This window comes from Photobacterium rosenbergii, from assembly GCF_003026455.1.
Taxonomy (GTDB): domain Bacteria; phylum Pseudomonadota; class Gammaproteobacteria; order Enterobacterales; family Vibrionaceae; genus Photobacterium; species Photobacterium rosenbergii.
In genome coordinates this window covers 1-57,671 of sequence record NZ_PYMB01000015.1, presented here as the reverse complement: position 1 = coordinate 57,671, position 57,671 = coordinate 1, and the positions used below count along the sequence as shown (strand labels likewise).

Annotated in this window: 55 protein-coding genes; 29 read left to right on the top strand and 26 right to left on the bottom strand. The window is 48.1% G+C overall.

What is annotated here, in order from left to right; all coding sequences use genetic code 11:
• The first annotated feature begins 2 nt into the window (after positions 1-2).
• Positions 3-773: a GNAT family N-acetyltransferase gene (locus tag C9J01_RS21050; RefSeq protein WP_107300111.1), complete on the top strand. Its 771-nt coding sequence runs from the start codon at positions 3-5 to the stop codon at positions 771-773.
• 48 nt (positions 774-821) lie between these two features.
• Positions 822-1,556: a glucose 1-dehydrogenase gene (locus C9J01_RS21045; RefSeq protein ID WP_107300110.1), complete on the top strand. Its 735-nt coding sequence runs from the start codon at positions 822-824 to the stop codon at positions 1,554-1,556.
• A gap of 27 nt (positions 1,557-1,583) precedes the next feature.
• Here C9J01_RS21045 and C9J01_RS21040 read toward each other — a convergent pair whose 3' ends face one another.
• The gene (locus C9J01_RS21040) at positions 1,584-2,207 is read right to left on the bottom strand and encodes a LysE family translocator (protein ID WP_107300109.1); all 624 of its coding nucleotides are present in this window, start codon (positions 2,205-2,207) and stop codon (positions 1,584-1,586) included.
• A gap of 396 nt (positions 2,208-2,603) precedes the next feature.
• Here C9J01_RS21040 and udp point away from each other — a divergent pair, with 396 nt between their 5' ends.
• Entirely contained in the window at positions 2,604-3,371 is a 768-nt protein-coding gene (gene udp / locus C9J01_RS21035) for a uridine phosphorylase (protein ID WP_107300108.1), read from the top strand.
• An 87-nt stretch (positions 3,372-3,458) separates the two neighbouring features.
• Here udp and C9J01_RS21030 read toward each other — a convergent pair whose 3' ends face one another.
• From C9J01_RS21030 to C9J01_RS21020, 3 genes are all read right to left on the bottom strand, one after another.
• Positions 3,459-3,770, bottom strand: coding sequence for a hypothetical protein (locus tag C9J01_RS21030; RefSeq protein ID WP_107300107.1), 312 nt, complete (start codon positions 3,768-3,770; stop codon positions 3,459-3,461).
• Positions 3,771-3,787: 17 nt separating this feature from the next.
• Positions 3,788-4,060, bottom strand: coding sequence for a hypothetical protein (locus C9J01_RS21025; protein WP_107300106.1), 273 nt, complete (start codon positions 4,058-4,060; stop codon positions 3,788-3,790).
• Between the two features lie 148 nt (positions 4,061-4,208).
• Positions 4,209-4,523, bottom strand: coding sequence for a hypothetical protein (locus C9J01_RS21020; protein ID WP_107300105.1), 315 nt, complete (start codon positions 4,521-4,523; stop codon positions 4,209-4,211).
• Positions 4,524-4,681: 158 nt separating this feature from the next.
• Between C9J01_RS21020 and C9J01_RS21015 the strand changes: the two genes are divergently transcribed.
• From C9J01_RS21015 to C9J01_RS20985, 7 genes are all read left to right on the top strand, one after another.
• Complete coding sequence (locus C9J01_RS21015; RefSeq protein WP_107300104.1) at positions 4,682-5,371, top strand: TetR/AcrR family transcriptional regulator; 690 nt, start codon at positions 4,682-4,684, stop codon at positions 5,369-5,371.
• A 2-nt stretch (positions 5,372-5,373) separates the two neighbouring features.
• A complete protein-coding gene (locus tag C9J01_RS21010; protein WP_107300103.1) occupies positions 5,374-6,123 on the top strand; it encodes an outer membrane lipoprotein-sorting protein in 750 nt (249 codons plus the stop codon).
• Positions 6,124-6,153: 30 nt separating this feature from the next.
• A complete protein-coding gene (locus C9J01_RS21005) occupies positions 6,154-7,383 on the top strand; it encodes an ABC transporter permease (protein WP_107300102.1) in 1,230 nt (409 codons plus the stop codon).
• 1 nt (position 7,384) lies between these two features.
• Positions 7,385-8,608 (top strand): ABC transporter permease, encoded by a 1,224-nt coding sequence (locus C9J01_RS21000; protein WP_107300150.1) that lies wholly within the window; start codon positions 7,385-7,387, stop codon positions 8,606-8,608.
• Positions 8,609-8,621: 13 nt separating this feature from the next.
• The gene (locus C9J01_RS20995; RefSeq protein ID WP_107300101.1) at positions 8,622-9,305 is read left to right on the top strand and encodes an ABC transporter ATP-binding protein; all 684 of its coding nucleotides are present in this window, start codon (positions 8,622-8,624) and stop codon (positions 9,303-9,305) included.
• Positions 9,306-9,310: 5 nt separating this feature from the next.
• Positions 9,311-10,531 carry a hypothetical protein gene (locus C9J01_RS20990; protein ID WP_237157030.1) on the top strand — a complete coding sequence of 407 codons (1,221 nt, stop codon included), beginning with the start codon at positions 9,311-9,313 and terminating at the stop codon, positions 10,529-10,531.
• Positions 10,532-10,641: 110 nt separating this feature from the next.
• The gene (locus C9J01_RS20985; protein WP_107300100.1) at positions 10,642-11,046 is read left to right on the top strand and encodes a VOC family protein; all 405 of its coding nucleotides are present in this window, start codon (positions 10,642-10,644) and stop codon (positions 11,044-11,046) included.
• Positions 11,047-11,059: 13 nt separating this feature from the next.
• Here C9J01_RS20985 and cyaB read toward each other — a convergent pair whose 3' ends face one another.
• Entirely contained in the window at positions 11,060-11,614 is a 555-nt protein-coding gene (gene cyaB, locus C9J01_RS20980; protein WP_107300099.1) for a class IV adenylate cyclase, read from the bottom strand.
• Between the two features lie 21 nt (positions 11,615-11,635).
• Positions 11,636-12,199: a sugar O-acetyltransferase gene (locus tag C9J01_RS20975; protein WP_107300098.1), complete on the bottom strand. Its 564-nt coding sequence runs from the start codon at positions 12,197-12,199 to the stop codon at positions 11,636-11,638.
• 130 nt (positions 12,200-12,329) lie between these two features.
• Between C9J01_RS20975 and C9J01_RS20970 the strand changes: the two genes are divergently transcribed.
• Entirely contained in the window at positions 12,330-13,268 is a 939-nt protein-coding gene (locus C9J01_RS20970; protein WP_107300097.1) for a LysR substrate-binding domain-containing protein, read from the top strand.
• Positions 13,269-13,323: 55 nt separating this feature from the next.
• Here C9J01_RS20970 and C9J01_RS20965 read toward each other — a convergent pair whose 3' ends face one another.
• A complete protein-coding gene (locus tag C9J01_RS20965; protein WP_107300096.1) occupies positions 13,324-13,629 on the bottom strand; it encodes an isoamylase early set domain-containing protein in 306 nt (101 codons plus the stop codon).
• Positions 13,630-13,918: 289 nt separating this feature from the next.
• Positions 13,919-15,085, bottom strand: coding sequence for a Card1-like endonuclease domain-containing protein (locus C9J01_RS20960; protein ID WP_107300095.1), 1,167 nt, complete (start codon positions 15,083-15,085; stop codon positions 13,919-13,921).
• A gap of 406 nt (positions 15,086-15,491) precedes the next feature.
• On the opposite strand from C9J01_RS20960, the gene treR reads away from it, so the two are divergent.
• From treR to treC, 3 genes are all read left to right on the top strand, one after another.
• Positions 15,492-16,436, top strand: coding sequence for a trehalose operon repressor TreR (treR, locus tag C9J01_RS20955; RefSeq protein WP_107300148.1), 945 nt, complete (start codon positions 15,492-15,494; stop codon positions 16,434-16,436).
• Between the two features lie 245 nt (positions 16,437-16,681).
• Positions 16,682-18,106 (top strand): PTS trehalose transporter subunit IIBC, encoded by a 1,425-nt coding sequence (treB, locus tag C9J01_RS20950; protein ID WP_107300094.1) that lies wholly within the window; start codon positions 16,682-16,684, stop codon positions 18,104-18,106.
• Positions 18,107-18,208: 102 nt separating this feature from the next.
• Positions 18,209-19,888 carry an alpha,alpha-phosphotrehalase gene (gene treC, locus C9J01_RS20945; RefSeq protein ID WP_107300093.1) on the top strand — a complete coding sequence of 560 codons (1,680 nt, stop codon included), beginning with the start codon at positions 18,209-18,211 and terminating at the stop codon, positions 19,886-19,888.
• A gap of 59 nt (positions 19,889-19,947) precedes the next feature.
• On the opposite strand, the gene C9J01_RS20940 is transcribed toward treC, so the two are convergent.
• From C9J01_RS20940 to C9J01_RS20925, 4 genes are all read right to left on the bottom strand, one after another.
• Entirely contained in the window at positions 19,948-20,358 is a 411-nt protein-coding gene (locus C9J01_RS20940; RefSeq protein ID WP_107300092.1) for a hypothetical protein, read from the bottom strand.
• A 183-nt stretch (positions 20,359-20,541) separates the two neighbouring features.
• A complete protein-coding gene (locus C9J01_RS20935) occupies positions 20,542-21,045 on the bottom strand; it encodes a hypothetical protein (RefSeq protein WP_107300091.1) in 504 nt (167 codons plus the stop codon).
• A 128-nt stretch (positions 21,046-21,173) separates the two neighbouring features.
• Positions 21,174-22,316: a cyclopropane fatty acyl phospholipid synthase gene (cfa, locus tag C9J01_RS20930; protein WP_107300090.1), complete on the bottom strand. Its 1,143-nt coding sequence runs from the start codon at positions 22,314-22,316 to the stop codon at positions 21,174-21,176.
• 548 nt (positions 22,317-22,864) lie between these two features.
• Positions 22,865-23,503, bottom strand: coding sequence for a LysE family translocator (locus C9J01_RS20925; RefSeq protein WP_107300089.1), 639 nt, complete (start codon positions 23,501-23,503; stop codon positions 22,865-22,867).
• A 572-nt stretch (positions 23,504-24,075) separates the two neighbouring features.
• Between C9J01_RS20925 and C9J01_RS20920 the strand changes: the two genes are divergently transcribed.
• From C9J01_RS20920 to C9J01_RS20890, 7 genes are all read left to right on the top strand, one after another.
• Complete coding sequence (locus C9J01_RS20920; protein ID WP_201797855.1) at positions 24,076-26,508, top strand: DMSO/selenate family reductase complex A subunit; 2,433 nt, start codon at positions 24,076-24,078, stop codon at positions 26,506-26,508.
• 12 nt (positions 26,509-26,520) lie between these two features.
• Positions 26,521-27,138 carry a DMSO/selenate family reductase complex B subunit gene (locus C9J01_RS20915; protein ID WP_107300087.1) on the top strand — a complete coding sequence of 206 codons (618 nt, stop codon included), beginning with the start codon at positions 26,521-26,523 and terminating at the stop codon, positions 27,136-27,138.
• Between the two features lie 3 nt (positions 27,139-27,141).
• Positions 27,142-27,918 (top strand): dimethyl sulfoxide reductase anchor subunit family protein, encoded by a 777-nt coding sequence (locus C9J01_RS20910; protein WP_107300086.1) that lies wholly within the window; start codon positions 27,142-27,144, stop codon positions 27,916-27,918.
• Positions 27,919-28,011: 93 nt separating this feature from the next.
• A complete protein-coding gene (locus C9J01_RS20905; protein WP_107300085.1) occupies positions 28,012-28,617 on the top strand; it encodes a molecular chaperone TorD family protein in 606 nt (201 codons plus the stop codon).
• 87 nt (positions 28,618-28,704) lie between these two features.
• The gene (locus tag C9J01_RS20900; RefSeq protein WP_107300084.1) at positions 28,705-29,538 is read left to right on the top strand and encodes a MaoC family dehydratase; all 834 of its coding nucleotides are present in this window, start codon (positions 28,705-28,707) and stop codon (positions 29,536-29,538) included.
• A gap of 164 nt (positions 29,539-29,702) precedes the next feature.
• The gene (locus tag C9J01_RS20895; protein ID WP_107300083.1) at positions 29,703-30,053 is read left to right on the top strand and encodes a RidA family protein; all 351 of its coding nucleotides are present in this window, start codon (positions 29,703-29,705) and stop codon (positions 30,051-30,053) included.
• A gap of 85 nt (positions 30,054-30,138) precedes the next feature.
• Entirely contained in the window at positions 30,139-30,534 is a 396-nt protein-coding gene (locus C9J01_RS20890; protein ID WP_107300082.1) for a DUF2391 family protein, read from the top strand.
• Between the two features lie 69 nt (positions 30,535-30,603).
• Here C9J01_RS20890 and yccS read toward each other — a convergent pair whose 3' ends face one another.
• Positions 30,604-32,802, bottom strand: a complete 2,199-nt coding sequence (gene yccS / locus C9J01_RS20885; protein ID WP_107300081.1) for a YccS family putative transporter — start codon at positions 32,800-32,802, stop codon at positions 30,604-30,606.
• A gap of 423 nt (positions 32,803-33,225) precedes the next feature.
• On the opposite strand from yccS, the gene helD reads away from it, so the two are divergent.
• On the top strand, positions 33,226-35,313 hold the full coding sequence (gene helD / locus C9J01_RS20880; protein ID WP_107300080.1) for a DNA helicase IV: 2,088 nt from the start codon (positions 33,226-33,228) through the stop codon (positions 35,311-35,313).
• A gap of 137 nt (positions 35,314-35,450) precedes the next feature.
• Positions 35,451-35,756 (top strand): DUF6482 family protein, encoded by a 306-nt coding sequence (locus C9J01_RS20875; RefSeq protein ID WP_107300079.1) that lies wholly within the window; start codon positions 35,451-35,453, stop codon positions 35,754-35,756.
• A 7-nt stretch (positions 35,757-35,763) separates the two neighbouring features.
• Here C9J01_RS20875 and C9J01_RS20870 read toward each other — a convergent pair whose 3' ends face one another.
• Positions 35,764-36,639 carry a radical SAM protein gene (locus tag C9J01_RS20870; protein ID WP_107300078.1) on the bottom strand — a complete coding sequence of 292 codons (876 nt, stop codon included), beginning with the start codon at positions 36,637-36,639 and terminating at the stop codon, positions 35,764-35,766.
• Between the two features lie 225 nt (positions 36,640-36,864).
• Between C9J01_RS20870 and C9J01_RS20865 the strand changes: the two genes are divergently transcribed.
• From C9J01_RS20865 to C9J01_RS20855, 3 genes are all read left to right on the top strand, one after another.
• Positions 36,865-37,854, top strand: a complete 990-nt coding sequence (locus C9J01_RS20865; RefSeq protein ID WP_107300077.1) for a zinc-dependent alcohol dehydrogenase family protein — start codon at positions 36,865-36,867, stop codon at positions 37,852-37,854.
• A 117-nt stretch (positions 37,855-37,971) separates the two neighbouring features.
• A complete protein-coding gene (locus tag C9J01_RS20860) occupies positions 37,972-39,351 on the top strand; it encodes an MATE family efflux transporter (protein ID WP_107300076.1) in 1,380 nt (459 codons plus the stop codon).
• Between the two features lie 29 nt (positions 39,352-39,380).
• Positions 39,381-40,289: a LysR family transcriptional regulator gene (locus C9J01_RS20855; protein ID WP_107300075.1), complete on the top strand. Its 909-nt coding sequence runs from the start codon at positions 39,381-39,383 to the stop codon at positions 40,287-40,289.
• Here C9J01_RS20855 and C9J01_RS20850 read toward each other — a convergent pair.
• From C9J01_RS20850 to torT, 8 genes are all read right to left on the bottom strand, one after another.
• Complete coding sequence (locus C9J01_RS20850) at positions 40,286-41,623, bottom strand: ferredoxin reductase family protein (RefSeq protein WP_107300074.1); 1,338 nt, start codon at positions 41,621-41,623, stop codon at positions 40,286-40,288. The two genes, C9J01_RS20855 and C9J01_RS20850, sit on opposite strands and share 4 nt — an antisense overlap.
• 159 nt (positions 41,624-41,782) lie before the next feature.
• Positions 41,783-43,201 (bottom strand): MATE family efflux transporter, encoded by a 1,419-nt coding sequence (locus tag C9J01_RS20845; protein WP_107300073.1) that lies wholly within the window; start codon positions 43,199-43,201, stop codon positions 41,783-41,785.
• Between the two features lie 150 nt (positions 43,202-43,351).
• Positions 43,352-43,783: an EamA family transporter gene (locus C9J01_RS20840; protein ID WP_107300072.1), complete on the bottom strand. Its 432-nt coding sequence runs from the start codon at positions 43,781-43,783 to the stop codon at positions 43,352-43,354.
• Between the two features lie 45 nt (positions 43,784-43,828).
• Positions 43,829-45,016, bottom strand: coding sequence for a multidrug effflux MFS transporter (locus tag C9J01_RS20835; protein ID WP_107300071.1), 1,188 nt, complete (start codon positions 45,014-45,016; stop codon positions 43,829-43,831).
• Positions 45,013-45,660 (bottom strand): recombinase family protein, encoded by a 648-nt coding sequence (locus C9J01_RS20830; protein ID WP_107300070.1) that lies wholly within the window; start codon positions 45,658-45,660, stop codon positions 45,013-45,015. The genes C9J01_RS20835 and C9J01_RS20830 overlap by 4 nt, the downstream gene beginning before the upstream one ends.
• A gap of 104 nt (positions 45,661-45,764) precedes the next feature.
• On the bottom strand, positions 45,765-46,745 hold the full coding sequence (locus C9J01_RS20825; protein WP_107300069.1) for a zinc-binding dehydrogenase: 981 nt from the start codon (positions 46,743-46,745) through the stop codon (positions 45,765-45,767).
• A gap of 219 nt (positions 46,746-46,964) precedes the next feature.
• Positions 46,965-47,423, bottom strand: a complete 459-nt coding sequence (locus C9J01_RS20820; RefSeq protein ID WP_107300068.1) for a methylglyoxal synthase — start codon at positions 47,421-47,423, stop codon at positions 46,965-46,967.
• 284 nt (positions 47,424-47,707) lie between these two features.
• Positions 47,708-48,784, bottom strand: coding sequence for a TMAO reductase system periplasmic protein TorT (gene torT / locus C9J01_RS20815; protein WP_107300147.1), 1,077 nt, complete (start codon positions 48,782-48,784; stop codon positions 47,708-47,710).
• A gap of 198 nt (positions 48,785-48,982) precedes the next feature.
• On the opposite strand from torT, the gene torS reads away from it, so the two are divergent.
• Entirely contained in the window at positions 48,983-51,946 is a 2,964-nt protein-coding gene (gene torS / locus C9J01_RS20810) for a TMAO reductase system sensor histidine kinase/response regulator TorS (protein WP_107300067.1), read from the top strand.
• An 81-nt stretch (positions 51,947-52,027) separates the two neighbouring features.
• On the opposite strand, the gene C9J01_RS20805 is transcribed toward torS, so the two are convergent.
• The 3 genes from C9J01_RS20805 to C9J01_RS20795 all read right to left on the bottom strand — a co-directional run bounded on the left by C9J01_RS20805 (position 52,028) and on the right by C9J01_RS20795 (position 54,258).
• Complete coding sequence (locus C9J01_RS20805; protein WP_107300066.1) at positions 52,028-52,780, bottom strand: nitroreductase family protein; 753 nt, start codon at positions 52,778-52,780, stop codon at positions 52,028-52,030.
• Positions 52,781-52,919: 139 nt separating this feature from the next.
• Positions 52,920-53,795: a LysR family transcriptional regulator gene (locus tag C9J01_RS20800; protein ID WP_158264579.1), complete on the bottom strand. Its 876-nt coding sequence runs from the start codon at positions 53,793-53,795 to the stop codon at positions 52,920-52,922.
• A 163-nt stretch (positions 53,796-53,958) separates the two neighbouring features.
• Complete coding sequence (locus C9J01_RS20795) at positions 53,959-54,258, bottom strand: DUF1330 domain-containing protein (RefSeq protein ID WP_107300064.1); 300 nt, start codon at positions 54,256-54,258, stop codon at positions 53,959-53,961.
• A gap of 161 nt (positions 54,259-54,419) precedes the next feature.
• Here C9J01_RS20795 and C9J01_RS20790 point away from each other — a divergent pair, with 161 nt between their 5' ends.
• Together C9J01_RS20790 and C9J01_RS20785 are read left to right on the top strand one after the other, a co-directional pair.
• Positions 54,420-55,310: a LysR family transcriptional regulator gene (locus C9J01_RS20790; RefSeq protein WP_107300063.1), complete on the top strand. Its 891-nt coding sequence runs from the start codon at positions 54,420-54,422 to the stop codon at positions 55,308-55,310.
• Positions 55,311-55,419: 109 nt separating this feature from the next.
• Complete coding sequence (locus C9J01_RS20785) at positions 55,420-56,016, top strand: short chain dehydrogenase (protein ID WP_107300062.1); 597 nt, start codon at positions 55,420-55,422, stop codon at positions 56,014-56,016.
• A 74-nt stretch (positions 56,017-56,090) separates the two neighbouring features.
• Here C9J01_RS20785 and C9J01_RS20780 read toward each other — a convergent pair whose 3' ends face one another.
• Positions 56,091-57,401 carry a rhodanese-like domain-containing protein gene (locus C9J01_RS20780; protein WP_107300061.1) on the bottom strand — a complete coding sequence of 437 codons (1,311 nt, stop codon included), beginning with the start codon at positions 57,399-57,401 and terminating at the stop codon, positions 56,091-56,093.
• Positions 57,402-57,671: the final 270 nt, after the last annotated feature.

The window sequence follows — 57,671 nt, the reverse complement described above, 5'->3', positions numbered from 1 at the left end:
ACATGAATACAACGGACGTGATGCATGCTTACAACGAGCATGAAAGAAAAGTTATCAATGACATTGATGGAAAAGTCATTGATACGGATGGCCTGATTAAATTCGTTTCAGATAACCCCCAAGGGAGTTATATCTCTTACTATTCCCTCGACGAGCAACCTGCTAAGGCGGCGATTGAACGGGAAGTCGCATATTTTTCTCAATTGGGGAAAGCATTTGAGTGGAAGACATATTGTACAGATGTTCCGCAGAATATCGGTGAACTGCTATTGAGTTTTGGCTTTGAACAAGAAGAGCCGGAATCATTTATGGCTTTAGATCTTTCAACAACTTCTGAACGAGAGGTTGATGACAGCTTAATAGTTGAAGTCACCGACGCCAAAGGGATCCGCGATGCAGTCAGTGTTCAGGAGCAAGTCTGGGGCGGAAATTACGATTGGCAATATGCCCATTTGCTCAATATGAAGACCCAAACCCCGGACGATATTTCTATCTACGTGGTGTATGACGGCGGCAAACCGGTAACCTCGGCATGGATAATGTTTAACGGAGACAGCCCGTTTGCGGGGATCTGGGGAGGCAGTACTATTGCTGAATACCGGGGAAGGGGGCATTATTCGTTGTTGCTCAACAAGCGAATCAATGAAGCCAAATTGAGGGGCAAACAGTACTTAATTATTGATGCTTCTGATATGAGCAGGCCGATTGTTGAAAAGCAAGGCTTTGTGTTTGTTTCAACCACAACGCCCTATGCTTTCCACCCACAAAAATAGTTTTCCAGCCGGAAAAATAAAATAACAAGTTAGTAAAAGGGAAGCCTGATGGAAAATAAAGTCGCGATTGTTACAGGCTCTAGCCGGGGAATTGGTGCGGCAACAGCAATCAAGTTAGCCGCAGAGGGATACTCGGTTTGCGTGAATTATGTGGCAAATCAACAAAGGGCTGATGAAATAGTAAACATTATTTCGCAAAGGGGAGGGAAAGCCTTTGCCTTTAGGGCGGATGTTAGTGATGAGCAAGAGGTCATTGCCTTGTTTGAGGCAACAGAAAGGCAGTTTGGTAGGGCGAACTACCTTGTAAATAACGCTGCAATATTACTTCCCCAGTCAAAACTGGTGGATATGGATGTGGAGCGTTTCAACAAAATGATGGTGGCCAATGTTACCAGTTGCTTTTTATGCTGCCGGGAAGCAATAAAAAGGTTCACCGATGGCGGAGCAATCGTCAATGTTTCATCTGCTGCTGCCAGAACCGGTGCACCATTTGAATATATTGATTATGCGGCCAGCAAAGGTGCGATGGACGCAATGACAAAAGGGTTGTCACTTGAAGTGGCGGGCCAGGGTATTCGGGTCAATGGCGTTAGACCGGGTTTTATCCATACCGAGATGCATGCTGATGGGGGAGAGCCGGGCCGAGTTGAGCGTTTGGCACCGAATATTCCTTTGCAACGAGGCGGGACACCAGAAGAGGTCGCCAATGCTATTGCATGGCTGTTGTCTGATGAGGCGTCTTATGTGACTGGCTCATATATAGATTTGGCAGGTGGGCGATAGTCGCCCACCTCGGATCTTCTCAACTTTTTACCCTGCCGCTAACCATACCCCAACCCCCATCATCAAGGAGCCGGCAATACGGTTTAGCATCTGGACATTGCCGCGCTGTTGTAGGAAACGGCGCAATGTACTGCCACCACTTGCATAAAGCAGCAGGCAGCTAAACTCGGTGATAAGGATAATGGTGATCAGCACTGATAGTTGCGGCACTAGAGCATTATCGGTATTGATGAAAGGAGGCAGGAGCGAAATCATAAATGCCCAGCCTTTCGGGTTGGCAATGGCAGTCACAAACCCTTGCATCGCCAGCCCTATTGGGGAAGTATCGACCTCTTCATCGAGATTATCCGGAATGGCCAACTTGCCACGGGAGCGCCACATCTGAATACCAAGCCAGAACAAGTAACCACCACCAACATACTTTAGGAACAAAAAGATAGCTGGGTAGTTCAGCATAATCGCGGCTACACCAATCACTGAAGCGATGGACACTAGCGCCACACCAATCAATTCCCCCCACATCATCGGCAGGCTTCTGCGAACCCCAATCGTCATCCCGAGAGTCATTGATAGCGTCATGCACATGCCGGGCGTAACAGAGACAAAAAAGAAAGTGGGAATAAATACAGCCAAAATGGCGAAGTCGATCATTAATTAACGTCCTTGCAGTTAACTATACTGACTTGGCAGTGCAGGATTATTGAAAAAATAAGCGGCTATTATCGTTTAACTCAATAAGAAAAAATAGTGTGATAAACCGCACGCGCAAACGATTTTTAGTGATTAATATCACAAATTTATGTAACGTGAAAATCGTTGGATTTTGTTTACTGTGACTGTGATCACTCAAATGCTGATTTTAATCAGCTATCGTAATTAAGTGTTTTACGAGCACAGTTATGCAGAAACTGTTTATACCCAAATGATTACCAGAGAGTTACTTTAACGCTGGCGTCTTCCTGTTGAAGCCATTTGGGTATAAACAAAATGAATCAGCCGCTGGCCTCTATTTCCCTATCAGGCGGCAACAATAGAAAGGATATGATTATGTCTGACAACGCAGTATTCCATTTGGGTGTGAACAAAGCAGATCTTAACGGTGCGGAGCTTGCCATTATTCCTGGCGATCCAGCACGTGTTGAAAAAATCGCTAACCTAATGGATAACCCTGAGTTCCTAGCAAGCTCCCGTGAATACACGGTGTACCGTGCGAAATTAGATGGTAAGTCTGTTGTTGTTTGTTCTACTGGTATCGGTGGCCCATCTACTTCAATTGCCGTTGAAGAGTTGGCTCAGTTGGGTGTACGCACTTTCCTTCGCGTAGGTACAACGGGTGCTATCCAGCCGCACATCAATGTTGGTGACATGATCGTTTCTACCGGTTCTGTACGACTAGACGGTGCGAGCCTGCACTTTGCGCCAATGGAATTCCCAGCCGTGGCTGACTTTGATGTTGCTACAGCAATGAAAGCCGCCTGTGATGCTGATGGTGCGAAAGTGCACACTGGTGTTACGGCTTCAAGCGATACCTTCTACCCAGGTCAAGAGCGCTACGACACATTCTCTGGCCGCGTAGTTCGTCGTTTCCAGGGCTCGATGAAAGAGTGGCAGGAAATGGGCGTTCTGAACTTCGAGATGGAGTCAGCGACACTGCTAACTATGTGTGCAAGCTCTGGTCTACGTGCTGGCTGTGTGGCGGGTGTTATCATCAACCGTACCCAGAAAGAGATCCCAGACCATGCGACCCTGAAAGAAACAGAAGCGCGTTCAATCAAAGTTGTGGTCGACGCTGCACGTCGTATGCTTGCTGAGTAATTAGCTAAAAGCAGCAAATCAATTTATAGAAGCCAGCTCAAATGAGCTGGCTTTTTCATTGAAGTAATTAGATATTCAACTAGCTGATTAATCGAAACTATTGGTATGAAGGCTTCGCCGGGTATACTCATTTCTCTCTTCAGTCAGTATTGAGTAGGTGAGAGTGCTTGAGGTGCGGGTATACAAAGGAATATAGACTTCACCATGCTCATTGGTTTTGTACACTTTTCCTCGGTTGGCCGGGTTGCTCACACTGACTCTGGCATTGGCGGCCGGTTTGCCATTTTCGGTTACTTTTACCCAACTCCCTGCTTGGGTGTCAATAATTCGGATATCAGCAAAAGCGAGTGAACTTGCAGATAACATAAGTGCTGCGATACTTGCCTGTTTGAATGTCATGTAAACCTCTCTACAACTTACCCTGACATTGTTGGGGTTTCACCTTCTTCGCTTATTACACTTTCAATCAAAAGAAGGTGATGCTTGGTTTCGATGGAGTAGCGAATCGCGTCGGTAGATAACTGCTTTAGATCAGTATAGATAAGGTAATTCACTCCAGAAAATAAACCGGCGACCAGAACAATCATCATGATCATCCTACGCCACATTCTTTTCTCCATATCGGCAAGGTGCCTTTCAAGCAAGCGGGTAACGTCGTAGTTGGTCAGGTTGGGGCGGATAGGTTTCATGTTAGATAGTGTTTTAAAAGCTAAGCAAAATAGGCCGAGTGCCTAGTGTAAATTAGCCAAGGTCAATGAAACCGGTTGAAATGCAAAGCTATGTAAAGAAGGGGGAAATGAAGGAGCCAGCTATGTGTGGTAACTGGCTCCCTTGGTGTTAGTTGTCTGAGCTTTTCGTATGTAAGGCGGTTTCAGAATACTCGTTACCATTTTCAGTTAACACCGAATACTCAAGTACCTGAGAATGCCTGGTGTAGAGCGGTATAAAGACTTCACCCCGTTCATTAGTCGTGAACACTCGGCCTCGGTTCGACTTGTTGTTAACACTCACACGTGCGTTAGCAGCCGGTTGGCCTTGCTCGGTGACGCGAACCCAACTACCTGCTTGTGAATCAATGACGCGTATATCGGCCAGTGTCATAGAGCTGGCTGACATCATTAACGCTGCAATACCGATCTGTTTGAAAGTCATGGGAACCTCACTTGCATCTTATCTCGATTGTCATTGTCTACTACGAAAGGGGTAATGCTTTTGTTCACAGGTGAGCTAGAACCTTTTGATTGAAAAATATACCAAACAGGAATATGATTTTTACATACCGACCGTCGGTCGGTCTGTGAGGGCAGGGTATGTCAAGAGTTGTAAAATCGCCGCAGGAGCGACGAACTGAGTTCATTGCTGCAGCCAATGAACTGTTTTTCTCCAAAGGGTATGCCAATACCTCGGTCAATGACCTTATTCAGTATGTAGGGGTATCCAAGGGAGCGTTTTACCACCATTTCGATTCTAAGCAAGCGGTGCTGGAAGCGTGGAGTGATGACATGCTGGTGCAATACCGCCAGTTAATCGGGGGCTTGGTCGATGATCCCAACCTCAATGCTTTGACTAAGTGGGAAACCCTGCTGCGTCGAACTAACCAATGGGAAGTTGGCCAGAAGGAAATCATGCTGGGTTTCTTTAAGATCATCAACATGGATGAAAACCTTCAGCTGAAACACAACTTCATGCAAAAAGTCAGTGCTTTGCTTACAGGCTATTACGAAGTCATTTTGCATCAGGGCAATCAAGAAAAGGTCTTTGATGCGCCTTCTACCACTGTTACGGCTAGGCTGATGGTCAGCGTACTGAACGGCTTTTCGGAAGAGCTCACCCGAAAAATGCTAAACACCGACAAGATGTCAGGTTTGCTGGATGAGGTTGTTGTAGAAGTAAAAGCGACTCAACTCGTGCTTGAGCGAATGGTCGGGGCGACGCCTGGCAGTCTGCCTTTGATTGACGACCAATTGCTGCAGGCCTGGTTTACTGACGAAGGAGAATAGGGATGCAATCACTTAAGGTTTTATTGGTTATCCTAGCCTGTCTACCCACTTGGGTATTAGCAGAGTCGGCTACATCAATCGTCAGAAAGTCTGATCAGCAGATGCGGGGTGACTCCAGTTATACCGAGGCAACCATGCGTATTGTGCGCCCTGACTGGACCCGCACCATGAGCATGAAAAGCTGGACCAAAGGGCAAGATTTGTCGTTGGTGTTGGTGACCGCGCCGGCCAAAGACAAAGGCAGTGCCTCGCTCAAACGTTACCGGGAAATGTGGAACTGGCTACCGAGTATTGAACGGGTGGTAAAAATAGCCCCTTCTATGTTGGGTCAGTCTTGGATGGGCTCGGATTTTACCAATGATGATTTGATTAACCAGTCATCGATTGTGGTGGATTACACCCACAAGATGGTGGGGACCGAAGTGTTTGATAATGATGCCAGTTGGGTCATTGATGCCACCGCCAAACCCAATGCGCCAGTTGTCTGGAGCAAGGTCCGGCTTTGGATTTCTAAGCAGACCTACTTGCAACGCAAGGTTGAGTTCTACGATGAGTTTGACGATCTGATCAACACCATGAACACCTATGATGTGAAATACATGGGTGGCCGTCAGGTTGCCTCGCGGATGGAAATGCTGCCAGCCGATAAGCCGGGCAATAAAACTGAAATTATTACCCACCAGGCTCAATTTAACTTCCCGATAAAAGAAAGTTTCTTCTCCCAAAGTCAGATGAAGTCTCTGCGTGATTAGCGATAAGGGACAAGAAATCAAGGAAGAACCATGTTACTGAAATTAGCTTGGCGAAATATCTGGCGGCAGAAGCGGCGGACCATCCTTACCGCTGCTGCCCTGGCCCTGACGTTGGCCTTGTCGCTGTTCATGCGCAGCTTGCAGGAGGGGACGTACGCCAACAATATCGAAAATGCCGCCCGTTTTTATACTGGGCTTATTCAGTTGCAACATTCGGAATTTGCTGAAAGTAACAGTATCGATGACCTGTTGCCGATGGATAAGGCCTTTATTGGGCCTGTATCATCTAACCCGGCAGTCGATCGAATTCTCCCTCGTATCGAGTCGTTTGCCTTAGCGGCATCTGGGGACAAGTCCAAAGGTGTGATGGTGCTTGGGGTCGATACGCAAGCAGAAGATAGTTATTCCAACATCTCAAATCGTTTGGCTAAGGGGGAATTCTTGTCGCCTGACGATGAGCAAGTTCTCATTGGCGAAGGGGTTGCCCGTTATTTTGGTTTAGACGTTGGCGATGAGCTGATCCTCTATGGCCAGGGCTACCGAGGACAAACCGCAGCAGGGCTTTATCGGGTAAAAGGTATCTTGGATTTCCCTGTTGCCCAGCTAGACAACCAGTTGGTCTATATGCCAATCGCCCTCGCTCAAACCCTCTACAGCACCGGGGAGCAGGTAACCGCATGGGTATTGGATATCAAGCCGCTTGGCCAATTAGACACGACGGAAACCCAGCTTAGACAAGCGTATGGCGATGAGGTCAATGTCCGGGATTGGCAGGATCTCGCACCGGAAATGGCCCAGCAAATTTTGATGGATAAGGCTGGTGGCATTTTCATCATGTACCTGCTGTATGGCGTTGTTGGCTTTGGCTTGTTTGCTACCTTGCTGATGATGACGTTGGAGCGCCAGCGTGAATTTGGCGTGATGCTAGCAACTGGCATGCTCAAGCGAAAAATCATCATTTTGATTGGGTTGGAATCCTTGATGATTGGTTTGCTTGGGATCGTGATAGGGATGGTGATCACTCTGCCTGTCTTGGTGTGGTTCTATATCAATCCAATAGCGCTGACGGGTGAGACGGCTGAATTAGTGCTTGAAATGGGGTGGGATCCTATCCTGCCCATGGCGCTCGACCCAATGCTAATGCTTGATCAAATTATTATCGTCATGGTGCTGTTAGTGGTTTGCCTTGTCTATCCGATGTGGCGGGTTCGCCGGTTGGAAGTGGTCAAGGCACTGAAGGGAGGCGGCTATGCGAAGTGATATGTTATTCAAATTGGCTTGGCGTAACCTCTGGCGCAATAAACTACGTACCGGCATCATGCTAGGCGCTATGGTATTTGGCTTGATGGGGGTCGTTGCCATGATGGGGTTCCTGTCAGGCATGTACGGCAGCATGATCCACAATGCCATTGCTTGGCAGACCAGCCATATTCAAGTCCAGAACACGCTTTACCTTGATGATCCTGATATTAAGCACACCATTGTAGATTTACCTGACGTTGAGAAAGCCGTTGCGGCGATACCTGGTTTGAAAGGTTGGTCTGCACGGTTCATTGCTGATGGCATGGTAGCATCGGCACGCAGTAACCGTGGCGTCCGTATCAACGGTATCGATACACAAGCGGAATCAACAGTGACCCCTTTGGCTGACAACATTACCCAAGGGGAGTGGCTAAGCGAAGAGGGGCGGAATCCAGTACTGGTTTCTGAGAAAACGGCGTCCCGCCTTAAGTTACGTATCGGCTCCAAGGTGGTCCTGACTTTCACCGATGCTTCTGGCGATGTTAGCGGTGCCGCTTTCAGGGTAAGAGGGATATTCAAAACGCCATCAACTAGTTTTGATGACAGCAATGTCTTTGTACGCCGGGCTGATCTTACTGCTTTAGCAGGCATTGGAGGGGCACATGAAGTCGCTGTGTTGCTCGAGAGTGATGATGCCGCCATGTTGCAAGCAAAGCGATTGAGGGGCGATGAAGCCATATCTGTGGGTAACCGTATCCGCGACTGGCAGCAGGTGCAGCCTTTATTAGCCTCGCTAATCAATCAGCAGGGGCTAAGTAATGCCATTATGCTCGGTATATTTGTGGTGGCAATGGGCTTTGGTATCGTCAATATCATGTTGATGTCTGTCTTCGAGCGCACTCGTGAATTTGGTGTATTGATGGCGGTGGGGATGCAAAAGCATCGTGTCTTTATTCTGATCATGCTCGAAACCGCATGGCTTGGAATTACCGGTGCAGGCCTTGGTTTACTCGCGAGCCTGATCGTCATCGGTGTGTTGCAATACACCGGGATACCGCTCGGGGCCATGGCCGAGGGTTTAGGGGCGTTTGGCGTCGATACTTTGCTATATCCCCAAGTGACCTTTACTGAATACCAAATGATTTTCTTCACGGTTGTTGCTGCGAGCCTGTTGGCGGCGCTTTATCCAGCACGGCAAATTCTCAAACAACGGCCTGTTGATGCCATGGCTGACAAGCACTGACAGAGACAAAATAATGACTATATTAATCAATAAATTGTGCAAAATTTATAATCCTGACAGTGATTTTCCGGTTCATGCGGTAAGAGCTCTCGATCTTACTGTCGAGCAGGGGGAGTTTGTCGCGATCATGGGGCCTTCTGGTTCAGGGAAGACAACCTTGCTCAACATGATTGGTGGCATTGACAGCCCGAGCTCCGGAAGTGTTCATATTGATGACTGCGATATTTGCCAGTTAGATGAAAAGGCGCTAATTGCCTTCCGTCGGGATCATATTGGTTTTATTTTCCAAGATTACAGTTTGTTACCGGTGCTGACTGCGCTAGAAAATGTCGAATTCGTGATGCAGCTGCAAGGGCATGATGAAGCCACGTGTCGTCGGCGGGCAGGAGAGCTACTCACCCAAGTAGGGCTTGAGGACCAGCAGCACAAGCGTCCGGCTAAATTGTCCGGTGGCCAGCAGCAGCGTGTTGCGGTAGCTAGGGCACTCGCACCCCGTCCACGCTTTGTGATGGCTGATGAGCCCACGGCCAACCTAGATGCCCAAAGTACCTCAGAGCTGCTGGATATTATGCAACAGCTTAACGAGAAGGAAGGGACTACCTTTATCTTTTCCACCCATGACCCAAGGGTGATCAAGCGGGCTAAACGGGTGATCGTATTTGAAGATGGGCAACTCAAAGAGGACCGCCGCCAGTGAACTGGATGCCAAAGCCAAAGGAAGCCTTAACCGCTGGGCGTAAAACGAGGGTAGGCCAAATAGTCTCTTTAGCCGCTTTTCTGGCGGTAATTGCTCCGGTGGCCAATGCGCAGATCCCGGGGCTAGAGCCTGAAAAAAACTGGGATCTCAACGGCTACGTGAAATACATGGCAACCGGGACATTGCCAGACAGTGGCTCGAACGGGCTGGATCACCTTATCCATCAGCGTTTCAATTTTGAATATCGCTTCAATGAACAGCTACGCTTCAATGCCGGGATGCGTAACCGTTTGTTGTTTGGTGATACGGCAGAAATCCCCGGCTATGGCGAACTGGTGGCGATAGATACCGGTTACATGGATTTATCGAAAAACTGGCTGGATAAAAAAGGTGTCGTGGGTAACAGCCAATTCGATCGCCTTTATGTCAACTGGCAGCGTGATGACTGGCAGGTTAGAGGTGGCCGTTTTCGTATAAACTGGGCCATGGCGACGTTATGGAACCCAAACGATATCTTCAATTCTTATTCTATCTATGATTTTGATTATGAAGAGCGAGCGGGTAGCGATGCGGTTATGGTCAGCCGCAAGCTGGGTTTTGCCAGTTCGGTTGATGTCGTGGTTAACCCCAATTCAGACAGTGATTTGAACAGTTACGCTGGCCGCTACTTATTCAACCACAAAGGATGGGATTATCAGGTATTGGCTGGGAAGTCCTTGCTGGATAACGTTATTGGCGCTGGCTTTGCTGGAGATGTCCAAGGTGCGGGTTTGAGGGGGGAGTTTACTTGGTTTGAACCAACCAAAGACCAATGGCAAGGTGAGGAGCTTGAACACACTGCTGTCGCCACCCTCGAAATGGATTACAGCTTTGGCGGCCAGCGAAACTGGATGGCACGGGGGGCGGTGTTATACATTTCAAACCCGCAAGACCCACAAAATGCCATTGCCTTTTTGAACCTGCCGTTGACAGCCAGAACGTTGAGTTTTACCCGCTGGACGGCCTATGCCGATGCCAGTCTGGATGTGACACCACTTAGTCGGTTGACGCTGTCAGCATCCTACTATGATGACGGCTCCTATTTCGTCGGTGCAAGCAATAGCTACTCGCTGGCAGATGACTGGCAGTTACTCGGTGTTATCCAGCGCTTTGACGGCAGTGGGAATAGTTTGTTTGGGGAAACGGCCAGCACCTTGCTGTTTGCCCAGATTCGCTGGAATTTTTAGCTTCGTCCACACTGAGTAATAGTGAGGGTGAAAAGTGAAAACCAACAAGAAGCGAAAACCACTCACTATGCGTGTTTGTTGGTATCAATGACAGGGTAACGGGAGCGGGGATGATAAAACTCGAAGGGATTGACCATGTAGTGCTAAGAACCACCAAACTAACTGATATGCTCAATTTTTATTGCCAAGTACTCGGTGCGAAATTGGAGCGAGAACTGCCCAAGGAAATGGGGCTAGTACAGCTGCGTGCCGGTAGTGCGTTGATCGATCTTGTTACGGTTGACAGCCAACTCGGCCAGTTAGGCGGTAAACCGCCCAGCCAAGATGGCCGTAATGTCGATCACTTTTGCTTGCAGATCGTGCCTGTTGAGGAACATGCGCTCCTTGAGTATTTATCCCAACATAATATTGCCTGTGAGGGCTTTGCCGAACGCTATGGCGCCGAAGGGTTTGGCCGTTCACTCTATATCCAAGATCCTGAAGGGAATGTGGTAGAACTCAAGCCGAAGCGCTAGTTTACGTAAAACGCTAGAGTGTAGACTGCATTTGATAAAGCGTTCGATATGAGCGATGCTCGAGATCCTCGGCCGTCAGACCAAACTGGCTAGCCAACTGTTCAAGTTCGGTTTTATAGCTAGCAAGAAGTGATTCTTCATCGGTCATGATGGCAAACTCAGCGAAGTGCCCGATGCCTTCGAGGAAGTCCAAGGTAATGTGGTATTGGCCAACAAAGTAAATACTGCGTATTTTCTTCATCTCCAAATACGGCTCATAGCCCATGGTTGCCAACATGCTTTTGGCTGCTTTTGCATCGGTGATATTGGTCGCTTCGCAGCGGTCAGCCTCTGGGCCTTTGACTATCCATAATTTAATGCCCGAAGGCTCCATCTCTCGGATAGAAACGCTCTTGTTTTGCGTGGCAAGAGTGCGCTCAGGAGTATCGAAGTACCAATCCGTTTCCGTATTGTCGAGCAGCATGACTTCATGGGGAAGCGTCCCTATTACCTGAAGGAAAGCCGCTTTTGACGCTACGTGGTACTTCAACTCGACTTCATATTTACCTTTGAAATGCTCATCACTCATTTCGTTTTACCTATAGGTTTATCAATCTTGATCATTTTCGTGGATGCGGCGGATCAGTTTGGCAGGTGTGCCACCGTAGAGGCTATCGGGCGGGACGTCTGTGTTGACCACAGAGTTTGCTGCAATAACGGAACGGGCACCGATAGTCACGCCTTGGTTGATCACGACGTTGCCACCGATCCATACATCATCTTCAACAGTGATAGGTTGGCAGGTGGTCGCCCATTTGCGGCGTTCAAGGTAGTTCAGAGAGTGACTGGCACAGTAAAACTGGGTATTCGGGCCGATCAGTACATTGTTGCCAATGGTAATTTTGGCGCCGTCCAGCATAGTGACATTCATATTGAGAAATGTCTTTTCACCGATAAAGATGGTTTTGCCGAATTCGCAATGGAAAGGGGAGCGGATGATACTTGAGGTTGGCATTTCCCCCATCAGTTGGCCAAGAAGCTCACTCCGCTGGGTATCATCAATGGTCTGGTTTAGGGTCTTCAATAAGTGTGCGGCGTTGTTACGAATCTCATTAATCCCTTCATCGCCACCGTCAAAGTCTTCGCCAGCAAGCATTTTTTCGAATTCGGTCATTGTCTTTCCAATTTGTTTCAAACTGGGCCGGTTGAACTGCCCACAGTAGATTCTAGCAAGCACTATAGCGGCACCATGATATGATTAGAAGTGACATATTTTCATTAAACAGTTGAATCAAAGGAATATCATGATCGATTTATCCCGCCTGCTAAAAAATGATATGAATCTGTTGATTTGCCTGTATGTGTTACTGCAAGAGCGAAGTGTCAGTCGGGCTGCAGATAAGCTCTACTTGTCGCAATCTGCGGTGAGTAAGCAGCTGACAAAGCTACGCCAAGTATTTGATGACCCTTTGTTTGAGCGGGAATCGAAAGGCTTGTTGCCGACGCCAAAAGCCTTGTCTCTCGAAGCGAAGTTGCAACAGATTTTGCTGCAGGTTGACCAGCTCAGCGATCCCGACCGTTTCGAGCCGGAAAGCAGTACCCGCTCATTCAATATCGACCTGATTGAAACCGCCTATTCGACCATTTACCCGCGTTTTTTGCCTGAAGCGTTAGCCGAAGCACCGAATATTACTATTAATAGCCGCGACTGGAATGAAAACAGTATCCAGCGGCTGCAAAGGAGGGAGGTGGACTTTGGCATAGGCATTTTCGAGTGGGACAACCGGGCGAAAACTCATGTTGAGACGATCCCTGAATCGCTAAGTTATGTCGAACTGATGCGAGATGCTTCCTCTTGCGTGATGCGCAAAGGGCATCCTGCATTGGATGAGGAATGGAGCCTTGAGACTTTTTTGAAATACCGCCATATCCAAGTGGTCACTGGCGGGGTAAATACCTGGTTGCTGCATGAAGTACTGGCGGCCAAGCGCCTTAAGCTCGACAATGCGGTCAATATGTCCGACATTGCCAGTGCCGTAAGGATGTGTGAAAAGAGCGACTTGCTCACCACATACCCCTATGAATGCGTCCGTGAGTTTGTCGATAAAGCGGAAATCGTGGTAAAGCGCTTACCGCTCGACCTCGAACCCGGCGGTCAGTTCTTGCTGTGGAACAAACAGTTCGACAGTGATCCCAGCCATAAATGGCTCAGGGAGCTGATTATCAACCAGTTTTCTGATTAATAAAAAAGGGCTAAACACTGTTTAGCCCTTTTTTTATTGGAAGTATGGGTAAATATCAAAGGCTGCTGTGGGTCGAAAGCAGGCCATTGTCACTACCGAATCCGTTTTGGATGTAGTCATCGGCGCTTGGGTCGTTTTCCCACTCCGAGCCATTGATCAGGTAGCGGAATTGATACTGCTCATCTTTGGGTAAGCGAAGCTTGAGGCTAAAGACTTTCTTTTTATTCAGCTTCATTGGGGTTGCCTGCCATTGGGTAAAATCACCCGATACGGCTACAGTTTCCGCTTTCCCCTCGGCTTGTGGCCACTCAAAGGTGATTTCTACTTCATCTTTGGTTTTAAAAAAGCGCTTCTTAATCATCATCTCTCCTTGAATTAAAGCTAATGGTTCAAGATAAGCAATTTAAATGCCAATAATCAATGGCTTATGTTTGCTGGGGTAGCGCTGAGACGAGGTGGCTTTTTGCTTTTCATTGCCCTGTTTTGGGGCGTTATTGCACCAAATCGGTGCCCACTTATAGTCCATGAGCTTCCAAGTTTGGTATCGAGGGAAGCTCATCATGAAAAGCCCCTTTTGCGGCCATGAAGCCAAAAAGAAAGGGGAAACCTATGTTTCCCCTTCAATTCATTGAGATAAGTGCCTATATCAATTAAGCAATATTGTGGCTTTGGCCACCGGCATCTTTAAACCAGTTATGTAGATGGGTTTGTAGATCGCCAAGTTGGTCAGGGCCGATAATCGCAAGGCCAAGATCTTGGGCACGGACTACATCGTGATGGCGCAATGGACGGAAGCTTACCAGCATCGCACGGGCCTGCAGGCCACCGAGTAGATCACGCAGTGATTCTAACTTGTAAAGGGTATCATCGCCGTCGTCACGCATCCCTTTGGTTTTACATTCGATAATATGAAGTTTGTTGTTAACGACGGTTGCCACATCAAGCTCGTTACGCACTTCACGGTCACCAATTTGGCGGTAGACCTGCACACCCAGCGAGTGGTCTTGGATAGTTGGCAGATCACTTTGAATCGCACGTACTGTGCTGTGAACCAAATTCTCTAGCCATTCACCATTGGCAAACCGGCGGGCTTCTTCATGTTTGAAAGTCAAAACGCCATCGTGGTAGGTGGCAAGGCCTGTTTCTTCCAGATCGTTGAGCAACATGCCTAACTCTTTATAGCCTTGCTGTTTCTCACTTAGCGCAACATCTAGCTTCTGCTCTTTGCGGCAAGTGGTCGCCAAGTAGTTGAGGGTGGCAAGGCCAGGGCCTAGCTCAAGGGCTGAACTTGCCCAGCGCTGGCCTAACTCCCAAAGCTGCTCGTTAAGCTCTTCGGGTACGAGGCTTTCCGGGAGTTCACAACGGGCGCCGAAAATAGTGAGATAATCGGTAAGTTGAATGCGATCTTCGACTTGTTGTTGTTCTCGGTCTGCCGGGTATAGCCAGCACATTTCATCGCTGAATGGCTCAATCACATAGATAGGCCAGTGGTAAGTGCGGAATACTTCATAGGCGGAAAGTAGACGGTGGCGGAGGCCACAACTGGCATTGAACCAGACATCGGTTTGGGAGGCTTTGAGTTTTTCTGCCAGCTCGATAATGCGAGCTCGAATGCGTGTGATATTGATGGAGTCAGGAATGATGAAAAACTCGGCCTCGATATTACGAGGTAACAAAATTGACGCTAGTCGGTCGTATTGCTCTTGTTGCGCTTCCGTACCGATAAAAATCATCTTATCGGCAGGGACGCCGTGGTCGAGAAGGGGGGTGATCAGTCTTACGGGGTCCTGATCGATTATGCCAACATGTGTAATCATAAAATTCCTTAAGCGTTAGCTGAGACTGTGCCGGCTCATCGATAATGTGATTCAAAGGGTGGCCCGTGCGTTGTAGTCAGTCAGTGGCGCTTTTTATTTGTCATCATTTATATATGCGGACAGTGTTCATTAAAATCAAGTCACACTGTTGCTTATGTCTATATTATTTGTGTTAAGTGCGTTGGTTCATGGGCACTTTGGTAATAACTTAATTGAATAAATTCAAAGAAATGTCTGAGCTATGTAAGGGTTTGTCAGGATAAATGAAGTTTTGTTCCGCTACGTAAGCGATTTTTGGAACAAAATTGTGTGTCAAAGTGCAGCTTGCTGTTTTGTGCCAGGAAAATGATTGAAATTATCCCGTTCTCAGTGACAATAGGTAGTGAAACCAATAACTCGAATGATTATGACCCAGAAACTTACAATCCTAGACATTGCCAAACTGGCAGGTGTCGGCAAATCAACCGTTTCGCGTGTACTGACTAATGATCCCAAAGTAAAGCCGGCGACCAGAGAGAAAGTCGAGCAGGTGATCCGTGAGTCTGGCTATGTGCCATCCAAGTCAGCCCAAGCGATGCGGGGAGGCAGTGCCAAGGTAGTAGGTATTATTCTGTCGCGCTTGGATTCACCGTCGGAAAACAAAGCGGTCAGCGGCATTCTCGATGTCATCTACAAGGCTGGTTATGATGCGGTGATCATGGAAAGCCAATTCAGCGCAGAGAAAACCAATGAGCACTTGGCTGTGCTGCAAAAGCGAAATGTTGATGGCGTGATTGTGTTTGGTTTCTCAGGCTGCGATCTGACCAGCATCGAAAAGCTAGGCCACAAAGCGGTGGTTATTGCGACTGATACCGACGCCATTTCCTCGGTGGACTATGACCATCAGGGCTTGATTTCCCTTGCCATGGACAAGCTGGTTGCTAATGGTAAGCAGGCTATCAGTTATATCGGTGTTGATGAATCTGACCGTACCACGGGTTTACTCCGCCTCAATGCTTATCTTGAAAGTTGCCGCAAGCTAGGGATTGAACCTAGTTACCAGACTGGGCAGCTGAGTTATGACAGCGCTTATCAAATTACCGATCAGGTCCTTAGCGCAGGTACAGAAGCGATTGTCTGTGCCAGTGATACCTTGGCAATGGGTGTTGCCAAGCGCTTGCAGGAGCTAGGCCGCACTGATATTCAGGTCTCTGGGGTAGGGGCAACGGATCTGCTGTCTTTCTTATTCCCCAATACGTTCAGTATCGACCCTGGCTACTTTGAAGCGGGTAAAGTCTCTGCCCAATTGTTGATTAAGCAGTTGTCTGGCCAGCAAGAAGTGACTCATCTCATTCAGCAAGCTTCATATTAAAAGGCTGCTTCATCGCTTTAATCAAAACCTCAATCAACCGCAAGCAAGATCTGGATCACTAATTTGCTGTTAATCTATAGGTGTAGGTTGTGAACTGATTCACGAAATGGGAATGTTCCCATTTCCATCAGGGAGCGGATCTGACACTATTTGTTACATCAAGTGGGAACATTCCCATAAGTTTAGAAGTGAACAAAGACAGACAACCCAACACATTCCTATTTTTATAACGATGGACAATCGGCATGAGTAAGATTAACCAACAGCAGATAGAACGTTTGGTCGAGTTAATCGGCGGTAAGGACAACATTGCAAGCGTCAGCCACTGCCTGACCCGTTTGCGCTTTGTATTGGCAGACACAGACAAAGCGCAGATTAAGGAAATTGAAAAACTGAGCATGGTAAAAGGTTGTTTTACCAATGCTGGTCAGTTCCAGGTCGTGATCGGTACCGAAGTTGATCAGGTATATAAAGCACTTAATGAATATACCGGCCAGTCGGGTGCCAGTAAGGAAGAAGCGAAAGTCGCTGCCCGCCAGAACATGAGCTTGCTGGAGCGTGGGATCTCCCACCTTGCTGAAATCTTTGTTCCATTGCTGCCAGCGATTATTACCGGTGGTCTGATCCTCGGTTTCCGTAATGTCATCGGCGACATCAAGATGTTCGATGGCCAAACCCTGACTGAGATCAGCCAGTTCTGGGCAACCGTTCACTCTTTCCTATGGCTGATAGGCGAAGCGATCTTCTTCTTCCTGCCAGTTGGTGTGTGCTGGTCGACAGTGAAGAAACTGGGCGGCACCCCTATTCTGGGTATCGTATTGGGTGTGACACTGGTGTCACCGCAGTTGATGAACGCCTATTTGATAGGTCAGCAATTGCCGGAAGTGTGGGACTTTGGTCTATTCACCATTGAAAAGGTCGGTTATCAGGCTCAGGTCATCCCAGCAATGTTAGCCGGTATTGCCTTGGCACTGATTGAAACCAATCTGAAAAAAGTGATTCCTGCTTACCTGTACCTGGTGATTGTACCATTTGTTTCAATCATTACTGCAGTCATCCTTGCCCATGCATTCATCGGTCCATTTGGCCGTATGCTTGGCGATGGTGTGGGTTACGCGGCACAGGCTGCGATGACGGGTGATTTCGCTATCTTTGGTGCGATGATCTTCGGTTTCCTATATGCCCCACTGGTTATTACAGGTATCCACCACACGACCAACGCTGTTGACTTGCAGCTTATGCAGTCAATGGGTGGTACTCCTATCTGGCCTTTGATTGCTCTATCTAACATTGCTCAGGCTTCAGCGGTTGTTGGCATCATCATTATCAGCAAGAAAGCGAATGAGCGTGAAATCTCGGTACCAGCTGCCATCTCAGCTTATCTAGGTGTTACTGAGCCTGCGATGTACGGTATCAACCTGAAATACAAGTTCCCGATGCTGAGCGCAATGATCGGTTCGGCGATTGCCGCAGCAATTTGTGGTAGCGCAGGCGTGATGGCGAACGGCATCGGTGTCGGCGGTCTACCGGGCATCCTATCTATTCAGCCGCAATACTGGCTGGTGTATTTCATCGCAATGGTTGTTGCTGTTGTGGTACCGATGGCACTGACCTTGTTTATGTACAAGCGTGCTGAAGCAAAAGGTGAACTGAGTGAAGCAACTGCCTAGGTAACTGCCTAGTAATGGGGAAAGCCCTGTGTGATTTGTAGCTGGTCGATTGATTTTTAAGACCAGCTACCTTTTTCTGATTTTTTAAGTGTGCAGGTTATTATGTTGAAAGAGCAACTTGAATGGTGGCGTACCGCTACGATTTACCAGATTTATCCAAAAAGCTTCTGTGACAGTGGCAGCAAGGGAACCGGTGATATTCAAGGGATCATTGCCAAGCTAGACTACCTCAAGACCTTGGGTGTCGATGCGATTTGGCTGACGCCGGTTTACAGCTCGCCAATGATTGATAACGGCTACGATATTTCCGACTACTACAATATCAATCCAGAGTTCGGCACCATGACCGATTTTGATCAATTGCTGGCACAAGCGCATCAGCGTGACATCAAAATTGTCATGGATATTGTCGTAAACCACACCTCGACCGAGCATGCTTGGTTCCAGTCGGCACTGGGTGATAAGAACAGCCCTTACCGTGATTATTACATTTGGAAAGATCCGGTAGACGGCGCTGAGCCAACCAATTGGCAGTCGAAATTCGGTGGCAATGCCTGGGCACTGGACGAGGCTACTGGCCAATATTACTTACACCTGTTTGCCAAAGAACAAGCAGACCTGAACTGGGAAAACCCGAAGGTTCGTGAAGAGGTCAAAGAAGTGATCAGCTTCTGGGCCGACAAAGGTGTCGATGGTTTCCGCCTTGATGTCATTAACTTGATTTCCAAGCAGCAAGACTTCCCGAACGACAACATTGGCGATGGTCGTCGCTTTTATACTGATGGCCCTCGTGTCCATGAATATCTGCAGGAAATCAGCGAAGCCGTGTTCCAGAAATATGGTTCTGTGACAGTAGGCGAGATGTCTTCGACAACACTTGAGCACTGCCAGCAATATTCATCGCTCGATGGCAAAGAGTTGTCGATGGTGTTCAACTTCCATCACTTGAAAGTGGATTACCCTAATGGTGAGAAGTGGACCAAAGCACCGTTTGATTTCCATCAGCTAAAATCGATTTTTAACCACTGGCAGCTTGGCTTGAATGGTAAAGGGTGGGGCGCACTGTTTTGGTGTAACCATGACCAACCACGCGTGGTCAGCCGTTTGGGTGATGATGTGAACTACCGTGTTGAATCTGCCAAAATGCTGGGTGCATCAGTTCATATGATGCAGGGTACCCCGTATATCTTCCAGGGTGAAGAGATCGGCATGACCAACCCAGGTTATACCTCTATTGAGCAATACCGTGATGTGGAAAGTACCAACATGTACGACATCATGGTGAACCAGCAAGGTGTTGGCCATGACGAGATGATGGCGATCCTAGCGCAGAAATCCCGTGATAACTCCCGCACACCGATGCAGTGGGATGACAGTGAATATGCCGGCTTCTCCAAGGCACAGCCTTGGCTGCAAGTGGCAGAGAACTACCCGCAGATCAATGCCAAAGCCGCGGTTGAAGATGAGAACTCCGTATTCCACTTCTACCGTAAGCTGATTCAACTGCGTAAAGACGTTGCCGTGATCACCGAGGGCGATTATACCGATTTGATGCCAGAGCACGATCGTATCTTCTGCTACAAACGTGAATCAGAAAGTCAGATCTTGTTGTGCGTGAACAACTACTATGGCGAAGATGTCGAATGCTTGCTGCCTGAAGGGATAGATGTAGCTAGTGGTCAGTGCTTGCTGTATAACTATACGGAATCGATGAATACTGCTCAGGACAACAACTTCACTCTGAAGCCGTATGAAACTCGTATTATCTTGATTGCCAAGTAAGTAGAGTTGAGATTGAAAAAGCGCCGCATGGCGCTTTTTCTGTATCAGATAGCCTCCCATCATGATGCCATCGCCAGATAACCTTGGGCGTGAGTTGTGTCGGCAGTAACGGCATCTTTGAGCCGGCAGTAGGCCTCGATGCGGGCATTGGCTCTTTCTACTTGGCCCGGTAATGGCCGCGCGGCAGCATAGGGACGGGTGCCCCAATAAAACTGGTAGAAGGTCTCGAAGCAGCGGGCTATACGATTAGGTGTGGATTCTTTGAGGCAACCATCGATGAGCTTCCAGGCAGAGCCTTTGGGTGTAAAGTTAGGCTTAACTTTTGTGAGGTAGTCTTTTATCCATCGGCCACGATCCAAGGGCTTATTTATACAGACACCCAAGGCGGTATGGGATAGTACTGTCATAAGCTCGTCGGTGTTGTGATTAATTTCTTGGTGAGACTCTAAAATATATTTTAAAGGAGTCATTAATCATCCTCTCCTTTATATCTTCCCAGCTGGGAGATATCGTAATTGATAACTTGTTCAAATGTTATTCTTGGTTTTTGCTGTTATTTTTTGATTCAAGCCTTATTGCCACCTTTGCAGCAATGATCAGGAAAACAGCAAAGACGATGATATTGTGAAGAATTGACAGAAAGTCATGAATATTCATATCACAGCGTTCGCCATCATGTGTACTTGAGAATATTCATTGACGGCTATTTCAGATGGCATTTTATCTGTATCTTTTTTATCGAGAATAACCTTAAAGTCTCGGATATCTGGGAAATGTGACTTTAATGACATTCTCGTTAAGTCACTAGCGCGCAGAGGATGACTAGACGAGTAGTGATAATGACCATCAGCGATGTCTACCTGAAAGATAAAGGTGTGTGGGTTTCTTACCGCTCGAATATACACGTTGACATGGGCTGGGAAATAAAAAGCATAAATATTGAGCTCTGTATGCGAGCCTGATTCTTCCAGTACTTGGATATCCCTGATCTCTATCGAGCCTTTGGCTGCAATGTCATGGGAGACTAACAACGCTTCGATGGCATTTTCACGTGACGTTGATAAATCTGCCGTCAGCTCGTACTTACGAGCCTTGATACAAGTGGTGTAGAGTACCGAGTCTTTGGACTCATAGACTTTGACAACAGTGGATTGCATAGTGTTTTCTCGTTGTGGGGAGGAAGAAGCCGTATCACTGAGAATGGCTCCCTCTCTCGTTTCTTGCTCAGTGCACAGATAGTGTAAAGTGCGCTGTTGTTGCTAAGTGCATAGGCTAGTGCTCGTGATTAAACAGCACGGGCAAATTGCGGAAGGCTGGTTCCTTCCTTAGTAAGCGCTAATTGCCAGACACTCAAACTACGGCTGCGGAATGCACCTGCACATGACAGTAGGTAGTATCGCCACATCCGGTAGAATCTATCACCGTATTTTTCAGCAATATTGTCCCAGTTCTTCTCGAAGTTACGGCACCATGCCATTAATGTTTTGTCGTAATCTGGGCCGATGTTGTGCAGATCTTCGATATTGAACATGTGCTCCATTGCATTCCCTAGCTGGGAAATGGATGGGATCACGCCATTAGGGAAGATATATTTATTAATCCATGGATCCGTTTCTGTTTTTGATTCTGGACTACCAATGGTATGGAGCAAGAATAAACCGTCATCTTTAAGGAATCGGTTGGCACAGGTGAAATAATCTTTGTAGTTTTCAGGCCCGACATGCTCAATCATCCCGATTGATACCACACGGTCATAGGTGACTGCTGGAACATATTGACGGTAATCCTGAAGAATAAAGCTGACGGGTAGATTTTTGCGGCGGGCTATTTCCATTCCCAAGGCGGTTTGTTCTTTTGAGAGGGTCAAGCCGTGGCATACCACGCCATAATGCTCGGCAGCGTAGTTCATGAAGCTACCCCAACCACAACCAATATCGAGCACTTTCATCCCTGGCTTCAAACCAAGTTTACGGCATATCAGATCCAGTTTGGCGGTTTGGGCGCTATCAAGATCGAATGACTCTTTCCAATAGGCGCAGGTGTAGGTCATTCGTTCATCGAGCATGTTCTCGAACAAATCGTTGCCAAGATCATAGTGAAAAGGAACGTCTTTGTTGCAGCGCTCTACACTTTGTCGATTGAAGAAATTCACAACTTTCTTTCTACCAAGGTGTGCGCCGAGCAAGAGCTTGGCTTTGACGCTTAATTTATCTTCAAGGTTGTGCTGAGTAATACGGTGGACTAACTCATCTATTCTGTCGCAGTCCCATAAACCTTCCATGTAAGTTTCACCTAACCCCAATGAGCCATCCACGAGGATCCTGTCGAGCGCAGCTTCATCGTGCAGCCTAATATCCCACTCCCTTGTTCCATTAATCTGAATATCGGCTGGGCTTAATAGCTCATTAAAAAGTTTCAAATAAGACATAACTTACCTGCTGAATTTTACATAACAGTGTGAGATTGGAAAGTACCATGATATTGATAATCATGATGTTCATTTTTTCCTAACCTACTATTTAGTAGAACTAACATAAAAACTAAATAATTACTGACTCAATTCAATATAGGTAGCTTTGTCAGTGAATGTTTGCGAATAGTATTTCGCTAACTAATTAATTTATGCATTAATTACTGTTAAATGTATTTTCAAAAATTACATTGTATTTTTGGTGATATTCAGAAAGCAAATGCTACGCTATTGCAACTCCTACCCCTGATAGAGCAAGAGTATAGGGCCGTTGCTTTTCTCTCTAGTGATATCAAAGAATGAAAACTTGCGATAAATAACTTTCAGCACTTTGTACGCTATGCCGAGGTGGTTTCGGCGCGTGGCAAGGATCAAATGCTAGCACAACTCGTCATTTAATCGGCCTGTCTGTTACGGCAGTGGGTAAGAAACAAGAATGGGCAAGACACAAAAAAGGCATCTCTTGAGATGCCCTTTCTATTTACCGGGAGGTTAAGGCCAGTGTTTTATACAGCAGGCACCTGTGAGGCAAGCAACCAAATTGCGAGAACGAAGAAGATGAGTCCCATGAACTTATGTTGGTTGGTACGGAACTTTTCGTTTTTCAGTAGTGGCTGGCCCAGGCTACCGATCATAGTAACGAGGAACAGGTTGAACAAAAGGCCTAGTACGTTCAGTAGCAGGCCAAGCACCAACATTTGTTCGCCAGAAGTCGCCGTGACTTGGGTCGAGACAAATTGCGGCAGGAACAAGACAAAGAAAATTAACGCCTTTGGATTAAGCAGATTACTGATCACCGCGCGGCGGTATAGGGTCTTGGCGACACTATTGCTTTGTGCGACTTCCGGCGCATCGGATGGCTTGGTGCGCATACAGTCCCAGCCCATTTTTAATAGGTAGGCACCGCCAAGCAAACGAAGCACTTGTAAGGCAATAGGGTTCATCGCAATAAGGGCTGAAACCCCCATGGCGGCAAGCAGCGTGAGGATCAATCCAGAAGTTGCATTACCTAGACTGGCGAATACCCCCACCTTTTTACCGTAGCTCAAGCTGGAACTGGCGATCAGCAGCATGTCTGGACCAGGGATCAATAGCAGGGCGATAACAGCGGTCAAATATACAGGTAAAACAGAGAGATCAATCATGGTAATTCGGTGTTTGATTTACAAGGTGCTGGATTCTAGTCCTTTTTGTGGTTGATTTAAACGTATTGATTGTATTTTTTAGTTTGTTTATTTGCTTTGTTGGTGAATTGTTGAATGTTTGTGCTAAGAGGCAAGGCTTATTCGCCATAGCACCAAGGAAGGGCTAAAAAGGAATGTCCGGCATGTGTCCAGATGTTACTCAGTGTAAGGTTGTTTTTAATTATGCTGCTTTTTACTGTCTATGGGACAAATGCATTGCTAATGGTTTTATATGAAAAATCAGTTTTCTAATAGAAAATAGATTAGAAAATGATGTTTTCACTATGGAAAAAGTGACAAACAAACAAGTTTCCACTTAAGCTTTTTAAAAGCTTGACCATTAATAATGGTTATCATTTATATTTTGGGTATAAGGTTATGATTTTAAACAGCTAAGTTTGTTTTTCATATCCCGTTAATACTGTGTTACATTCTTTAATAGTGAGCCAGAATCGGGTTGATAGAGATCATATTTAGCTACCCCTAATTGGTTAATAGTGCCTACAAACTAAAAAGAGGCATTATTAATGACTATCACTAACAAAATTCAGTCTTACTTGTTAAGTAGACGGAAGTTTATGAAGCAGTCAGCGGCGGTTACTGGCGCTGCGGCGACTGCAAGCTCAATGACCCTACCGTTCAAAGCATCCGCGACCGATGCAGCACCAGTTGGCGAAGAGACCATCAAGTACAGTGCTTGTTTGGTAAACTGCGGTAGCCGCTGCCCATTCAAAGTCCATGTCCGTGATGGCGTTGCGGTGAAAATTTCACCTGAAGATGGTGTCGATGAGGCGATTTTCGGCCAGCATCAAATCCGTCCTTGCCTGCGTGGTCGTTCTGCACGTTTCCGTGCCTACAACCCTGACCGTTTGAAGTACCCAATGAAACGTGTCGGCAAACGTGGCGAAGGTAAATTCAAGCGTATCAGTTGGGATGAAGCCACGACGATTCTTGCCAAGGAGCTTTCTCGTGTGATCGAGACATATGGTAATGAAGCGGTGTATTACAACTACGGTTCTGGCCTTACCGGCGGTAACCTGCAAGGGCCTAATACCTGTCGTCGCTTGTTGAATGTGGCGGGTGGTTTCCTAGGTTCACACAACACTTACTCTGAAGCACAGATGAATGCTATCCAGCCTTATGTCTTTGGTCAGGCGGGCAACATCTACGGTACTGAGCAACAAACACTATTCTCTGAAATCAAAAACTCTGATCTTGTGGTGATGTTTGGCCAAAATCTGGCTGAGACACGCATGTCTGGTGGTGGCCAGATTGCTGAGATCTATCATGCCCTTGAGCAGAGCAACGCCAAAGTGATCTTGATTGATCCGCGCCGCACCGACAGTGTGACAGCGTTTGCCAGCGAGTGGTTGCCAATCCGCCCGGGTACTGATGCCGCGCTAGTTGCTGCATTAGGCCATACCCTGATCAAAGAAGATTTGATTGATGAGGAAATGCTCAACCGCTTTTCTGTGGGTTGGGATGAGTCAACTCTGCCGGAGAGTGCGCCAGAGAACAGCTCTTACAAGTCATACATCCTCGGCTTGGGTGCAGATCAGGTTGAGAAAACCCCTGAATGGGCAAGTGAACTGACCGGTATCCCAGCGGTACGTATCAAGCAACTTGCACGTGAAATTGCAGGTGCCAAAGCGGCATGGATCTCCCAAGGCTGGGGTGTTCAGCGTACCCAAACTGGTGAACAAGCTTCTCGCGCCATCATGATGCTACCTATTATGACCGGCCATTTCGGTCGCCATGGCACCAACATTGGTACCTGGGGCGGTAGTGTTCCTTACGTACTATCTGGTCTGGCTCTGCCAAACCCGGTTAAAGCATCTATCCCATGTTTCCTATGGACAGATGCGATTGTGCGCGGCTCGGAAATGACGGCGAAAGCTGATCATGTTCGTGGCGTTGAGAAACTGTCTTCCGATATCAAATTCCTGTGGAACTACGCCAGTAACGTCGCAGGCAACCAGCACTCTGATCTTAACCGTACCCATGAAATCTTGGCGGATGAGTCAAAGCTTGAATTCAACCTGGTGTGGGATAACCACATGACACCGACTGCACGCTATGCCGATCTTCTATTGCCTGACGTGTCGACGATGGAAACGGATGATCTGATTAATAACTCATACCAGTCAGGTGCTTACCATTACATGGTTCGCGTACAGCAGGCGATTGAACCAATGTGGGAAAACCGCCGTGTGTACGATGTACTGACAGAAGTGGCTGAAAAAATGGGTCTCAAGGAAGCCTACACTGAAGGCCGTACTTACGAGCAATGGCTTGAGCATGCCTATGGTCAGGTTCGTAAGAACAATCCGGCGTTGCCTACGTTTGCCGAGACCGATGGTATGGGCGTGGTAGATCGCCGTCTGGCCGATTCGAGCGAGCACATTGCACTGAAAGATTTCCGCGATAACCCTGAAGCTAACCCGCTAAAAACGCCATCAGGCAAAATTGAAATTTACTCTGAAGCGCTCGCTGAGCTCGCCCAAGAGCGTCCGATGCTGGAAGGTGATGATATTTCTCCGATCCCGGTTTACCACCCAGCGGTAGAAGGTATTGAAGATCACGAGATGCTGAAGAAATACCCGCTGCAGCTAACCGGTTTCCATACCAAAGGTCATACCCACTCTACTTATGCATCGGTTGCTCATTTGAAAGAAGTGGCGCCAGATACTGTTTGGATGAACGAAATAGATGCGATGCAGCGCGGTATCAAGCACGGTGACCAGGTTGAGGTATTCAACGATCGTGGCCGTTTGCGTATGCCGGTAAAAGTGACTGCACGCATCATTCCTGGGACGGTTGCTATCCCTGAAGGGGCATGGGCGCAGAAGAACAAGGCCGGTGTCGATGTAGGTGGTTGTATCAATACATTGACCACAATGAGAGCGACGGCGTTGGCGAAAGGCAACCCGCAGCACACAAACCTTGTTGAAATTGAGCGAGTCTAAGGAGAATAACAAATGAAACAATACGGTTTTTTCGTAGACTCAGCGAAGTGTACTGGCTGTAAAACTTGTTCGGTAAGTTGTAAGGACGAGAAGGATCAGGATATCGGTCCTAAATTCCGCCGTGTCTATGAGTACGGTGGCGGTATTTGGAAGAAAGATGGTAATACCTGGACCCAAGATGTCTTCAACTACTATCTATCTATTTCTTGTAACCACTGTGATGAGCCGACCTGTGTCGCGGGCTGCCCAACAGGTGCAATGCACAAGCGTAAGGAAGACGGTTTGGTTGTGGTTAACCAAGATGCCTGTGTAGGTTGCCGCTACTGTGAAATGCGCTGCCCTTATGGCGCGCCGCAGTTCGATGCCGAGAAAAAGGTGATGTCAAAGTGTGATGGCTGTTTCGAGCGCGTTGCCGAAGGTAAGAAGCCGGTATGTGTCGACTCGTGCCCACAGCGTGCATTGGATTTCGATGAAATTCAGGTACTGCGTGAGCGCTACGGCCAGCAGAATGCCATCGCACCGCTGCCAAACCCATCAATGACCAAACCTAACTTGGTTGTTAAAGCTCATGCTGATTCGCGCCCGACAGGGGATTCGACAGGCGCTGTACTGAACCCAGAGGAGATCTAAGCCATGCATGAATTACCATTAGTCTTTTTCACGGTATTCGGCCAGGCTGCAGTGGGTATCTTCCTATTGTCACTGTTGGCTTTCACGACGAAGCAAATCAGTGATGTGCAGCTGAAAACAGCCAACATAGTCGCTGCGGCCCTGCTGTTGGTCGGCTCGGCAATCGGTGGCCTTCACATGGGGCAACCGCTACGTGCATTCAACTTGTTGTTCGGTTTGGGCCGTTCTCCAATGAGTAACGAGATTATTCTGAGTGGCTTGTTTATGGCATGTGCGGCTGCGACCGTTGCGTTGAGCTTCATGCCGGGGAAAGAGTCTTTGTATAAACTGGCTAACAAAGCGACAGTATTAGCTGGTTTGCTTTTCGCTTGGTCTATCCCTCAGGTATACCAGTTGGCAACAGTGGCAAGTTGGGATACTGCCCATACTTCACTGCAGATGTGGCTAACGGTGTTGGTTGCCGGTGGTGCGTTTGCCCTGATGCTGGGTGCTCACAAGTTGGGTTTTGCAACCTTGGCTGTCGGTGCGCTGGTATCGCTTGCGGCGAAGCCTGATTATATCGGTTTTGTTACTCAGGCCGCACCTGAGCTGGCAGTAAACCAATATAGCCTGTGGGGCGCACAAGCTGTGGCATTGTTGGTTGCTGTACTGATTGGCTGTGGTATCTTCAGCCAAAAGGGAGCGGCTAAACCATTGTTGATTGCTGGTGCGGGTGTCATGCTGGTTGGTGAACTGATTGGCCGCATTGCCTTCTATAACCTGTGGGCAATCCCGATGTAAGCGGATGCTTTTACTGCCCACTTCTTAAATAGGGGAGTGGGCAGTAACAAACATAGAGTAGTGTTACTGATGACAACAGCCAGGTAAAAATTGATGATCACCCTTGTACCTAGGATCCTAGGTTTTCTGTTCTATTATTCTCCTTCCCACCCTTCGGTTGAGGCTATTCTTCCTGCCCTTTGCGATCTCCCTGAGCAGTTTGAACCCAAGCATCAAGAAAAAGTTCGAACCCTCGTGCAAGAAATGGCAGGCCAAATTCAAGACAGCGCAAAGCATGATGAGTTAGCTGGAGAGTTCAGTTTATTGTTCGAAGGGCTTGGGGAAATGCCTGCGCCACCGTGGGGCTCGGTCTACCTCGACAAAGAAAGTATTGTGATGGGGGAGTCTACCGTTGAGTATCGCCGTTTCCTGGCAAGCAACGGTATTGCCCTCGATACCCATATGCGAGAGCCAGATGATCAATTTGGTTTGATGCTATTGGCCTTTGCGCAGTTTATGGAATCTGAGAAATTTGATGCCAGCGCCGTACTGCTAGAGCAGCACCTATTGCCGTGGGCATTGCGCTACCTTGAGGTTTTGCAACAGGTGGAAGGGATATCGCCGTTCTATCCAAACCTTGCCAAGGTCGCACATTTATATCTCACTTCTTTGGTTGAAGAATTGGAGTTATCGCCAGCCGAGAAGCCTTTATACAAATAAGATGATTGGATTTGGATATCATCATCCAGTGCTAAAACCGGGCTACGCTCGGTTTTTTGCTTTTTGCCTTACTGAAGGGAACAACCTGTGACAACGATTTGTATCAAGCAGAACCAACTACCGTCTCTATTGTCGTTATTGGCCAAGGCTATGCTGAAGAAGGGAAGGGAGCCTTTGCCATCGATAAATATTACCATCGATGGTTTTACTTTTGATAGAGATAACGTTAATCGCTATAACACATGCTGTGGTTTGCCTCAGGATCGGTTACCTCTTCCTTATTTGTTTGTGGCCACCCAACCCGCCCAGTTGCTGTTACTTACCCATCCTTCTGTTTCTTTAAAACTGCTGGGTATGATCCACACCCATGTCAGCTTCCATCAACAAACACCATTGCAAATCGGTAAGGCCTATGACTTCACGCTGGGTGTCATTCAATGCATTCAAACCGACAAAGGCTTGGAGATTGAGCTTGAAGGACGTTTTACACTTGATAGCGTTTACCTGGCGAGTTATCGCAGCCGTTGCTTGTTGCGAGATAAGCTACCTACAAATGACCGGAAAAAAACAACCGACGCGACAGGTGATGAAGGGGGACAATCGCTTGCTTGGACCAAGCGGGACAAACTCACGCTGACACCTCAAATAGCGAGGGGTTATGCAGCCGTTTCCGGCGATTACAATCCCATCCACCTTCATTGGCTAACAGCAAAACCGTTCGGCTTTAAAGCACCGATTATTCACGGTATGTACTCAGTCGCAAAGATGTTTGCAGCCATTGACTCTACAGTAAATCAGGTTGAGTTTACTTTCCGCCGTCCGGCCTTTTTACCTTCCATCGCTGAGTTGGAGGTTAGGGAGGGGGAATTAAGGTTGATCAACAGTGAAGGTAAGCCTTTGGTAGAGGGACATTACTGCTGAACCTAGGTAGCACTCGAGCCGCTTGGTATTTATAACCTGACATTTATAAATAGTTACGTTTATGAGTGAGTTAGCAGATTCTGTTAGGACAGTTTTTCGCTATTATATCGCCCTAATAATCAATAAACCCAAGTACCAAGCTTGGGGTATCAAAGGAAAGTAGCATGGATATTCAGCGAATTAACCCGACCAAGCGATGGTCTGATGTGACGGTATTTAATGGTATTGCACATTTTGTAGAAGTGGCAGAGCAAGATACCAGCGCCGATATGACCGGTCAGGTTAACCAGATTTTTGCCCAGGCCGAAGAGATGTTGGCCAGTGTGGGTAGTGATAAATCCCGGCTGTTGTCTGTGACTATCTACGTCACTGATTTTGCCAATTTTGATGCATTGAACACCGCTTGGGAGGCGTGGCTACCAGAGGGCTGTGCACCAAGCCGGGCTTGTGTCAAAGTGGAACTCGCTGACCCTAACCTGTTGGTCGAAATGGCGTTTGTGGCAGCGGCTAGCTAATATTTCCGCTTGGCGCTAAAACAAATTTATCTTTTTGTTATGCAATGAGCCATGATGGTGTTGTACGGTATTTTCACTGGATAACATCATGTTGAATTTTAATATGGAGGACGCAAGCCAAGTGTGTGTTGGCGCATTTGCCCTTGCTGTCCCTATTTCCTTTTCTGAAGAAGCATGGCGGTTAGGTGAAACCTTGCCCACGCCAAATTTAGTCATGCTGTTTTGCTTAGCCGTGTTTTTCCTCGGTGTCTTTACCTACGAAAGTGTCTTTCAAGGGAACGTAAAGCACCGGTTGGCCGGTTTTGTCTTTCGCATTGTCATCGCTTACCTCATTACCGCTATTGTGGTTTCCCTCATCTTGCTCGCCTTGGATAAGCTTCCCTTAGTGTCTGACCCTGTGACATCGTTCAAGCGCATTATCGTCATCGCTATGCCAGCGTCTATGGGGGCTATCGTCGTCGACAGCTTCGATAAAGAATAAAAAAACGCCATCACAACCATTGCATAAAGAAAGTGGTTAGTGATGGCGCTTATCTTCTTTGTTTACTAATTAGGCTGTTTTTCCATTCTCAGCCTGAGACGATTCATTGGTCCTTGCCGCTAGTTTATTGGCCAATGAATGAAGCTCGGGCAACATGCGTTGGATAAGGTGTAATTGTTGCAACACCATACGGGCCGAAGTGGAATCCTCATCGCGCCACAGCGAAAGGCGTTGATCCAGCTCGCTATCCGATTCCGGTGCCTGAGCACAGTGGTTGCCAGCCAACTGGGCGGCCAAGCAGTCTAAGTGCTGGTGGATCTGCCGGTGGGCCTGAGAGACCAAGTGGTGGGTGCTCTCGTCCTCTAGTTGAGTACGGTGGGCACCTAGGGCCGAGATATAGCTCAGCATGGCATGGTTCAGTGTCAAGAAGCGGAAGCTCTCGTCCGTGGCCATGCGGTAACGGCCGGGCTCCAGCAGCATGTTGCTGATTGCGGTGCTGAGCTGGGCATCGGTATTGTGCGCATCGCGGCGGGCAATACGGTAATTCAAACTGTCTTTTTTACCGATCCGGTACTGGCCAATTATTTGCGCCAGATAGTCACGGTTGGTCTCTATGGCTGTCGCCATTACCTTATGGAGGCGACGGGCTTGCCAATCTGGCAGGATGAAGCTCACCGCTAATACCGCAAGTAAACAGCCGAGTAGGGTATCGCCGAGACGCGGCAATATGACCGCAAAGCCTTCGCCAAGTTGGTTGAAACAGAACAGCACCAGCAAGGTAATGAACATAGTCGCTACGCCGTAGTTGGCGGTACGGAAGGCAAAGAACATCACACCGGTAAAGACCATCAGTACCAATTGGCCTTCTTGTCCCGGGAACAGGTACAACAAGGGCATACCAATCAGCAAACCGGCTAAGGTGCCAATTACCCTTTGTTTAAGCCTTTGGCGGGTTGCACTGTAATTAGGCTGGCAGACAAACAGGGTGGTTAGCAATATCCAGTATCCCCGTTCTAAATCTAAACCGAGAATGATGCCATAACCCACGGTCAGCGCTATAGCCATACGCAATGCATGCCGGAACAACATCGAGCTTGGATCAAGCTGGGCACGGATACGCTGCCAGCGCTCTTTCATGCTGCGCGCTTCGGTGTCTGACAGCTCATTATCACGGGCGCTGTCGGTGGCCGATACATCCGGGTTACTGACATTAGATAGCTGGCGCTCTACCGTAGCAAGGTTGTTGAACAGGTATTCCAACTGGTTGATAAACACCCGGCGCTTGGGGTCATTTTGGCTCTTGAGATAAAACAGGGACTCTTGTAGTTCATCCAGAGCTTTTACGCTCTCGATACCATGGCTGTAAGATTTTCCCATTGCCAAGGCGTGGGAAATTTCCCGGCAGGCTTTAGCTTGTTGGGTAAGTAGGCGCTGGAAACGGAACAGGACATCACTGCGCTGGAACTCAGCGGCCAAGTCTTGGTAGCGATAGTGGGAAGAGCTGGCCCGCTCGTGGATATCTTGCACCAAGAAATAGATCTTGAGGAATTTGTCGCCTGTTTCATTTGGGTGGCCGCGGCGGGCACGGTGAAGCAAGGTTGATTTGGCATCATTCAGTGCACTGACAACCTTGGCATTCTTGGTTGCAGCTTGCAGGCGTAGAGGCTGCGGGACAAGATCAGCAACCGGTTCGAATAGTTGGCTCTTGCTATCGAGGTAGCAGGCCAGTTCGGTAAAGACTTTAGACAGGCTTTGTTGAACAGGTTGGTTTGGCCACAATACCTGCCAGCTAAGTGATAGCAGCCCGTACCAGGTTGCGCCGCCAAGCAGTAACATTGGTTGGTACCACAAATTCGGACTTTGCGCGGCTCCCAGCATGGTGTATACCGCCAGCAACAAAGAAGCAAACGCGATGCTAGCGTAACGTGCCCCCATCGAGCCCAACATGATAAAGCCAAAGGTCGAAGTAAATAACCCAATAGCAAACAACGGTGGGTAAGGGAATAGGATTTCAATCGAGAAAGAGGCAAGAACGAAACAAAGCAGGGTGGTGATGAGAGCTTTGATACGTCCGGTTAAATTATCATCCGTTTCGGCGAGCGCAGAGGCAATGATCCCCAAGACTAAAGGCGTGACTTCAGTGGTAGCCTCTAGGTACCAGCAGGGGAGAGCAACCCCAACCAAGGCGATAAGTACACGTATGCTGTAGTTTATCCGGTCGTTTGCCCAGTAACGACGCAAGGTTAATTGTAAGCGGCTATTTGTCATTGTTTTTATGGTCTTCCTAGTGAAGCGCTAAAGATAGCAAACTTCAGTTCGCAAGCGTTATTAATCCACATAAAAAACGCAGTTATAGGGTTTGTGCAGGCATTTCTAGGTTGATTTTTGTTCGTGTTGGTCTGGAAATGAATATTTACCAGAGGGTTGCTGCTTAATTTAACCAACGCAACTCACAGTTTTTGCCTTGTGTAAATTGGCAACAACTCGCTGTAAAAGTCTCCGCAAAATAATAACATGCACAAATTAATTGGCAGAAAATTTACGCAAATTATTTTTTGGACGCTAGGGTATATCTATAGAACTTGATACTCTTAGGTCCAAGTCGTTTTTTCGTTAATAGGCTACACAATGTCTAATAACGCGCGCAAAAGCTAGCGTAGTAGCAGAAGTAAGTTGAGTGTTGGTGACAGAATGCGTTTGACAGCAGGGTGGTTGGCCCAATGGCTCGCCCAAGGTGATTATTGCAGTATTGCTCTCGGTGAAAATTGTTTGGTGCTTGATAGCCAGACAGAAACAGAAGAAATTCCCTTTGATGAATGGGATGGCGCTATAGATGTCCATCGTGGCGTATTATGGGGCAGTTTTGAATTAACCTCTGCTGATCAGGAATACTGCTGGACGGTACATGGTTTGCCTTGGCGGCAATGTAAGGCGTTTGCCAACATGTTACTTGAAGCTTATCGAAACTGGGCGCAGGGCCGGGTAGAAAAGCTTGATAACCTGTTGCCAGAAATGCTCACTCGTATTGATAGCTATGCTGAGGCTGATGGCTACCTGCGAGAATCCTCCCACCGCCAATTACACCGTTATCTCGAAAACTCCTTAGCTTCGACTGGCTTGACCCGTGAACTGGCGGGATCTTTCCGTCCATTGGCGTTTGAGAAAGTGGAGCCTTGGCTAGAAGGTAACCAAGACTGGGTAGAAGAAGCTAACAGCCAATGGTTGGAAAAAGAAACCGAAAAGTGGTCATCATGGTTCGATAAGTTTGAATCATCGCCGTTAAACCCTTCCCAGCGTGAAGCCGTTTTGATCAATCAGGATCATAACCTAGTACTGGCAGGCGCCGGGACCGGTAAAACCAGCGTGCTGGTGGCCCGTGCCGCTTACTTAATTGCAAATCAGCAATGCCAGCCAGAAGAAATCCTGATGTTGGCCTTTGGCCGCAAAGCCGCTGAAGAGATGAGTGAGCGCTTGGGCGCGAAAGTCAGCGACCGTATCAAGGTGGCAACCTTCCACAGTTTGGGCACCCAAATTATCAAAGCGGTAGAGAGTGAGATGCCGAGTGTATCGCCTGTCACGCTGGATGAGAAAGAGCGTGCCAAGTGGATTGCTCAGGTGTTGACCGAGCAATGGGAAACCGCCGCTTCTGCCAAGCGTTGGCAAAAACACCTCACCCAATGGCGTATTCCTGGCTTCAAAGCCGAAAACTCCATGGAGAAGCAGGCCAAGAGTGAACAACTAGCGGCTTGGGTATGGCGTCATATTGAACTCATTGGCCAGCGGGGCGCGAACAAGTCGCAGTTGGTTGAAAGCATTGAAAAGCATGACAATGAATCGGCTCGTGCCCGGATGAAGAGTGAGTTGGCCCTGCTGTGGCCTTGCTACCGTGCTTATGAGCAACACCTCAAAGCCAACAAGCAGATTGATTTCAATACCATGATCCAAAGGGCAACGGAATATGTCAAAGAGGGCAAGTTTACGCCACCTTGGCAGTTTGTCATGGTTGATGAATACCAGGATATTTCCCCGCACCGTTTGGCGCTTATTGAAGCGCTTTGCCATGCCGGAGAGAAAGACAACAGACCAACTTTGTTTGCGGTCGGTGATGACTGGCAGGCTATCTATCGCTTCGCGGGCGCAGATGTGAACCTGACTACAGGTTTCGAGCAACGCTTCGGTGCCAGCCATATCACTGAGCTCGATACTACGTATCGCTTTAATAGCATGATCGGTGAAGTGGCGAATGCCTTTATCCAGCAGAACCCGAACCAGCTGAAAAAAGATCTCACTAGTTTCAAGAAACAGAAGCGAAAAGCGGTGACCTTGCTATGTCAGGACTTGATTGATCAGGAACTGGCGCAGCTTGCCTCACAACAAAAAGGTGAAGTGACCACCTTGCTGCTTGGCCGCAATAACAACCAGCGTCCTGAAAAGCTTAAGCAATGGCAGGAGAAATGGCCGCACCTTGGCATTAACTTTATGACCTGCCATGCGAGCAAGGGCCGAGAAGCCGACTTTGTGTTTGTTCTCGATGTAAACCGTGGTGTATTCCCAGCACCAGATCGTGATACAGGGCTGGCTGCTTGCCTTCAGGCGCGAGGCGAAAGCTTCACCGATGCCGAAGAGCGCCGCCTGTTCTATGTTGCGCTTACCCGTGCCAAGAAGCATGTTTGGGTCTGCGCCGAGCCGCAAAAGCCCTCGACGTTCGTTAATGAATTGATTGATGACGGCTACCCGGTGATGAACAAGATTAAGCGGGTGAAAGCGAAGCAGAAATAATCTGTTATCTATTTCAGGAATAACTAACTAGGCTAGCTCTTTGAGCTGGCCTTTTTCGTTTTCTCTATAAGGAGTTTGTTTTAGGTTGATCTTACAGCGAACAACCATCGTTACTTTTCTTTTTGAGGAGAGTAACGATGACAATGCCATTAAGTAAACTTGAAAAGTATTTCTATATCGATAAGTTAGTGATCCACTCGCTGGATTTATCTTTGTATCAAGTGTCGGTCGTTATCGATGATGAAGAGCACTATGTCACAGATGATAAGGGACAATTTCTACGGGCGTTTTCCATTGTCGAGTTACAAAAGCAATGTCGAAAACTGAAGGCGAAACAACAAGTGCTTCGCCAACAGAGTGCTTACGATGAAATGGTGGGGCAGCCTAGCCGGGACAGCTCTAACCTGCTTGAAGTCCCATTGAAAGACAACAAGCTCTATTGACCAAACCTTACCAAGCGAAGGTCTGAATGACGTTCTGCTTGGTGATTGGGTTGTGGGCAATATCTTGGTTGATTTTATCCAAGAACGGTTGCCTTGCTGCTGGCAGCATCCCACGCATCGGTGAGATGTTGTTGCCGTGGTCGCCCCAATAGTAGCAAGGGAAATCTTCCAAGTTTTCCAGCAAGTACTTTTCCTCTTCCAAGATCTGCAAGGGCGTTGGCAGGGTAAATTCACCACGGTGGATTTCCCTTTCTAGCTCTGAACCCGGCTGTACAGCCAGCGCCATTGGAGCTATCGCATCCGGCTGCATGATATTGAGCAAACTAGTGGTATTGATTGCGTGCTCAATCGAGCGTTCTTTGCCACCAAGGCCGAAGATAAAAGAGGCTAGCACTTTGATCTCGGCTTCTCTTGCCATCGCCATACCTTCTATGGCGTGCTCGCGGGTCATGCGCTTTTTGATCTTCTCCAGAACAATAGGATCGCCTGATTCCAAACCAGAATAAGCCATGCTCAAGCCCGCTGATTTCATCTCTTTTAATTCGCTGATACTTTTACGGCGGAAGTCATTGAAGCCGGAGTATAGTGAGATATTCTTGATCTCCGGGAATGTCGCTTTGATTTTGTCCAAAATCTTGAGCAGCATTTCGGTCCGGATTGCCATTACATTACCGTCTACAAGGAATATTGATTCAACACGAGGGTAGATAAGGCGCGCTTCTTCTATATCACGGAAGATGCCTTCAATATCCCTGACTTTGAACCGCTTATCGTCAAACATGGTGCAGAAAGTACATTGGTTGTTACTGCATCCCAGCGTGGTTTGGATCAGTACGCTCTCGGCCTCCATCCAAGGACGATAAATTTTACCTTCGTAGTGCATAGGGCACTCCTTGAAACGAATCGGAATTGATGCGGTGCAGTCTAGCGGCGAGAGAGGTTGTTGATAACTGGCAGCATCGTGAAATCAGTCTTAATGCAAAATTAATAATGGCGAGATTATTAAGAAAATCTTAAAACTCATTCGTCCCCAATCGGAATTATCATTTCACCAGCGCCGAATATACTTATCACCATCAGTTTCGCATTCAATAAAGAGGTTATTCCCATGAAAGCAATGGTTATTCGTGAATTTGGTGGTGTTGAAGGTTTCGAGCAAGCAGAAGTTGCAAAGCCAGGAGTAAAAGCTGGGCATGTTTTGGTTCGTATTGCTTCAACCAGCGTCAACACAATCGACATGATGATCCGCGAAATGGGTGAGGGCCTGCCGTTTTCGCCGCAAGCACCGGCTGTTTTGGGGATGGACTTTGCTGGCGTTGTAGAAGCCGTTGGTGAGGGTATCACTGAATTTAAGGCTGGTGATGAAGTCTTCGGTTGTGCGGGTGGTTTGGGCGATCTGCCTGGAACACTGGCCGAATATATCTTGGCAGATGTTAATTTGATTGCCCATAAGCCTAAGAACCTGTCGATGACAGAAGCTGCAGCGCTTCCATTAGTGGGTATTACCGCCTTTGAAGGCCTCCAGCGTGCAGGTATCTCACAAGGGCAAAAAGTGCTGGTGCATGGCGCTGCTGGTGGTGTAGGTCATGTTGCGGTTCAATTAGCACGTCATTTCGGTGCAGAGGTGTACGGTACGGGTAGTGCTGGCGAGCAAGCCGAGTTGATTGAAGACTTAGGTGCAACGGCGATTGATTTCAAAGCAGAGTCGGTAGCGGATTATGTCGCCAAGCATACCGGCGGCGAAGGCTTCGATGTGATCTTTGACTCTGTTGGCGGTGCGAATCTTAATAACTCTATTGAGGCAGCAAAACTCAATGGCCAGATCGCCACAACACTGTCTTTCCTTGAATTGGATCTTTCGATGGTTCACATGAAAGGACTGTCGTTGCATGTCGTCTTCATGTTGATCCCGATGATCCATAACAAAGGGCGTGAAGAGCACGGTAAGATCTTGGAAGCTCTGGCTAAAATCGCTGAAGCAGGTGAACTCAAGCCTGTCATTGACAGCCAGCGATTTGCCCTTAATGAAGTTGCCGACGCGCACAATCGCCTTGCAAGCGGTCAGGCGATAGGCAAGGTGATGATTGATATCGCTTAAGGCGAACACTTAAGCCGTTTTAAAGGCTCGCCATGGGCGGGCCTTTTTCACTATGTTTTATCTCTTCTGTCCTGATGGGCATTTTTCTTGTTATAGCCATATCTAGAGGTCGCAGATATGTTGTCTGTCTCACCGACTCTTAAATTGATCATAAGCAGGACGCTTCCCCTCACAGTAGGGCTGTTTGCCATTATGTTGGTTCAGTTGGTGGATTCGATTTTTATCGGGTTACTAGGGCTTGATGAACTAGCTGTGCATGGCATGACACTGCCTTATCAGACGGTATTTGTCGGGCTGCAGGTAGGGATTGGCGTGGCAGCAACGTCAATCATTGCCAGGCTGCTGGGCCAGAGACAGAGGGAAAAAGCTGCACTGGTAGCCACTGTCTCAGTCACCTTCGGACTGGTGTTGATTGCATTGGTCTGTTTATTGTTCTGGCTGTGCCGTGACGTGGCTTTCTCGCTGTTCATTGCTGAGGGCACAACACCTGAGCAAGCCAATTTGCTCGGGGATCTTTTCAATCATTATTGGCCAGTATGGTTGTTGAGTGCTTTTTCCATAGCCATGCTGTATTTGGCGACATGCATTTACCGCTCTTACGGTGATAGCAAAACGACCGGCACAATGTTTGTCATTGCCAGTGTCATTAACCTAATACTCGATCCGCTACTAATGTTTGTTTTGGATATGGGGCTTGCCGGTGCGGCATTGGCAACGACGCTGGGCTACAGCAGTACAGCACTCTATATGTACCTCAAAGCAAGAGGCAAGCATTGGTTTTCACCGCTTGGTTTCAGCCGCTCGACATGTCATGCATTGACTGAATTAGTCAATACCGCGTTAGTGACTACGGCTAATCAGATTTTACCGGCAGTAAGTGCGTTTATCGTTATGCTTCTAATTGCTAAGAACGGCCCTGACACATTGGCATTCTGGAGCTTACTCACCCGCTTTGAAAGCTTTGTGATTGTCTTCACCCTAGCCTTGACCATGTCTGTACCACCATTGGTAGGCCGTTATTTGGGTGAGGGCCGATGGGATAAAATCACAGACTTACTGATGGTAACAGCCAAGTTTATAGTCCTGTTCCATTTGGCTACGGCCACTATGTTGGTTCTGGCTTCACCCGCAGTGATCCCGTTGCTCAGCCAGCAAGCGAATATACAGTCGTGGTTTGGCATTGCTTTGTTGGTACTGCCATTTAGCTATGGGCCACTTGGGCTTTGTATGGTGGCGGTGTCTGCCTTCAATGCACTCGGGATGCCCAAACAGGCATTGCTGGTGACATTTGCCCGCCTTTTCCTTCTTTTTGTACCAGCGATTTGGCTGGGGGGATTGAGTGGCAACGTTACCCATATTGTTATTGCGGCAGCGATAGCCAATGTCTTGGCTGGTGTTGTGGCATCGGTATCGATTTGGCAAGCAGCGATTAAGCATAACCGTAACAGGCAACCTCATAACAGGATTCCCCAGACTGGCGAGGTTGTTGTAAGCTAATAAAACCTAAGTGGATTTGGTTGCGATTAATGAATATTGAACACCTGCGGCTCTTTGTCAGGCTCGCCTCTACCCATAATATCAGTCAGGCTGGGCAGGAACTCGGCCTATCACCGCCAGTTGCCAGTATGCATATCAGCAAGCTCGAAGAAAGCCTCGGAGCACGTTTGGTCCACCGAACAACTCGTAAGGTGTCGTTGACCGAAGAGGGCATGGCGTTTCTTCCTCATGCCGAAGAGGTACTGCAAAGTGTGGATGCGGCTCGAGCATCTGTTGGTAGTGCGGCAGGGGGACTACCGCAGGGGACGTTGCGAATTACCGCTCCGGCTTCATTTGGCCGAATGCACCTTATACCAGCACTGAAAGGGTTTTTAGCTCAATATCCCGACCTTTCTGTCGATATCAGGCTGACCGATTCTATTATCGACTTGGTGGAAGGGGGCTTTGATGTCGCTATCAGAAATGCCGAACTACAGGATTCGAGTTTGATTGCTCGTAAGCTAGCCGTTGATAAGCGTATCATGTGTGCCTCACCGGATTATCTCTCGGCTTACGGCACACCTTCCTCGCCGCAGGATCTCAAAAACCATCTCTGCATTAACCAGGTAGGGCTAGAAGGCTGGAGCTTCACCACACCAGATGGCGTGCAGAATATAAAGATCAAAGGCAATATCAGGGTTGATCATGGCGAAGCGGTAAGGGATGCCTGTGCCAATGGAATGGGGATTGCGATGTGCGCAACCTGGATCGCCTATGAGCACTTGAAACGAGGCGAGTTGGTTCAGGTACTCGAAGATTATCCGCTGGTGGATGAAGCCGCACTTTGGGCTATTTACCCCAGTTCACGGCTACTTGCGCCGAAAGTGCGGGCATTTGTCGACTATTTTGCCCAGCACTTCGGTACTCCACCATATTGGGACCTCGAATTGGACAGCTAGCGAAAATTAAACAGTTCAGTATGGAAGTGCTTCATATCAAACTGCAGACTTTCTAGCTGTTGTTTCAGCGCGTTACCAAAAGATGTCGGCCCACAAAACCAGATACTGCTATTTTGTAGGTTATTAGCACGCTGCCGGATATCATCGACGGTCAAGAAACGGTGCAACCTATTGTCAATGACATGAAAATCCACATTGGTTCCGTAGGTTGCTGATTCCAAATCACGGATAAGTTGTGGTGATGGATACTCGGTGCAATAGTAGAAAAGGACAGGATCACGGCTGTTAAGTGATTGCAATTCTTCCAATCTTGCTTTGAACGCAGCGCAACCAATCCCGCCTGCAACCCAGATTTGTGGCTTGTTGTCATTGAAATCAAAGTGCCCGTACGGGCCTTCCACTGTTACGTTTTCGCCTATTTCTAACCTTTGGTGAATGGTCGATGTGAAGTCACCCAAGGCCTTTATCAAGAATTGGACTCTGGTCTCTTGGCCTTTGTTTATTTGGCTACCTCCAGCCGAAGTAATAGTAAATGGGTGCGGCTCTTCGCCTGTCAGGGTTAAAAAGGCAAACTGCCCTGAGCTATGGCCGGGCCACTTCGGTACTTCGATATCGATAAGCGTGGTCTTATTTAGCTCATCAAAATGAAAGCCTCTGATGACCCCTTGATGTTGCTGACGCCTACCAATTAGACCAAACAGGCTGAATAGGGCACCGACTACCCCTAGCACAACGGTACCGATGACGACGGGGGTGATCAGGTTATCCCAATACGCATTCTTGAGTAATACCAGTGAATGATAGGCAATAAACAAATAAGCGACTGCCATCAGTTTATGAATCACCTTGAACCGCTTGTATTTAATCGGGGCAAAAAGGGCAACCAAGGTCAGTGCGATAAACAAATATAGCGCCCATTCACCAATGGATTCTGCCCCCCCTCGGAGGCTGTGGATGGTGGCATAGAAAGAGTCTGGGTTAATTGTTAGGTTGGGTTTCGCTCCCCGTTCCATTAGGCCATAGCTGACCAATTGCTTTGGAACGATGGCAAGCAGCCAGTGGATGGCACCAAATACAACGGCGTAAATACCCAGCCACTTATGTAAGCGGTATGATTTATCGAGGCCGGAAGTCAGTCTCTCAATAAATGGTAGGCGCAAGGCAAGTACCATGACCATGGTTAATAATAGGGTTGAGATGATCCCTGTGATCTGGATGAGAGAGCTTCGCCATTGCATAAACGTGGCGTTATCGAGCAAATTGGGTTCAGCCACCAACCAGACAAGGGCACATAGGAAGATAATTCCTACTGAGGTGATATAGAGTTTTTTCATAGTATAAGCTCCCGTTGAGCTTATACATTACCGCGCTGAATGTAACGTGATGCCAATATAAGTAAAAGTGTGTAAATAGTGTTCAGGTAGGGTATAGGCCTCCCCCTAAAGTAACCGCAAGATCGCTTTAGAGGAAGGTAATAGACATCATGTCGCTACTTACTGAGCAGCTTGTAGTGGATGGCAATTTTCAGCAGTGCGGTTGCGAATGATATACCTCAACCTTAGCAGCATAAACATCGCGGCGACGGTCAAGCCAGTGACAATCCCCACCCAGAAGCCAGTTTCGCCCATGGCAGGTACTATCTTGTCTGTTAGGCCCATCACCATACCCAAAGGCAGTGCTAAGCCCCAGTAAGCAGTGATAGCTAAAATCATCGGCACTTTGGTATCTTTGTAGCCACGTAGCGCGCCATTGGCAGAGGTTTGCAGTGCGTCGCTAAACTGGTACACCGCAGTATAGATCAGCAGAGTCGCAGCCGTTGCACTAACCACAGGATCCGTGGTGTACAGGCGGATGATCCAGTCTGGGAACAACAAGAAGAAGCTCACAGACACCATAGATAGCATGCCGGCAACGGCGATGCCGAACAGGCTACGTTCCTTAGCCCCTTGCTCGTTTTTAGCCCCAAGTGCATGGCCGACCCGGATAGTGATACCAAATGATAGGCTCATCGGGATCATATAGGTCATGCTGGAAATATTAAGGGCAATCTGCGCTGCCGCAACATTTTCAGCACCGATACGACCAATTAGCAGGGCAATAACCGCAAAGATACTGCCGCATACCGCGATGTTCATACCAATAGGCACACCCAGTTTCAGTAGGTGCAAGCAATCCTGAACCCGAGGTTTGATATCCGCGAAGTGGATGATTTTCTTATAGTGATGGTGCCCCTTGATGTAGGAATACAGCAGTCCGGACATCACCCAGTAAACGATACTGGTTGCCCATCCACAGCCGACAGCACCAAGTGCTGGGAAGCCGAACTTGCCATAAATCAAGACATAGTTGATTGGGATGTTCAGCAATAACCCGATGACAGACACTAGCATCGGAGCTCGGGTATTGTTCATCCCCTCACAGAAGCCGTTTAGGGTATAGAACAGGGCGATCCCCGGCACACCAAAGGCCAGAGCCAGCACATAATCGCCAGCAATTGGAATGATCTCAGGTGCAACACCGATAGCATTGAGAATATTGCCACCTTGAGAAAGGTAGATGATCAGTAGACTGCTGACCAACGCGGCTACCCATATCATCTGGATAAACTCGATACGTACCTTATCGAGCTCATTGGCGCCACGATGGAAAGCCACTACAGGCGTCAGTGCCATTATGATACCGCGGAGCAGCAGGGATACTGGCAACCAAAGGCTGGTACCTAGTGCGATAGCCGCAAGGTCGGCAGCGCTGACTTGGCCTGCCATGGTGGTATCAACGAAACCCATCGCCTGTGTGGCCAACTGGGTCATGATAATAGGAATCGACAGGTGCAGCAGCGAGCCGGATTCACGGGTAAAACGGGAAAAAAGTGACGAGCTCGGTTGAGCGCGATTTACGGTTTGATTTTGCATGGGGTATAGATAACACCTATATAAATGCACCAATGGAAGCAGGATGGCGGGTGTGCATTTTAGGGTGTGCCTTTCGAGGCGGGGGGAATATATCCAGCCAGTGCATAAAGTGCAAGGCTGGATATGTAAGTGGGTATTGAATAATGCGGTTTAACCCTGCCAAGCCACCAGAATTACGCCGAGGGTGATCAGGGCGACCCCCATCCAGTTTACCGAGCTGAGATTCTCGCTCAGGAACATCACGCCAAAAACGGCCACCATCACCACACTAAGTTTATCGACTGGGGCAACCTGCGAGGCTTGGCCATAGCTCATGGCACGGAAGTAACATAGCCATGAGGCCCCGGTTGCTAATCCGGATAACACTAAAAACACCAAGCCTTTGGTCGATATGGTATCAAGCGACTGGAATTGCTTGGTAAAGAAAGCGATGCCGCCGACCATTACCAGAATGACGCAGGTACGGATAAAAGTAGCGAAATCTGAGTTGATATTGCTGACGCCGAGTTTGGTCAGAATTGCCGTCAGGGCCGCGAAAATAGCGGATAAAATGGCCCAAAATAGCCAAGATGTTTGCAGCATGTTTTTCTCTTTAATTAAAAATTGGCTGGTGCGCTTTGCTTCTGGTTACGCCGTTTGTACCTGTGGTTCTACCTTGAAGCCACGGATAATATTGCTCAGGGTGATCAGGGCAAACACCACAATCACAATGGATAGGTGCCATGGTTGGCTAAGGCCCAGTTTTACCAACCCCATGCTGACAATCGACGAGGCGATCATTTGCCCGCCGCCAGACATCGCAGCAGCGGCTCCTGCTTGCTTTTGATATGGCTGCATCACCATTGCCTGTGCACATGGCAGGGCAATACCGTTACCCAAAATCATCAAAAACTGACCCAGCATTAGGTAAAGCGGTTCAACTGGGCAGAAGAACAACCAAAGTGCCGCGCAGCCATGCAGGACCGGGGTGAAAAACAACATTCTTTGGGTACCGATTCTTGGCCGGACCCGGTTAGTCAATGTAGTACCGGTTAGCATGCCCAGTGCCGGGATTAGCGCCCACATCGCATATTCGTCGGACGTCATGCCGATTTGGTTCTGCATGATGAAGGGCATAACAGAAACCGTCGTTATCATCAGGCTGAAGTTGAGCCAGCCGATACTGGCAAAGCTCATGAAATAGCGCGAGGTGAGCAGTTGCCAGTATTGTTGGGCCATTTTCTTCGGTGAGGGCACTTTCGAAGTTTGTGCCACTGTTTCCTTGAAGCGCAAAGCGATCACCAGCCAAACAAGGGTGACATAACCTAGCAGGGAGGTGAAAACCATGGTCCAGCCGAAGTGGAAGTTAATAAAACCGCCCAGTACCGGTGCCATCAACGGTGTGAGTGATGCCGCCATTGCGATATAGGACATGGCCAGAGGTAGTTCAGCACCACTGAACCGGTCACGGGTAGAAGCACGTGCAAGTACAGCGCAGCAACCGGTCCCTAGCCCTTGCAGAAAGCGTCCCATCACCATACCGGTGAAGGAATCACTCAGGGTTATGATCATCACAAGGCCGGATAGGGCAATCAGAAGCCCTGTCATCAAGACTTTTTTCCGTCCCAGCGCATCCGAGATCGGGCCATAGAGGAATTGCGACGGGCCAAAGCCCAGCAGGTAGATACTGACCAGCAGTTGTGCTTGGTCGAGTGAAATATCAAAGTCTTTGGCAATCCAAGGAAGGGATGGGAAGACCAACCCCATACTCAGTTGGCCGACACTGATGATCAGGCACACAAGTCCGAGGGCTTTCCAGAAATTACGGTCGGTCATGATGACTTGTTATCCTTGTGGCGTTTACAGGTGTGCCGGGTACGCAATGCGCCTTCATCATCGAACTGGCTTAATTTACTTTTCACACGTTTAACGGTGGAAATACTGACACCGCAACTGTCAGCGACATGCTGGAGCTTGTGGCCTTCAAGTAACATGGTGGCAATTTGCCGGTGCTTTTCCCGGTCGGCAGGGCGGCCCCGGAATTTTTGTTGCCATAACTCAGGGTTTTCTTTCATTGCTTTACGGCTGTGCTCGGCGGCCAGCAGCCTTTTGCGGGTTTGCACATTGCCATAGCCGCTCAGCAGCGAAAGCAGCACGTGGCTTGATTCTGAATTTGGCACAAAAGTCAGCGGCTCAGAGAGTGTTTTTAACGTGACGCCTTTATCGAGCAGAGACGCAACGGTAGCTTGAACCATATTGAAATCATGGCTAAATGCCGTTAGCCACCACACCCATACCACATCACCTTTTTTGAGCTTGTCGTACAGTTGGTGAAAACCCTGCCGTGCCATCGGATCAACATCGCCGCGCACACGATCCTGAACCTGCTTGGCGCTAGGCTCGGCGCTATTCAAGGCATCAATTTGCTGCTGGTAGTCGGTATTTCTGGGAGAAAAGCGTGAATAGATGTATTTCGCCATAAAGCAAAATTGAGCTCACTTGATGTAATGGTTCATAAATATACCTTGGGTAGTCCATAAACACAATGGATAGAACCGGTTTGGGGTCTATCCATTATCAGGGATTAGCCAACTTGCATGACTAACTTACCACTGTGTTGTTGCTCCTTGAGGTGCTTAAGGGCTTCTGGCAACTGGTCGAAGGAGTAGAGATGATCCACCATAGGGTCAAGTTTTCCCTCGCTGACCAGATTGGCAAGCTGATTTCCGATATCGGCAAGGTGCTGGATATGTTCGATATGACCGTGGGAATAGGTGCCATGCAGTGCCACTTCGTGGAGGCTGAGAGCTTTGGTCGTTGCCAGTAGCGGAACTTGGTTGAACTGAGCGGCGATCATTACAATGTGGCCATTGTAGCGAACCAAGGCACTCATGGTACTACCGGACTTGGCCGAGACACAATCAATGACCCCATGGACAAGCTTGTCCTCAGTGTATTCAATAAGCCGCATGGCGATATTTTCAGTATGCGGGTCGATGACTTCGTCAGCGCCATAGGAAAGAAGCCGTTGGTGGTGCTGGCCATCGGCAATGGCATAGACGGTGGCTCCCATCTGTTTCGCTAACTGGACAGCAAACCCGCCGACACCACCTCCGGCACCGGTTATTGCGATACTTTGACCAGATTCGAGCCGTAATTTGTCGTGAATGGCAATCCAAGCTGAATAACCTGCGCACGGAAGGGCTGCGGCTTGGGCGTAGCTGACATTGTCGGGCAACCGACTCACCGCATAGGCTTTGACCTTGGCATATTGGGCAAAGCCCCCACCATCACGGGGATCGATAAATGCCATGACGCGATCACCCGGTTGGAAGTTATGGACGTTTTGACCGACTTTGGTAATGGTGCCAGCAATATCAAGTCCGATGATCTGCGGGTAATTCCAAGTGGCATAGCCCCAATGGGCAAGCTTGTAGTCGATGGGATTAAGGCCGACAGCTTCCACTTTGATACAGACATCTTCAGTTGAAGGGGTTGGTTGGGTTGCCGTTGTCAGTACCAATTGGTCGATACCTTCCGGCTGGTTCAATTTCCATGCTTTCATTGGCCACCACTGCAATTCAGATTATTCTATTTTTTTATTTTCTACTCATTAACCTTAAACCAAATTTATTATTTTTGGCTGATTGAAGTGGCTTGGGGATAGTTAGTGAATGAAAGCGCTAAATGGCCTTAGCAAAAGCGGCGTTGCACTGTGTTGCCGGAATTAAAAACGCCTCTTGAATAAGAGGCGTGATTCTTGATGATTAACCTAATTGAAGGTTTAACCAAGGCGCTCAGTCAAATAAGCATGGTAATCAGGAATTTCGATCTCGACTTTTTCAGCCAACCTTGGTGATGAAATCATAAAGTTTGCACTCGCGCGGTTGGTGGCAACCGGGATATTCCATACTGCCGAGATACGAAGCAGCGCTTTTACATCTGGGTCGTGCGGTACTGCATTGAGTGGATCCCAGAAGAAAATCATCATATCGATTTTGCCTTCGGAAATAAGCGCACCTAACTGTTGGTCACCACCCATTGGGCCGCTCAGCAAGCAGTTAACTTCTAGACCCGATTCACGCGCAATCATATGCCCTGTGGTGCCTGTCGCATACAAGACATGATCTTTTAACTTGTCTTTGTGCTCGTTCACCCAGCGCATTAGGTGGGTTTTACAGTTATCGTGAGCGACCAGCGCGATGTGTTTGGTTTCTTCCATTGTTCGGGTTGTTACGTGCATCTATTACTCCACAGAGACAAAATTGACAACAGCTGTCGCACAGAGTTTATGGTCTGAATGTGACAACTGTGTGGTGTGATCTGTATATCTATAACGCCATATGTAATGGATTGCACTTGGTAAGGGAAAAGCATGTGCAACTCAATTCGGGGCATCAAGTATAAGTACCAGAGCTTGCAAAGGAAGTACAAAGAAATCTTTCCAAATCATTGGTTAGATAACAGTATTCTACTAACTAGGGCCAGCGTTGGCTGGCCCAAGGGTATAAATGCAACAACTGGGTTTCAGGTGTCAGGGGCTTCGACACGGAAAACCGGACGAAATTCGGCTGGAGAAAGTGACTCAGCAATAGCACGACTGTCTAGGTTTTCAGGTGTCAGTAAGGCAAGGATAGGGGCCAGATCTTTTTTCACGGGTTTGCCTTCTAGGTACCGGACAGCCTGATCAACGGATAGCATCGCTTGCTGTGCCATTTTGTCAGTTGGCGCGAAGAGGATCTTCCCGCGTAGCAAGCCACGATAAACACCATGACTAAGGTAAGTCGATAATATTTGGGTTTCATCGCTTAGGTGGTTGGCCCTGAGCTCACTGATGGCGACTTCTGCTGCGACAGCACCCCCGACGATATAATCAAAATGCTGGTCGGAAGCGAGCAATTGCTGAATTAAATTGCGCTGGAGCTCCTTGCTGTGATCTGCCCACATCGTGGTAACAATATTGATGTCACTGTTTTCTGTCGCATCATAAAAGCCTTGAACAACCGGCTTGGTTCCACCGCGCTTCTGTGGGCCGGGTAACAGGGCCACAGTGACGACACCACTGCCTTTAGGGTGGCGCTTGGCGAGGAATTTGCCTGTTTGATAGCCCATTTGGTACCAGTCTACGCCGACTCTTGCGATAACATTGTCGTGGCTGTCTTTGTTGCTAGTGTCTAGATAGTTGATGGTAGCAAATACCGGAATGTCATCGGTCAGTTGGGTCAGCATGTTCTCATAGGCGAGGCTATCTACTGTGCCCAGGATAATGGCATCGGCGTTCCATGTTCTGCAATCCGCAAGTTGACTCTGTTGTTTGTCGAGGTTCGGGTAACCGCCGGCTTCCAGCACTTTGAGCTCAACACCGAGTTTTTTGGCATGTTCAACCATGCCGTAGTTGACGGATAGCCAGTACGAGTCTTTGAGATGGGGATAAACGGCACAAAGCTTCCAGGGCTGATTGGCCGTTGCTAAAGGTTGGTATTGAATATTTGTCGCTTGTTTATCAGCCTCGAAGGGCGGGGTGTAGGCGATAACGTCCACCGCATTCGCTGTTTGGCTGAGCCCGGCGAGTGTCAGCAGTGTTACGGCAAATTTTTTTATCATGTTGCAACCGTCAGGAAATAGCCTGATTAACTTTTCAACCATTTCAGTCAATCCGTACAGGACATTGTTGTGGTTAATAACCAATTACTTATCTAGATTGGTATAATAGCATTTTTACTGTTTCCTGTTAGGTGTACCTACCCGACCTGTGTTGTCTTGGTTTAGGGTGCATACCTTCTTCTGCCACGGTTTCTTTATATGAACTTAACTCCCAGTAGCATTGGCCAGAAACTGCTGATTGCTTTTTCCATGATGGCTGGCCTGATGATCATCGCTGTTGTGATTGGTGTTGCCGGTTTCTCTCTGGTCGCCAAGACCGAGCGAACGGTAATCAATGCTGCAGTACCGGCTTTGGTGGAAGCACGACAATTATCGGATTTAAGTACCCGTATTATTTTCAATGCTCAGGTTTTGGCAAAATCAAAAGATGAAAAAGAGCGGGACCAGCAAGGGAAATCGCTGACGTTGCATATTCGGGCTTTGAATAATAGCTTGGAGGCACTTGATCAATATGCTTTCGAACCAGAGTTGATGGAACAATTAGTCACTGACGTCGAGAACATTGTGAATAACCTTGCCATGTTAGGCATGTTGGTTGGCCGGAAAATTGAGCTTAGTGAACAAGTTAAGGCGCTTAACAACACCATGACATTAGCGACCAAGCAAATTGACGAGCTGTCGCAGTCGCAGGTATCCAATGCCAATACCATCGCTGTCGCCAATGTGTCGCGCATTTACGATTTGGTGGAAAAGGGTAACCAAGAAGCAGTGTTCAACGCGTTGGATAGCTTGGTTGAAGTTGATATGGACTTGAGCGAGCGATTGTTCGAGCTACGCTTCCTGTCCTTGCAAGTGATTAACATGCTCGATGACAGTGAGCAGATCAGCACGATTCGTGAACTAGACAAACTGAGGGACAGGTTCGAATATGCCGTCGGTGTTATTCAGCAACGGGTGAAGTCGGTCGAAGATCCGAGCCGATCTGAGCAACTGCTTGAGCAGGTGAAAGCTCTTGATAGCGATGGTAAGTTTTTCACAGATATGGAAGCACTGATCCATGCCAATCAAGATGTTGAGCGGATGGAGCAGCAAAACCTAGTGCTTTTCCAGCAACTGAACCAAACTGTTGATGGCATTATTCAGGCAGCGAATGTGGGCACTCAACAAGCAGTAAAGCAGGTTGATGAGACACTGACTATCGCGCGAAACAGCCTAATTGCGATATCAGCGTTGGGTATGGTGGCGCTGGTGTTGATCATGTGGCGCTATGTCTATGCGCGGGTGATCCGTCGGATCAATGATTACAGTAAAGCTTTGATGGCATTGGCGCGTGGTGATTTGGCGATCCGCCTGACAACCCAAGGTGATGATGAACTGGCGCAGATGGGCAGGGCAATCATGGTGGCCCGCGATACGGCTTACGAGCGCCATAGGTTGGCACAAGTCGAGTCGAAAATTCGTTATGAGCTGCAGCAGCACAAAAATAGCCTTGAGCAGTTAGTGGCCGAGCGAACTAGCCAGTTAGAAAGAGCTAACGAAAAGCTCAATAAAGAGGTCCACAATCACGCTAAAGCCCGTTCTGAAGCAGAGCAGGCCAACCGAGCGAAATCCGCTTTTCTCGCGACCATGAGCCATGAAATCCGTACGCCAATGAATGGGGTGTTAGGGACCGCTTCACTGCTGGCCGATACCGGTTTGAATGACAAGCAGGCGGAATACCTCAAGGTGATTAACCGTAGCGGTGAAACCTTGCTTGATATCCTCAATGATGTACTGGACTACTCGAAAATCGAAGCTGGCCATTTGGATATCCGGCCAGCGAATTTCTCGCTGCATACCTTGGTTAAAGACGTATACAGCCTGTTTTCAGGTCGAGCATTGTCGAAACGCATTAGTTTGGTGACCGATATTGATGACAATGTCGGTGAGCACTGGGTAGGGGATGCGACACGTATCCGTCAAGTTCTCGCCAACTTAGTGGGTAATGCTATCAAATTTACCGAAGATGGGCAGGTGACTGTGCTGGTATCGGCATCGGCCCATGATCCGTCTCGCTTGCATATTGAAGTGGAAGATACCGGTGTTGGGATCCCGTTGCATGAGCAGGAAATGATGTTCACCGCTTTCCACCAGTCCAGTGAAGGCCGCCAGGCTGTGGGGGGAACAGGGCTAGGCCTTGCTATCAGCAAGCGTATTGTCGAAGCCATGGGCGGTGAAATCGGTTTGGTATCCTCACCGGGAGAAGGGAGTTGCTTTTGGTTTACCCTCACTCTGGAGCCAGGGGAGCATACCGAGACAGCAAGTGTCGATACGGCTGCTGGCATACCGGCGGCTAAGATATTGTTGGTGGAGGATAACCCGGTTAACAGCTTGGTGGCTGAAGGCTTCTTGCGCCGCCTTGGCCACCAGACGGTTGTCGCAGAGGATGGTCGGGAGGCGAGGGAGGTCTATGCTGAGCAAGACTTCGATATTGTCCTGCTCGATATCAACTTGCCCGATACCGATGGGGTTAGCTTGCTGGGTGAACTCAAACAGCTCAAAGGCAAGCGTGGTGACGAACAGGAGACGGACAACACGCCTTTTGTCGCCTTTTCTGCCCATGTCTTTAATGAAGAGGTTGAACAATATTTGGCTGCTGGGTTCTCGGGTTTCTTGCCTAAACCGCTGGTCGAACACCAGTTGGTCGATGTCTTGAATTCGATTCTGGGCGGGGTCGAGCGGGTAGGCATTATTGAGGGGGAGCCCCCTTTTGAACAAGGCTCAAACAAGCATCATACTGAAGATAAGAGAGAGAGTGGGGTAGACACCGCAATGGCTGAAAATATGCCGATTTTAGATGAATCAGTACTTGGAAGTGATCTTCAAGTCTTGGGCCAAGCCATGGTCGAGAAGATGATTTCCCTATTTGCAGACTCATCGCAACAAACCATGGACAAATTACTACCGGCAATGCAAAGCGGTGATTTGGCACTAGTGGCGAGCCTGTCCCATAACCTTAAAGGGGCGGCCGGGACTATGGGTTTGCGCCAGTTACATCAGGTCTGCTTGGAAATCGAGAAGTCGGCAAAAGAAGGAACCGTTGAAGAAGAAGCAGCCAATGCCCTAGAATCGGTATATCAAGAGTCACTGACGGCACTAGATAACACCTTTGCGGGTGATTGAGGCTGAGGGGAAAAACCTCTAACCATAAGCGATATGGTTAGAGGCATTGAGTCGGGGGTATTTTAAAGCCCGGTGCTTTGGCTACTTTTCGTCAGTAAACTTAAAGCCTTGGCTTTTCATGCTTTTGGCTACCTGTGGGAAGTAAATGTTGCTATAGAACTGCCCTGTTTGCGCGGTATAACTCGGCATGTCCGTTAGGCCAATACTGTCCCACCATTTGCGTAAGTCACGATCATATTGAATGGCGCCCTGTGTGACTTTCTCCGCATCGTATTTCTCATCCATTGCAAAGCTCTCAAGCGCTACGCGTGGTTTTACCGCTGACGCTACATTAGTGTCGATGACGCCAATCGTTGAGCCTAACGCCGGGTAGGTATTTTCTGGCAGTTTAAGTAGATCAATCATTGCTTGCGGGTTATTGCGAATCCCGCCAATTACCGTGGTACCGTAACCTAATGATTCGGCAGCAGTTTGTAATGCATTTACCGCAATTCCTGCATCGACAGAGCCAACCACAATCCCTTCGGCTGATTTTGCGATTACCATGTCCTGACCTGCATGCTTCATTGCGGCACCTGCACGATGGTAATCAATGACCACTGTCACAAAGACATCGGCTGTTGCCACTTGTGGCTGCCCACCTGCAATCTCAGCTATTTGTTTGATTTTCTCTTTGTCGCGGGTCACTACCAGCGAAACCTGCTGCCCGTTGATGGAGGTTGGTGCCTGCTGCGCTGCCTGTAGGATCAGGTTTAGGTCGGCGTCTTTGACTGACTCGCCGGTAAAGTTACGAATAGAGCGGCGGTTGAGCAATTGTTCGATAGTAGCGTTCATTTTGATTACCTGTGTCTTGTTTCGACTGTGTAATCATCTTAATGCTTACGAATATATTCTGTAGCTGTCCTTTGGTTGAATTGGTTGTAACTACAGGTTAAAACCAAAGTTTGACTTAGGGGTGAGAGCCGCAAAGGGTTTATTGATCAGCGAGTAAAAATTCAATGAGGTTTTTCACTCGTAAAGGAAGATAACTTCGAGAAGGGTAGTAAAGCCATACTGGTGCAGATGATGGTTTGTAGTCATCGAGTACTGAGACTAGTTCCCCTTTACTTTCTTCGAGGTAACTCTGTGCAATTAGAGTAATACCAAATCCAGACTTAGCAGCAAGGTAAGCAGAGTTTGGGTTATTGACGGCCAATCTGGCGTTAGGAGTCAGCTGGGTCACTTTCCCTTTGTGGTTGAATACCCAAGGGTTGATCCTGCCCGTTGTTGGCGAGCGGTAGTTAATGCATGCATGTGACTCAAGATCATCGGGTGTGAGCGGCGTTCCATGAGCTTCGAGGTAGGAGCGAGAGCAAACGTACAAAAGCTGGAGGTCATAATAGGGGCGGGCAATGAGTCGGCTGTCTTCGTTGATCCGGTTTCCAACTCCTAAGTCAAAGCCGTTCTCCACCAGATCATGGGCTTTATCATCAAAATGTACATCAAGTTCAACCTCTGGATGCAATTTCATGAACTCTAATAGTCTTGGATAGACAATAGTTTGTCCGAAGTGAACGGGAAGGTTTATCTTTATCTCCCCTTTCATCGCACTGCCTGCATCCATGCTTAGGCTGACGTTCTCATCCAGAGCCTCAACGAGTTCAACGGTCCGGTCAAAGAGTTGCTGCCCTTCAATGGTGAGTGTTAAGGAGTGCGTCGTGCGGTGGAATAATCGCTGGTTGAGGGTCTTTTCCAGTTGTGAAATCGATTTGCTGATAGCAGCAGGGGAAACACCAAGCTTCCTCGAGGCAGCGGAAAAACTACCTTGCTTGACGACATCAATAAAAGTGGGAAGTTGTGATGGGATCATTTTAACTGCTGGTAATAACCAAAGAGATTGATAGCTCAATACAGTGTAAAACTTCATCACGTTGAAATACAACCCAGCGGCTACGCTTCGTTGTTGGCGCCGCCGCGATTTGGCTGCAGGCCTCCTCCGGAGACGGATATCTTCCGAGGAAACCGGACAATAATTAACCAACAGCCGGGACTGGGACAATAGTTAACTCTGTCATTGCTCTTTCATCCCTTAGCTTTTTGAGTGGTGCATACTCCGGTGAATCAAGCCAGGCTTGGGCTGCTTCGAGTGAAGGCCATTGCTGAACAACGCACACATCCACGTCCATGTTGCCATGAAGCGGGATGGGCGCTTTGTTGACCGCGATAGTTTTGCCACCATAAAGTGCTACAGTGTCAGGAACTTGTGCGCCATATTGCTTAAATGCGCCCATGTTTTTGATTTTAAACTGTATGTATAGGTATACGTTGCTCATTGTTTGTACCCTTGTCGCGTTGATATACCTGTCCTATTTTATGCAGTGAGCTTTAACCTAGTAGTGGGTCTATTGTTGAATCTATTTTAACTACAAGTTTAAAATCGAGACTTGATTCTCCACTTATCATTCCCGGTAGAAATATACCCAGGAGCCAGACGATGTTGCCATCTCAATTACCTTTGTTTATATGCGCAGCCCAAGAAGGGAGCTTTTCTGCGGCGGGGCGAAAAATAGGGATCTCTGCCGCAGCGGTAAGCAAAGGGGTCGCAGCATTGGAAAAACAGACCGGGGTACGCCTGTTTCACCGTAATACCCGGCAGTTTTCGCTGACTGAGGATGGAGCCAGTTTGTACCAGCGGGTTGCCCCCTTACTGTCCGAACTCGAAGAGAGCATTGATGGGCTGGCAGAGCAAAATAGAAGTCCCGCGGGCAAGTTACGGGTCAACTTGCCCGATAGTTTTGGCCGCAAGTTTATCATGCCCCATATCTCTGAGTTTTTAACGCTATACCCAGACATCGAATTGGATGTGGTGCTCAGTGATAGGGTGCTCGATATTATCGATGAGGGCTTTGATGTCAGTATCGGTAACCAAATCAATGAAGATAGCCGGTTGGTCGCAAGGACTATCTACCAAATGCAAAGCGGTATATTTGCCAGCAAAGCTTACATTGAACAATTTGGTTTGCCCGAGTCGATTGAAGATCTTCAGCATCACAATGCTATTATTTACCGGCCTTTGACGAGTGGCCGAACGTTCACATGGCCCCTGCGAGATAGCAATGGCGAGCATATCCAATTTATTCCCAAAGGTAACCTAACCCTTTCAAGTATCAGTCCGGCAAAGAATCTAATGCTGCAAAACTTAGGTATTGCCTACATGGGGAAATGGCATGTAGAAGATGAGTTGGCGAGCGGGGACGTCGTTCCTATCCTTGAGTCAGCATGGACAAGTGCAAAACCTGTATGGATCTATTACTCATCAAGGGAAAATCTTCCCAAGCGTACCCGGCTATTTATTGATTTTATAGTGAGTAAATTGTCCATTTAATATAACTTTCAACTTTTAGTTATAGGTTAATCAACCTTTACCCCTCTACCGGGAATAAATGACTTCATCAATAATGAACTCAATTCGACACACAATAACGGAGTCAGTGATGAAAAAAGTATTGGTATTGGGTTCTACAGGTTTGGTTGGCAAAGCTCTGGTTGAAAAACTAGAAGGCACTGTGGAAGTCGTTGAGGCATCATTCAACCACCCTGAAAATTCGTTTGATATTGCTAACCCACAATCGCTCAAAGCACTATTTGAAAAAGTAGGTAAAGTCGATGCCATCCTATGTACTGCGGGTGTGGTACGAATGGCGGATTGGGCAACAGCAGACGATGCTGAATGGGAGTTCGGTATCCAAAACAAAATGATGGGGCAAATTAATACCCTGCGGTTCGGCGAGAAATATGTCAAGGATGGTGGGGCGATTGTCTTGTCTACTGGCATCTTGGCGCAATATCCATTTAAAGGCAGTAGTATCGTAACAATCGTCAATGCCGCTGTAGAAGCTGCTGTGAAATCTGCCGCCGTTGAGGTCGATCGTATTCGTTTCAATGCGGTTTCGCCGGGTTGGGTAGCAGAAACCATGGTAGCCATGGGAATGGATCCAGAACCAGGTATGCCAGCAGCAGACGTTGCCCAGTTCTATATCGATTTGATGAACGACAGTCATTCTGGCGATATCGCCGTGGCAGTGAAATAGCGTTAGCGATAGAGTTTCGTCATGGTAGGCCAACTTATTACATATAAGTTGGCCTTTATCATATTCCCGCTTAGTTACTTCTCATCATAAAACGCAGACTTTGGCGCATTAGGGATGTCACCGGTTTCGGTCGGGTTGCTAGGGTCCCCGCTCCATTCAAACCAGCCACCGTCGTAAACGCTGATGTCTTTCCAGCCCATCACATGGGCATAGAAGAAGGCTTCGGATGCACGCCAACCCGTACCACAGTAGAAAGAAACGGTCTGCGAGGCGTTAATGCCCCAGTCTTTCCAGAAATCCGTCATGATATTCGGGCTGATCATAGTGTCATCCGGGTTGCGGAAGTCTTCCAGATGGTAGGCGTCAGAGCCTGCGTGGCCCCATTTTGAGCCCTTGATACGGCCTTTGGGCTCGATGTAGCGGTAACCACTCGTTTCACCCACATATTCAGCCCAGCTGCGGATACTGACCAGTGATTGATGCTTAGGGTCAGCCAGAATTTCACGAGCTTCCGGGACATCAATAACGTACTGCGGATTAGCAGGGATCGTGCGACCAAACTCGACTGGTTTGGCGTGGTTACGCAGGGGCTGGGTAGAGAATCCTGCATTGACCCAAGATTGCCAGCCGCCGTTGAGTAGACGAACGTCATCCACACCCGCATACATCAAAAGGTTGGCAACTCGGGCTGCTGCTGTGTTGTCGCGGCCATAAAGGATGACGGTGGTATCGTGAGCGATACCCAGCCCTTTAATGGCTTCTGCCAGCTTGTTGTCGTCTACACGGTTCCACCATGGCTCAGACTCAACCATATTGGTATTGAGATATAACGCTGATGGAATATGGGCAGCAAGGTATTTAGTTGGCGGTCCCCACGCGACTTCAACGACTTTGAAGCCTTTTGCTGGTGGGTGAAGTACGTCATCACCATTAATCAGCTGGTTAAGCCACTCAGCTGGCACTAGCTGCTGATAGTTTTTAAGTGCAGTAAGCTGGCCTGAATAATCGGTAACTGCTTGGTCAATAAGCTGGATGTTTTTGTTGCCAAGGCTTTCAAGCTGAGCCTGTAAAATTTGCGCTTTTTCAGGCTGACAATAGAGGTATGTCGGTTTGGTGAGGTCGATACCACGGTTTTCTAGCTCGGCACGGACAACCTGGGGACGAAGCGTCGATAGCCAGTCGGCATCGAAATTGATAGCACCAGGGAAGTGTCCACCGCGAGTCTGATTAGCCTCGGGCCAGCCGTTGTAGTGATTGCTCGAGCGACAATCGATGATTTGAATGTCTTGGTTATTTTCGGCGGCTAACTGATCAAAAGTTGCCGCCATAAGTTGGGGGCTCATTACAGCTGCTGAAGAGAGCAGTGCCCATTTTGTTAGTTTCATTGTAATTTCCTAGCAGATAAAGCAGAGCCAGCATTATAGGATGCTGGCTCTCTATTTTATTGATATGAGTAATGTTTCTACTGCTTAGCTTGCTTGTGCCCCGGTATTTTTCGGACCGTTCACATTTTTGCTATTAGGCTTACGGCCTTTTGAGTTAGGTTTTGAACCTCTTGGCTTCACATCGCTGTTTCGATAGTTTTTGCCGTTGCCGTTGCCGTTGCCGTTGCCGTTGCCGTTGCCGTTGCCGTTGCCGTTGCCGTTAGCTTGACG

What these genes read in the sequence shown, in the direction of transcription:
- C9J01_RS21050 (WP_107300111.1), top strand. Translation starts at nt 3, where the DNA reads ATGAATACAACGGACGTGATGCATGCTTACAACGAGCATGAAAGAAAA.
- C9J01_RS21045 (WP_107300110.1), top strand. Translation starts at nt 822, where the DNA reads ATGGAAAATAAAGTCGCGATTGTTACAGGCTCTAGCCGGGGAATTGGT.
- C9J01_RS21040 (WP_107300109.1), bottom strand. Translation starts at nt 2,207, where the DNA reads ATGATCGACTTCGCCATTTTGGCTGTATTTATTCCCACTTTCTTTTTT.
- udp (WP_107300108.1), top strand. Translation starts at nt 2,604, where the DNA reads ATGTCTGACAACGCAGTATTCCATTTGGGTGTGAACAAAGCAGATCTT.
- C9J01_RS21030 (WP_107300107.1), bottom strand. Translation starts at nt 3,770, where the DNA reads ATGACATTCAAACAGGCAAGTATCGCAGCACTTATGTTATCTGCAAGT.
- C9J01_RS21025 (WP_107300106.1), bottom strand. Translation starts at nt 4,060, where the DNA reads ATGAAACCTATCCGCCCCAACCTGACCAACTACGACGTTACCCGCTTG.
- C9J01_RS21020 (WP_107300105.1), bottom strand. Translation starts at nt 4,523, where the DNA reads ATGACTTTCAAACAGATCGGTATTGCAGCGTTAATGATGTCAGCCAGC.
- C9J01_RS21015 (WP_107300104.1), top strand. Translation starts at nt 4,682, where the DNA reads ATGTCAAGAGTTGTAAAATCGCCGCAGGAGCGACGAACTGAGTTCATT.
- C9J01_RS21010 (WP_107300103.1), top strand. Translation starts at nt 5,374, where the DNA reads ATGCAATCACTTAAGGTTTTATTGGTTATCCTAGCCTGTCTACCCACT.
- C9J01_RS21005 (WP_107300102.1), top strand. Translation starts at nt 6,154, where the DNA reads ATGTTACTGAAATTAGCTTGGCGAAATATCTGGCGGCAGAAGCGGCGG.
- C9J01_RS21000 (WP_107300150.1), top strand. Translation starts at nt 7,385, where the DNA reads ATGTTATTCAAATTGGCTTGGCGTAACCTCTGGCGCAATAAACTACGT.
- C9J01_RS20995 (WP_107300101.1), top strand. Translation starts at nt 8,622, where the DNA reads ATGACTATATTAATCAATAAATTGTGCAAAATTTATAATCCTGACAGT.
- C9J01_RS20990 (WP_237157030.1), top strand. Translation starts at nt 9,311, where the DNA reads ATGCCAAAGCCAAAGGAAGCCTTAACCGCTGGGCGTAAAACGAGGGTA.
- C9J01_RS20985 (WP_107300100.1), top strand. Translation starts at nt 10,642, where the DNA reads ATGATAAAACTCGAAGGGATTGACCATGTAGTGCTAAGAACCACCAAA.
- cyaB (WP_107300099.1), bottom strand. Translation starts at nt 11,614, where the DNA reads ATGAGTGATGAGCATTTCAAAGGTAAATATGAAGTCGAGTTGAAGTAC.
- C9J01_RS20975 (WP_107300098.1), bottom strand. Translation starts at nt 12,199, where the DNA reads ATGACCGAATTCGAAAAAATGCTTGCTGGCGAAGACTTTGACGGTGGC.
- C9J01_RS20970 (WP_107300097.1), top strand. Translation starts at nt 12,330, where the DNA reads ATGATCGATTTATCCCGCCTGCTAAAAAATGATATGAATCTGTTGATT.
- C9J01_RS20965 (WP_107300096.1), bottom strand. Translation starts at nt 13,629, where the DNA reads ATGATTAAGAAGCGCTTTTTTAAAACCAAAGATGAAGTAGAAATCACC.
- C9J01_RS20960 (WP_107300095.1), bottom strand. Translation starts at nt 15,085, where the DNA reads ATGATTACACATGTTGGCATAATCGATCAGGACCCCGTAAGACTGATC.
- treR (WP_107300148.1), top strand. Translation starts at nt 15,492, where the DNA reads ATGACCCAGAAACTTACAATCCTAGACATTGCCAAACTGGCAGGTGTC.
- treB (WP_107300094.1), top strand. Translation starts at nt 16,682, where the DNA reads ATGAGTAAGATTAACCAACAGCAGATAGAACGTTTGGTCGAGTTAATC.
- treC (WP_107300093.1), top strand. Translation starts at nt 18,209, where the DNA reads ATGTTGAAAGAGCAACTTGAATGGTGGCGTACCGCTACGATTTACCAG.
- C9J01_RS20940 (WP_107300092.1), bottom strand. Translation starts at nt 20,358, where the DNA reads ATGACTCCTTTAAAATATATTTTAGAGTCTCACCAAGAAATTAATCAC.
- C9J01_RS20935 (WP_107300091.1), bottom strand. Translation starts at nt 21,045, where the DNA reads ATGCAATCCACTGTTGTCAAAGTCTATGAGTCCAAAGACTCGGTACTC.
- cfa (WP_107300090.1), bottom strand. Translation starts at nt 22,316, where the DNA reads ATGTCTTATTTGAAACTTTTTAATGAGCTATTAAGCCCAGCCGATATT.
- C9J01_RS20925 (WP_107300089.1), bottom strand. Translation starts at nt 23,503, where the DNA reads ATGATTGATCTCTCTGTTTTACCTGTATATTTGACCGCTGTTATCGCC.
- C9J01_RS20915 (WP_107300087.1), top strand. Translation starts at nt 26,521, where the DNA reads ATGAAACAATACGGTTTTTTCGTAGACTCAGCGAAGTGTACTGGCTGT.
- C9J01_RS20910 (WP_107300086.1), top strand. Translation starts at nt 27,142, where the DNA reads ATGCATGAATTACCATTAGTCTTTTTCACGGTATTCGGCCAGGCTGCA.
- C9J01_RS20905 (WP_107300085.1), top strand. Translation starts at nt 28,012, where the DNA reads ATGATCACCCTTGTACCTAGGATCCTAGGTTTTCTGTTCTATTATTCT.
- C9J01_RS20895 (WP_107300083.1), top strand. Translation starts at nt 29,703, where the DNA reads ATGGATATTCAGCGAATTAACCCGACCAAGCGATGGTCTGATGTGACG.
- yccS (WP_107300081.1), bottom strand. Translation starts at nt 32,802, where the DNA reads ATGACAAATAGCCGCTTACAATTAACCTTGCGTCGTTACTGGGCAAAC.
- helD (WP_107300080.1), top strand. Translation starts at nt 33,226, where the DNA reads ATGCGTTTGACAGCAGGGTGGTTGGCCCAATGGCTCGCCCAAGGTGAT.
- C9J01_RS20875 (WP_107300079.1), top strand. Translation starts at nt 35,451, where the DNA reads ATGACAATGCCATTAAGTAAACTTGAAAAGTATTTCTATATCGATAAG.
- C9J01_RS20870 (WP_107300078.1), bottom strand. Translation starts at nt 36,639, where the DNA reads ATGCACTACGAAGGTAAAATTTATCGTCCTTGGATGGAGGCCGAGAGC.
- C9J01_RS20865 (WP_107300077.1), top strand. Translation starts at nt 36,865, where the DNA reads ATGAAAGCAATGGTTATTCGTGAATTTGGTGGTGTTGAAGGTTTCGAG.
- C9J01_RS20860 (WP_107300076.1), top strand. Translation starts at nt 37,972, where the DNA reads ATGTTGTCTGTCTCACCGACTCTTAAATTGATCATAAGCAGGACGCTT.
- C9J01_RS20855 (WP_107300075.1), top strand. Translation starts at nt 39,381, where the DNA reads ATGAATATTGAACACCTGCGGCTCTTTGTCAGGCTCGCCTCTACCCAT.
- C9J01_RS20850 (WP_107300074.1), bottom strand. Translation starts at nt 41,623, where the DNA reads ATGAAAAAACTCTATATCACCTCAGTAGGAATTATCTTCCTATGTGCC.
- C9J01_RS20845 (WP_107300073.1), bottom strand. Translation starts at nt 43,201, where the DNA reads ATGCAAAATCAAACCGTAAATCGCGCTCAACCGAGCTCGTCACTTTTT.
- C9J01_RS20840 (WP_107300072.1), bottom strand. Translation starts at nt 43,783, where the DNA reads ATGCTGCAAACATCTTGGCTATTTTGGGCCATTTTATCCGCTATTTTC.
- C9J01_RS20835 (WP_107300071.1), bottom strand. Translation starts at nt 45,016, where the DNA reads ATGACCGACCGTAATTTCTGGAAAGCCCTCGGACTTGTGTGCCTGATC.
- C9J01_RS20830 (WP_107300070.1), bottom strand. Translation starts at nt 45,660, where the DNA reads ATGGCGAAATACATCTATTCACGCTTTTCTCCCAGAAATACCGACTAC.
- C9J01_RS20825 (WP_107300069.1), bottom strand. Translation starts at nt 46,745, where the DNA reads ATGAAAGCATGGAAATTGAACCAGCCGGAAGGTATCGACCAATTGGTA.
- C9J01_RS20820 (WP_107300068.1), bottom strand. Translation starts at nt 47,423, where the DNA reads ATGCACGTAACAACCCGAACAATGGAAGAAACCAAACACATCGCGCTG.
- torT (WP_107300147.1), bottom strand. Translation starts at nt 48,784, where the DNA reads ATGATAAAAAAATTTGCCGTAACACTGCTGACACTCGCCGGGCTCAGC.
- torS (WP_107300067.1), top strand. Translation starts at nt 48,983, where the DNA reads ATGAACTTAACTCCCAGTAGCATTGGCCAGAAACTGCTGATTGCTTTT.
- C9J01_RS20805 (WP_107300066.1), bottom strand. Translation starts at nt 52,780, where the DNA reads ATGAACGCTACTATCGAACAATTGCTCAACCGCCGCTCTATTCGTAAC.
- C9J01_RS20800 (WP_158264579.1), bottom strand. Translation starts at nt 53,795, where the DNA reads ATGATCCCATCACAACTTCCCACTTTTATTGATGTCGTCAAGCAAGGT.
- C9J01_RS20795 (WP_107300064.1), bottom strand. Translation starts at nt 54,258, where the DNA reads ATGAGCAACGTATACCTATACATACAGTTTAAAATCAAAAACATGGGC.
- C9J01_RS20790 (WP_107300063.1), top strand. Translation starts at nt 54,420, where the DNA reads ATGTTGCCATCTCAATTACCTTTGTTTATATGCGCAGCCCAAGAAGGG.
- C9J01_RS20785 (WP_107300062.1), top strand. Translation starts at nt 55,420, where the DNA reads ATGAAAAAAGTATTGGTATTGGGTTCTACAGGTTTGGTTGGCAAAGCT.
- C9J01_RS20780 (WP_107300061.1), bottom strand. Translation starts at nt 57,401, where the DNA reads ATGAAACTAACAAAATGGGCACTGCTCTCTTCAGCAGCTGTAATGAGC.